At 33.2% G+C, this 57,671-nt stretch carries 48 protein-coding genes (2 of these 48 running past the window's edge); 25 read left to right on the plus strand and 23 right to left on the minus strand.

The genetic code is table 11. The features are described 5' to 3' along the window. From ligA to rpsF, 9 genes are all read right to left on the minus strand, one after another. Window positions 1-353: the 5' end (the start) of an NAD-dependent DNA ligase LigA gene (gene ligA / locus IR010_RS02665; RefSeq protein WP_194601319.1), read on the minus strand. 1,654 nt of this gene lie to the left of the window's left edge; the window shows 353 of its 2,007 coding nt (coding positions 1-353); it begins with the start codon at window positions 351-353; its stop codon lies beyond the left edge, outside the window. A 244-nt stretch (window positions 354-597) separates the two neighbouring features. Further along, a complete protein-coding gene (locus IR010_RS02670) occupies window positions 598-2,532 on the minus strand; it encodes an OmpA family protein (RefSeq protein ID WP_029269579.1) in 1,935 nt (644 codons plus the stop codon). Window positions 2,533-2,543: 11 nt separating this feature from the next. Then, a complete protein-coding gene (locus IR010_RS02675) occupies window positions 2,544-3,476 on the minus strand; it encodes a type IX secretion system membrane protein PorP/SprF (protein WP_029269577.1) in 933 nt (310 codons plus the stop codon). A gap of 47 nt (window positions 3,477-3,523) precedes the next feature. Then, window positions 3,524-12,424 carry a gliding motility-associated C-terminal domain-containing protein gene (locus IR010_RS02680; protein ID WP_228515070.1) on the minus strand — a complete coding sequence of 2,967 codons (8,901 nt, stop codon included), beginning with the start codon at window positions 12,422-12,424 and terminating at the stop codon, window positions 3,524-3,526. Beyond that, complete coding sequence (locus IR010_RS20055) at window positions 12,415-13,206, minus strand: hypothetical protein (protein ID WP_228515071.1); 792 nt, start codon at window positions 13,204-13,206, stop codon at window positions 12,415-12,417. Before IR010_RS20055 ends, IR010_RS02680 begins: the two co-directional genes overlap by 10 nt. A gap of 1,249 nt (window positions 13,207-14,455) precedes the next feature. Then, window positions 14,456-14,929 carry a DUF6495 family protein gene (locus tag IR010_RS02685; protein ID WP_194566655.1) on the minus strand — a complete coding sequence of 158 codons (474 nt, stop codon included), beginning with the start codon at window positions 14,927-14,929 and terminating at the stop codon, window positions 14,456-14,458. A gap of 122 nt (window positions 14,930-15,051) precedes the next feature. After that, window positions 15,052-15,492, minus strand: a complete 441-nt coding sequence (gene rplI / locus IR010_RS02690; RefSeq protein WP_194566657.1) for a 50S ribosomal protein L9 — start codon at window positions 15,490-15,492, stop codon at window positions 15,052-15,054. Between the two features lie 66 nt (window positions 15,493-15,558). Beyond that, window positions 15,559-15,855 (minus strand): 30S ribosomal protein S18, encoded by a 297-nt coding sequence (gene rpsR, locus IR010_RS02695; protein ID WP_002987043.1) that lies wholly within the window; start codon window positions 15,853-15,855, stop codon window positions 15,559-15,561. Between the two features lie 5 nt (window positions 15,856-15,860). Continuing rightward, window positions 15,861-16,202: a 30S ribosomal protein S6 gene (rpsF, locus tag IR010_RS02700; protein ID WP_029269562.1), complete on the minus strand. Its 342-nt coding sequence runs from the start codon at window positions 16,200-16,202 to the stop codon at window positions 15,861-15,863. 176 nt (window positions 16,203-16,378) lie between these two features. On the opposite strand from rpsF, the gene IR010_RS02705 reads away from it, so the two are divergent. Next, window positions 16,379-17,077: a LytR/AlgR family response regulator transcription factor gene (locus IR010_RS02705; RefSeq protein ID WP_029269560.1), complete on the plus strand. Its 699-nt coding sequence runs from the start codon at window positions 16,379-16,381 to the stop codon at window positions 17,075-17,077. 4 nt (window positions 17,078-17,081) lie between these two features. Here the strand turns inward: IR010_RS02705 and priA are convergent, their stop codons facing one another. From priA to nadC, 5 genes are all read right to left on the minus strand, one after another. Continuing rightward, window positions 17,082-19,529, minus strand: a complete 2,448-nt coding sequence (priA, locus tag IR010_RS02710; protein ID WP_194566659.1) for a primosomal protein N' — start codon at window positions 19,527-19,529, stop codon at window positions 17,082-17,084. Between the two features lie 26 nt (window positions 19,530-19,555). Further along, complete coding sequence (bla-B1-FLAV, locus tag IR010_RS02715; RefSeq protein ID WP_194566661.1) at window positions 19,556-20,299, minus strand: subclass B1 metallo-beta-lactamase; 744 nt, start codon at window positions 20,297-20,299, stop codon at window positions 19,556-19,558. 16 nt (window positions 20,300-20,315) lie between these two features. Further along, complete coding sequence (locus IR010_RS02720; RefSeq protein ID WP_194566663.1) at window positions 20,316-20,744, minus strand: DUF2147 domain-containing protein; 429 nt, start codon at window positions 20,742-20,744, stop codon at window positions 20,316-20,318. Between the two features lies 1 nt (window position 20,745). Then, window positions 20,746-21,669 carry a YihY/virulence factor BrkB family protein gene (locus tag IR010_RS02725; protein WP_029269552.1) on the minus strand — a complete coding sequence of 308 codons (924 nt, stop codon included), beginning with the start codon at window positions 21,667-21,669 and terminating at the stop codon, window positions 20,746-20,748. 79 nt (window positions 21,670-21,748) lie between these two features. Beyond that, entirely contained in the window at window positions 21,749-22,606 is an 858-nt protein-coding gene (nadC, locus tag IR010_RS02730; RefSeq protein WP_194601323.1) for a carboxylating nicotinate-nucleotide diphosphorylase, read from the minus strand. A gap of 283 nt (window positions 22,607-22,889) precedes the next feature. On the opposite strand from nadC, the gene IR010_RS02735 reads away from it, so the two are divergent. From IR010_RS02735 to rlmH, 6 genes are all read left to right on the plus strand, one after another. After that, complete coding sequence (locus IR010_RS02735) at window positions 22,890-23,987, plus strand: DNA alkylation repair protein (protein WP_194601327.1); 1,098 nt, start codon at window positions 22,890-22,892, stop codon at window positions 23,985-23,987. Window positions 23,988-24,226: 239 nt separating this feature from the next. Further along, window positions 24,227-25,108: a pirin family protein gene (locus IR010_RS02740; protein ID WP_194601330.1), complete on the plus strand. Its 882-nt coding sequence runs from the start codon at window positions 24,227-24,229 to the stop codon at window positions 25,106-25,108. Window positions 25,109-25,110: 2 nt separating this feature from the next. Beyond that, window positions 25,111-25,506, plus strand: coding sequence for an OsmC family protein (locus IR010_RS02745; RefSeq protein ID WP_029269539.1), 396 nt, complete (start codon window positions 25,111-25,113; stop codon window positions 25,504-25,506). A gap of 6 nt (window positions 25,507-25,512) precedes the next feature. Beyond that, the gene (locus IR010_RS02750) at window positions 25,513-25,797 is read left to right on the plus strand and encodes a GNAT family N-acetyltransferase (RefSeq protein ID WP_194601333.1); all 285 of its coding nucleotides are present in this window, start codon (window positions 25,513-25,515) and stop codon (window positions 25,795-25,797) included. Window positions 25,798-26,030: 233 nt separating this feature from the next. Continuing rightward, entirely contained in the window at window positions 26,031-27,446 is a 1,416-nt protein-coding gene (locus IR010_RS02755) for an adenosine deaminase (protein WP_194601337.1), read from the plus strand. Window positions 27,447-27,536: 90 nt separating this feature from the next. Beyond that, on the plus strand, window positions 27,537-28,010 hold the full coding sequence (gene rlmH, locus IR010_RS02760) for a 23S rRNA (pseudouridine(1915)-N(3))-methyltransferase RlmH (RefSeq protein ID WP_029269532.1): 474 nt from the start codon (window positions 27,537-27,539) through the stop codon (window positions 28,008-28,010). 23 nt (window positions 28,011-28,033) lie between these two features. On the opposite strand, the gene IR010_RS02765 is transcribed toward rlmH, so the two are convergent. Both IR010_RS02765 and folP read right to left on the minus strand, forming a co-directional pair. Then, entirely contained in the window at window positions 28,034-28,663 is a 630-nt protein-coding gene (locus IR010_RS02765) for a hypothetical protein (protein ID WP_194601340.1), read from the minus strand. Window positions 28,664-28,834: 171 nt separating this feature from the next. Beyond that, on the minus strand, window positions 28,835-29,659 hold the full coding sequence (folP, locus tag IR010_RS02770; RefSeq protein WP_194601343.1) for a dihydropteroate synthase: 825 nt from the start codon (window positions 29,657-29,659) through the stop codon (window positions 28,835-28,837). Window positions 29,660-29,888: 229 nt separating this feature from the next. Between folP and IR010_RS02775 the strand changes: the two genes are divergently transcribed. The 18 genes from IR010_RS02775 (at window position 29,889) to IR010_RS02860 (ending at window position 45,260) form a co-directional block, all read left to right on the plus strand. Beyond that, the gene (locus IR010_RS02775; protein WP_194601346.1) at window positions 29,889-30,431 is read left to right on the plus strand and encodes a DUF1599 domain-containing protein; all 543 of its coding nucleotides are present in this window, start codon (window positions 29,889-29,891) and stop codon (window positions 30,429-30,431) included. Window positions 30,432-30,516: 85 nt separating this feature from the next. Next, window positions 30,517-31,617 (plus strand): BT_3928 family protein, encoded by a 1,101-nt coding sequence (locus IR010_RS02780; protein ID WP_194566683.1) that lies wholly within the window; start codon window positions 30,517-30,519, stop codon window positions 31,615-31,617. A 157-nt stretch (window positions 31,618-31,774) separates the two neighbouring features. Further along, window positions 31,775-32,437, plus strand: a complete 663-nt coding sequence (locus tag IR010_RS02785) for a dienelactone hydrolase family protein (protein ID WP_194566685.1) — start codon at window positions 31,775-31,777, stop codon at window positions 32,435-32,437. A 433-nt stretch (window positions 32,438-32,870) separates the two neighbouring features. Beyond that, window positions 32,871-33,365: a TlpA family protein disulfide reductase gene (locus tag IR010_RS02790; RefSeq protein ID WP_194566687.1), complete on the plus strand. Its 495-nt coding sequence runs from the start codon at window positions 32,871-32,873 to the stop codon at window positions 33,363-33,365. Between the two features lie 106 nt (window positions 33,366-33,471). Then, window positions 33,472-34,224, plus strand: coding sequence for a triose-phosphate isomerase (tpiA, locus tag IR010_RS02795; RefSeq protein ID WP_194566689.1), 753 nt, complete (start codon window positions 33,472-33,474; stop codon window positions 34,222-34,224). Window positions 34,225-34,462: 238 nt separating this feature from the next. Then, window positions 34,463-35,296, plus strand: coding sequence for a 50S ribosomal protein L11 methyltransferase (gene prmA, locus IR010_RS02800; protein WP_194601349.1), 834 nt, complete (start codon window positions 34,463-34,465; stop codon window positions 35,294-35,296). A gap of 34 nt (window positions 35,297-35,330) precedes the next feature. Further along, window positions 35,331-35,606, plus strand: a complete 276-nt coding sequence (locus IR010_RS02805) for an ATP-dependent Clp protease adaptor ClpS (RefSeq protein WP_029269514.1) — start codon at window positions 35,331-35,333, stop codon at window positions 35,604-35,606. Window positions 35,607-35,728: 122 nt separating this feature from the next. After that, the gene (locus IR010_RS02810) at window positions 35,729-37,246 is read left to right on the plus strand and encodes a WG repeat-containing protein (protein WP_194601352.1); all 1,518 of its coding nucleotides are present in this window, start codon (window positions 35,729-35,731) and stop codon (window positions 37,244-37,246) included. Window positions 37,247-37,329: 83 nt separating this feature from the next. After that, complete coding sequence (locus IR010_RS02815; protein ID WP_194601355.1) at window positions 37,330-38,580, plus strand: sterol desaturase family protein; 1,251 nt, start codon at window positions 37,330-37,332, stop codon at window positions 38,578-38,580. Window positions 38,581-38,607: 27 nt separating this feature from the next. Further along, on the plus strand, window positions 38,608-39,285 hold the full coding sequence (locus IR010_RS02820) for a lysoplasmalogenase (RefSeq protein WP_194601358.1): 678 nt from the start codon (window positions 38,608-38,610) through the stop codon (window positions 39,283-39,285). 111 nt (window positions 39,286-39,396) lie between these two features. Continuing rightward, window positions 39,397-39,849, plus strand: a complete 453-nt coding sequence (locus tag IR010_RS02825) for a 2-dehydro-3-deoxyphosphooctonate aldolase (protein WP_194566699.1) — start codon at window positions 39,397-39,399, stop codon at window positions 39,847-39,849. Between the two features lie 31 nt (window positions 39,850-39,880). Then, on the plus strand, window positions 39,881-40,216 hold the full coding sequence (locus IR010_RS02830; protein WP_194566701.1) for a hypothetical protein: 336 nt from the start codon (window positions 39,881-39,883) through the stop codon (window positions 40,214-40,216). A 639-nt stretch (window positions 40,217-40,855) separates the two neighbouring features. Next, window positions 40,856-41,659, plus strand: a complete 804-nt coding sequence (locus IR010_RS02835) for an arylamine N-acetyltransferase family protein (protein ID WP_194601361.1) — start codon at window positions 40,856-40,858, stop codon at window positions 41,657-41,659. A gap of 201 nt (window positions 41,660-41,860) precedes the next feature. Further along, on the plus strand, window positions 41,861-42,679 hold the full coding sequence (gene kdsA, locus IR010_RS02840; protein WP_029269496.1) for a 3-deoxy-8-phosphooctulonate synthase: 819 nt from the start codon (window positions 41,861-41,863) through the stop codon (window positions 42,677-42,679). A gap of 17 nt (window positions 42,680-42,696) precedes the next feature. After that, on the plus strand, window positions 42,697-43,602 hold the full coding sequence (locus IR010_RS02845) for a hypothetical protein (protein ID WP_194601364.1): 906 nt from the start codon (window positions 42,697-42,699) through the stop codon (window positions 43,600-43,602). Between the two features lie 139 nt (window positions 43,603-43,741). Next, window positions 43,742-44,416: a YiiX family permuted papain-like enzyme gene (locus tag IR010_RS02850; RefSeq protein ID WP_194601367.1), complete on the plus strand. Its 675-nt coding sequence runs from the start codon at window positions 43,742-43,744 to the stop codon at window positions 44,414-44,416. An 84-nt stretch (window positions 44,417-44,500) separates the two neighbouring features. Then, the gene (locus IR010_RS02855; protein ID WP_194601370.1) at window positions 44,501-44,953 is read left to right on the plus strand and encodes a Coq4 family protein; all 453 of its coding nucleotides are present in this window, start codon (window positions 44,501-44,503) and stop codon (window positions 44,951-44,953) included. A 4-nt stretch (window positions 44,954-44,957) separates the two neighbouring features. Continuing rightward, the gene (locus IR010_RS02860; protein ID WP_194601373.1) at window positions 44,958-45,260 is read left to right on the plus strand and encodes a hypothetical protein; all 303 of its coding nucleotides are present in this window, start codon (window positions 44,958-44,960) and stop codon (window positions 45,258-45,260) included. Between the two features lie 73 nt (window positions 45,261-45,333). Here IR010_RS02860 and IR010_RS02865 read toward each other — a convergent pair whose 3' ends face one another. The 7 genes from IR010_RS02865 to IR010_RS02895 form a co-directional block, all read right to left on the minus strand. After that, the gene (locus IR010_RS02865) at window positions 45,334-46,722 is read right to left on the minus strand and encodes a M20/M25/M40 family metallo-hydrolase (protein ID WP_194601375.1); all 1,389 of its coding nucleotides are present in this window, start codon (window positions 46,720-46,722) and stop codon (window positions 45,334-45,336) included. A gap of 84 nt (window positions 46,723-46,806) precedes the next feature. Further along, window positions 46,807-48,717 (minus strand): discoidin domain-containing protein, encoded by a 1,911-nt coding sequence (locus IR010_RS02870; RefSeq protein ID WP_228515072.1) that lies wholly within the window; start codon window positions 48,715-48,717, stop codon window positions 46,807-46,809. A 121-nt stretch (window positions 48,718-48,838) separates the two neighbouring features. After that, window positions 48,839-51,139, minus strand: a complete 2,301-nt coding sequence (gene bglX, locus IR010_RS02875) for a beta-glucosidase BglX (RefSeq protein WP_194601378.1) — start codon at window positions 51,137-51,139, stop codon at window positions 48,839-48,841. A 92-nt stretch (window positions 51,140-51,231) separates the two neighbouring features. Beyond that, window positions 51,232-51,945 carry a prolyl oligopeptidase family serine peptidase gene (locus IR010_RS02880; RefSeq protein ID WP_194601382.1) on the minus strand — a complete coding sequence of 238 codons (714 nt, stop codon included), beginning with the start codon at window positions 51,943-51,945 and terminating at the stop codon, window positions 51,232-51,234. 11 nt (window positions 51,946-51,956) lie between these two features. Next, on the minus strand, window positions 51,957-53,330 hold the full coding sequence (locus IR010_RS02885) for a glucoamylase family protein (RefSeq protein ID WP_194601385.1): 1,374 nt from the start codon (window positions 53,328-53,330) through the stop codon (window positions 51,957-51,959). Between the two features lie 73 nt (window positions 53,331-53,403). Continuing rightward, window positions 53,404-54,858: a RagB/SusD family nutrient uptake outer membrane protein gene (locus IR010_RS02890; protein WP_194566717.1), complete on the minus strand. Its 1,455-nt coding sequence runs from the start codon at window positions 54,856-54,858 to the stop codon at window positions 53,404-53,406. 4 nt (window positions 54,859-54,862) lie between these two features. Further along, on the minus strand, window positions 54,863-57,671 hold the 3' portion of the coding sequence (locus IR010_RS02895; protein WP_194601388.1) for a SusC/RagA family TonB-linked outer membrane protein. The gene runs 212 nt beyond the window's last position; 2,809 of the gene's 3,021 nt are visible here — the last part of the coding sequence; the start codon falls outside the window, past its right edge; the stop codon is at window positions 54,863-54,865.

The raw sequence follows: 57,671 nt of genomic DNA on the forward strand, positions 1-57,671 counted from the left end.
GAGGCACCATCGTATTTTAATTCACAAGTATATTCCAGATTTACATTTCCAAGTACTCTCTGAATTCGGTTTTCCCAATCTAATAAATCTTCTTTAGAATAAGAATTATCTAAAGAATACATTCTGTATTGATGCGCTATCGTTTTAAAATTTTTCGTAACCGTTCCTCCTACTCGTTGTGTTGGAGAATGCGCATCAAAAAATTCTGGATGTTTATTTTCTAAATCTTGAAGTTCTTTTAGCTTAATATCAAAATCATAATCAGAAATTGTAGCATTATCGAGCACATAATAATTGTAATTGTGCTGGTTAAGTTCATTTCTTAAAGTTTGAATGGTTTCTTGAATACTCATAAAATATTAAAAATAGTGCAGATTGTAATTAGAATAACTGAACATCAAAATTAGGATTATTTTTTTTCAAAAACATCAAAAAGCAAAAGTTTTAAAAATCAAAAATCAGGCGGCAAAAGATTGCAGCCTGATTTTCTTCTTGTCCATTATTCTTAAAAAGAATTAAACAAAACCAACTTCCAAATGGTTTCTTTGTTTCATATTTTTAGACTGATTATCAAATAATTAGACAATAAATATAAAACTATTTTTGGATAATAATAAAGTCAGAACGTCTATTTAACAAATGCTCTTCTTCAGTACATTTTACACCATTTTTACATTTATTAATTAATCGCGTTTCTCCATAACCAATCGCACTATCGATTCTTGAAGCATCAATTCCTTGTGAGATAATATAATCTCGTGTTGATTTTGCTCTGTTATCAGAAAGTTTCAGGTTATAAGCATCTTTCCCGCGAGAATCTGTATGCGATTCAATTTTAATTCTGATGTTTGGAAATTTCTGCATAATGAAAACTACTTTCGATAATTCTTCAATAGCTAAAGGCGTAATATCAAATTTGTCGTAATCGAAATAAATTGGATTTACATCTACTTTTTCGACACCTTTCTTTTTAACTACTAAATCATCATAATTGCTAAGTTCAAAATTAACATCTCTAATTTCACCTTCATTTTCACTTGTTGTCTGAACCGTTTTTTCATCACTGCTGTAATTCGGTTTTGCAGCAATCATTTTAGCTGTTTTTCCACACGGCACTACGATGGCATATTTTCCTTCGTAATTTGTTTTTGTCTCGCCTAAAATTTCAGTAAATGAATTGTATGCCATGACCGTAACATCAGGAAGCGGCAATTTTGTTTTTCTATCTATTGCCATACCTGAAATGCTTTGATTACAAACCGGTTTGCCTTTAATAAAAGAATAAATATCGTCATCACCCTTACCACCAGCTCGGTTTGAAGAAACATAACCGTAAGTATCTGCACTGTCAATTACAAAAGCAAAATCGTCTTTATTGCTATTGATTGGAGCGCCAAGATTTTTAGGAGTTGAGAAGGTTCCGTCAGATAAAAATGAACTTTCATAAACATCTAAATCTCCCCAGCCATAATGTCCATCAGAAGAAAAATAAAGTTTTCCGTTGCGAAAGAAAGGGAAAAGGTCATTTCCTATTGTATTGATTTTTGGTCCAAGATTTACTGGCGAACTCATTGTTCCGTCTGCAGCAATTCTTACATAATACAAATCGGTTTCACCATAACCACCTGGCATATCTGATGCAAAGAAAAGCCATTCTCCATCAGGACTTAAAGATGGATGCCCAACAGAATAATCATCACTGTCAAAGAAAACTTTTTGTGGATTTTCTAATTTATTGTTTACAATATCGCCTTTTACAATCTGAAAATTATTCGTTTTTGATTCGTCAATCACCAGTTTATTTTTTTTGACGATGTTGGTCGAATAATAAATTATTTTTCCGTTTGCATCAAAAGTGGCCGTTGCTTCATGATATTTTGTCATTACGTTTGGCAAAAATAATGATTCATTAAACAAACTTCCATCTGCTGGATTTCTTTCAGCAACATATAAATTTAGAAAAGGCTGATTGTTCCAAGTATACAGTTTTTCACTAAATTTTGTAGTGTCTCGTGCAGACGTAAAAACAATTTTGTCTTGAAAAAAAGTAGCTCCAAAATCAGATTTACTTGTATTGATATCAAGATTTTTGATCGTATACAGCGATTTTGCTTTAGCCAAACTATCCATTTGTGTTTTTTGAGCAACATATCTGTTTACTTCTTTTTGATCGCCTTTTTTATTTAAATATTCTTTCGTCATTTTATCTGCTTCATCATAATCCATAACGGCTTTCAGCGACTGAATATAACGCAAATAGTAAATATCAGTAAGATTATTGCCTTGGACTTCGTATAATTTTTTATACCATTTTAGCGCATTTCTGGCATCTGAAATAAAATAATACGAATCGGCAGCATTCTTTAGCGTTTGTGCTGATGGACTTTTGATGTTCTGTAAAATTTCTTCGTAAGCCTTTGAGGCATCTACGTAAGCATAATTTTTGAACAAGGCATCTGCTTTTTTTAAATTAGTCTGAGCAAAACTAAACGTAAAACTCAATACTAAACTTAGGATATATAATTTTCTCATAGGTTTTAAATTTAGAAGAATCGAGGAGATTTAATTTTACTTTCGCCTTTGTTAAACTGATAACGCAAGATTACTTCGTGCGATCCATCGTTGTATTTATTCAGATCGCTAACGGTGTAATCGAAAGCGTATCCGATATAAAAACTTTTAGATATTTGAAAACCTGCCAAGATGCTTATAGAATCATCTGTTCTATAAGAACCCCCTATTACAAATTTTTCAGCAATCATGAAATTCGCAGAGACATCTGCAGTAATTGGAGCTCCAGTTACTGCTTTTACTAAAAATGCAGGTTTGAATTTTAAATTCGGATTCAAATCAAAAACATAACCTCCCATTAAATAATAATGCAAACGGTCATAGTCTATAGATTCCTGAACATCATCGTAATAATTACTTTGAATAAAACTCGGAATTGAAAGACCTAAATACCATTTATCAGTATAATAATATATCCCGGCTCCAACTGCCAATTTCATTTGGTTGTCGATATTTTGATTTAACAAAACATCATTTGGATCGTAATATCTCCCTTTTGACCAATCTACATTTAACATTCGCATACCTGCTTTTAGACCGAATGCTAATCTTTTTTCATATCCTAAAGGAATTGAATAAGAGAAGTTTCCGTCAAGATAAAGTTCGTTTGATGGGCCAATTTTGTCATTAACAATACTTAGTCCTAAACCAACTTTCTCATTTCGAAGCGGTGCGTGAATAGAAAAAGATTGTGTTTCTGGTGCTCCAGAAATTCCAACCCATTGAGAGCGGTACAAAAGTGCTGCTTCTAAAGTGCCGGTAGACCCAGCATAAGCTGGATTTACCGCCATAGTGTTGTACATATATTGCGTGTACTCCGGATCTTGCTGTGCACTGGCACAAACTGTGATAAAAGAACATATTAAGATAAAATACGTTTCTAATGATTTTATATATAGTTTCATAACGATACTTATTTAGTTTAATTAATTAGATGATTAATTCAGTCTGCTTATCTCATTATAGATAACCATCCTTTTTTAACCGTTCCGTTTCCAATGTCTATCACATAAAAATAAGTACCTGTTGGCAACATATCTCCTCTATTTATAACTCCAGATACATTGGCAGTTCCGTTCCAATCATTTTCATAACCTTTTTTGCTGTATACTAATGCGCCATATCTATTGTATACTTTCAGCTCGTTGTTTGGATATGATTCGATACAATCAATTCTGAAAAGATCATTAGCTCCATCATTGTTTGGAGTGAATTCATTGTAAACTGTCAGACAAATTGGTTCAACAGAAGCTGAAGCCGTATTGTTGGCCGCATCTATATCTAAAGGAGTTGAAATTTCAATAGTTGCAACATTTAGATAATCACCACCTGGCAAGACTTCAGCAACAATTGTAAGTACTACGCTTTGTCCAGCATTTAGTGTTGGAATTGTCCAAAGTCCGGTTAATGGATCATAAGTCCCAGAAGTTGTACTTGTGCTTACTAAATCATATCCGCTAGGCAATAAATCACTTACAATAGTATTTATAATATTACCTTGTCCCACATTATTAACCGTTATCGTAAATGTTATTTCTTCACCAAAATTAGGCGTTGGATTACTAACTGTGTTTGTGATGGTTAAATCTGAACAGGTTGCCACGGTAACATTTAATGTTTTTGTTGTCGTTTCGTTACATGTATTAATATAAGTAACGGTAACTTTACCAGGCCCGATATCTGACCATGAAACTGTTACATTTCCATCTGCGGTTCCTCCGCCAGAAACAATTGTTCCGTTGGTAATTGACCATACATAATTTGATTTTCCATTTGCTATTGAATAAGTAACACCTTGGAAAACACATGGCGTATCGTCATTAGAAGTTATAGGAACCAAAGCATCGTTTTCAAAACTTACAGTTATTGCTAATCTAGTAGCGCTATCACAACCATTCGTTGTATTACTAAGGGCTCCAGCATAATACGTTGTAGCAATTAGCGGTGTATTTGCTGCTAACGGTGTACCGCCTGTAGCAGAAGCATACCAAACAACATTTGCTTCGTTTACCAAAATGTTTGCAATTGTTGGTGCTGCAGATAAACAGAATGTTTGATTTGTTCTAGGTGTTGTTATAACACTTGGCGTATTTACATTTACTGCAACTGCTAATCTAACAAGATTTTCACAACTAATTGCACTTGAAACAACTCCATAATAAGTTCCTGTAGCTAAAGGTGTAGTTGCTGGAATTGCTGTTCCTCCTGTTGCAGTAGTGTACCAAATTACGTTAGCTTCATTTACCTGAATATTGGCTACTGTTGGCGAATTTATCGAACAGAAGTTTTGAGTTGCATTATTAGTTGTTGGTGTTGGTGCCGGACTTGTAACAGTAACCGTTACCTGTAAACGAGTTGAGCTTTCACAGCCTGTTGTTGCATCTACAATATTTCCATAATAAATACCAGAAGTCAAAGCTGTAGTAGATGGAATTGCAGTTCCGCCTGTGGCACTGCTAAACCAAGTTACGTTGCTTTGGTTTACCTGAATACTTGCTATCGTTGGAGAAGCAGTTGTACAAAACGATTGTGCACTATTGTTTGTAGTAGGGTTTATTGTATTTCCTACTGTAACATTTATCTGCAATCTTACACTACTTTCACAACCAGTAGCTGGATCTTTTATAGCTCCATAATAAATCCCTGTTGCTAAAGCTGTTGTTGATGGAATTGCGGTTCCGCCTGTAGAAGCACTATACCAAACTACATTTGCTTCATTTACTTGAATACTGGCAACCGTTGGTAAAGTCCCTGAACAGAAAACTTGAGCTGTATTTGTAGTTGTTGGCTTAGCAGGATCTGTTATTGTAACTGCAACTTGTAATCTTGTTGTGCTTTCGCATCCTGTTATTGGATCTTTTATAGCTCCATAATAGGTACCAGCAGTTAAAGCTGTTGTTGACGCGAATGCAGTTCCTCCTATGGCTGCACTATACCAAACCACATTTGCTTCGTTAACTCGAATACTTGCAAATGTTGGTGCATTCACTAAACAGAAGTTTTGAGCTCCAACAGTTACCAATGTTGGTGTGCCTGGATCATTTACATTTACATTAACCTGTAATCTTGCAGCGCTTTCACAAGTTGTTGCTGGATCTTTTATTGCAGCAAAATAAACACCGCTTGTCAACGGTGTAGTCGAAGCTATGCTGTTTCCTCCAATTAAAGCATCATACCAAACGATATTTGCTTGGTTAAATTGAACACTTGCAAATGTTGGTGCATTCACTAAACAGAAGTTTTGAGTTCCTGCATTTACCAATGTTGGTGTGCCTGGATCATTTACATTTACAGTAACCTGTAATCTTGAAGCGCTTTCACAAGTTGTGATAGGATCTTTTATTGCAGCAAAATAAACACCGCTTGTCAAGGCTGTAGTCGAAGCTATGCTGTTTCCTCCTGTTAAGGCATCATACCAAACGATATTTGCTTGGTTAAATTGAACGCTTGCAAATGTTGGTGCATTCACTAAACAGAAGTTTTGAGTTCCAGCATTTACCAATGTTGGCGTACCTGGATCTGTTACACTAATCGTAACTTGTAATCTTGCCGCGCTTTCACAATTTGTGCTAGGATCTTTTATAGCAGCAAAATAAACACCGCTGGTCAAGGCTGTAGTTGAAGCTATGCTGTTTCCTCCTGTTAAGGCATCATACCAAACGATATTTGCCTGGTTAAATTGAACACTTGCAAATGTTGGTGCATTCACTAAACAGAAGTTTTGAGTTCCAGCATTTACCAATGTTGGCGTACCTGGATCTGTTACACTAATTGTTACTTGTAATCTTGCAGCACTTTCACAAGTTGTTGCTGGATCTTTTATTGCAGCAAAATAAACACCGCTTGTCAAGGCTGTAGTTGATGCAATGCTGTTTCCTCCTGTTAAAGCATCATACCAAACGATATTTGCTTGGTTAAATTGAACACTCGCAAATGTTGGTGCATTCACTAAACAGAAGTTTTGAGTTCCAGCATTTACTAATGTTGGCGTACCTGGATCAGTAATCGTTACTGTAACTAATAAACGAACTGAACTCTCACAACCCGTTAAAGCATCTTTTAATGCTGCAAAATACTGGCCGTTTGTCAATGATGTTGTTGGATTTAACGCAGTTCCACCTGCAGATAAAGTATACCAAACTACATTGGTTTCATTCGTTTGAAGATTAGCCACTGTCGGATTATTTACCAGACAGAATTCTTGTGTATTATCAATTGTTGTTGGCGTTAAAGGGTCTGTAATAGTTACTGTTACAGCTAATCTTACGGAACTTTCACAACCTGTTATATCTTTTATTGCTGCATAATAAATTCCGTTTGCTAATGCAGTTGTTGGGTCTAATGCAGTTCCACCTGCAGATAGAGTATACCAAACAACATTGGTTTCATTTGTTTGAAGATTAGCAACTGTCGGATTATTTACTAAACAGAAATCCTGTGTAGTATCATTTGTTGTTGGCGTTGCAGGATCTGTAATTGTAACTGTTACAACTGATCTTACAGAACTTTCACAACCCGTTGCGTCTTTTATTGCTCCATAATAAGTTCCATTTACTAATGCAGTAGTAGGATCTAGAGCTGTTCCGCCTGTTGCTGCAGTATACCAAACTACGTTGGCTTCATTTGCCTGTAAATTAGCCACTGTCGGATTATTTAAAAGACAGAAAACCTGATTGTTAAGTATTGATGTTGGCGTTGCCGGATCATTAACTATTACAGTCACGGCTTTTAATTCTCCGTTTTTATTCTGACAAGTAAAGTCGCTTGTTACTGCTACATAATAAGTAACAGGACTCATTGCTGTTGTTAAACCCGCAACGGTTAAAACTCCTGTAGTATTATTTACTGTATACGTTACAGCACCCACTGTACCTGTTGTAATAGGCTGAGTTTTATTAGCATCTAAGTACCAAAAGAAAACCGGATTTGCCAGTATGCTTGTTGGTGCCAATGTTGCAGCTGTATCATGACAAATAGAGGCATTATCTACTGTAATATCAGATTCAAGAGAACTTGGTAAAATAGTAAAGGTTACTTGTTTTCTATCTGCAGGTGCAGTTTCGCAATATTCAGTTGAACTAACTCCAACATAATAAGTGTAAGTTCCAGGAACTAATCCGTTTACATTTAATGTCGAAGCTGTTTCGCCAGGAATTAACTGACTTGTTGTACCATCAAAACTATACCAGGCATATACCGGGTTAGTAAGAGTTGGTGTAGCATTCAATACTGCATTTAAAGTTACCTGACCGTTTTCAGAACAAATTATTGTACCGTTTCCGCCATTAATAGTTACGTTTGAGATAGCTGATGCCGGAGTGGTTGCTCTTACTGTAACAGTAACTTCACCTCTTTCCAAAGCTGGACAACCATAACGAATTGGCTGAATGTAATATTTATAAGTACCTGCTGCTAATGTTGCAGGAAGCGTGTATGTTTGACCTGTTGCAACTTGGTTTCCTCCTGATGGAGAATCGTACCATGCATAATCTGCACAATCTCTAACCGGAACGTCAAGTTTGATCTCGGCCCCGGGGCAGACTGTAACTGCATTGTTTGGATCTCCATCAGTAACTTTTGTATTGGTTACACGATCAATCGTATGAACTCTAAGCTGATCTAAAACATTTGCAGCTCCTCCCAAAGTAATAACAACTTTATCATATGGCTGTGTTTGAGGCGCAACAATTGTCACTGCCATAGTATCTCCAGAAAGCAGTTTTAATGTCAACAAATTACTATTACTTTGTATAGGTGTGCCTACTGGGATATTTCCAGAATACAGCTGAATAGTAAATCCGGTAAGTAAACCAACATTTAAAATTGTACCTGGTTTAGAAACTGTAATACGTAAACTATCTCCAACCATAGATGGTGTTCTAAAAGTAGCTGTTAGTTCTGCATTAGCAAGTACACCTACTCCATTAAACATGGTAGCATAAGTAGCAACATCTCCATCAGCAACATTGAAAGGATTAGAAACTCCAACAGTAGTTGTCAATGCTCCAACTCCTAAATCTTTTACCCCAGAGAAAACGTCTTCAATATCTCCCTGTCCACAAGCAATTTGTGTAACTTGTCTTTTATAATAAGCATCGTACACATTCACATTTTGTGCAACACTTAAAACAGATCCTAATTGTACTCTGATTCCGTCATAATCCTGAAGACCCGAAACATTAGAAGGAACAAATGTATATTCGAATGAATTTTGTCCTGGCAATAAGTTCAATAATGAACCCGATACGGTTTGTAAAGTTCCAATATCAATCGGATTATTAGCCCCGTCACGTTTAGTTCCAATTACAGAAAGACTTTGACCTACAGAAATTAAACTATTTTCTAAACCAAGTTTCACCGTTACAGCAGTTCCTTTAGGAATTGTTGTTGGCCATTGTAAATTTTGCCACGTTGTTCCAATACCCAAAAGTCCTAAACCTGTAGTTATGGTTGAATATGTACTTGGATTGCCATCCGCTCCTAAAGGTCCATTAGTAACCGTTCCGGTAACTACTGTTCCCGATAATTGAGAGTTAGCATAAACTCTTTCTAATAAAGAATCACAAGCAGCAGGATCAATAACACTAATGGTTACGGTTTGAGTCGTAGTACAGTTTCCGTTACTGGCAACGACTGTGTAAGTAAAAACTCCCACTGTATTAAGTGGTCCTGTACTGTTTGATGCCATTACATTTCCTTGTGGATTATACCAGGTAATAGTTCCGTTTGAAGTTGCACTTAATGTAACCGAATCGCCTTTTGCAACTGCAATTGAGCTTGTAACTCCTGTTAATGTTGGCAAAGGATTTACAGTTACTGCTACTGGAAGTCTAGACGATGGACAAGCTACACCAGTAATTTGAGCCTGAATAAAATAGTTACCGTTAGCCAAAATATTTGAAGCAGCCACATCCGTAATTTGATTATTAGCTGAATCAAAGAAAGTATAAGTTGTATTTCCTGAAGTATCAAAATTTGTAATCGCATCTTGTAAGCTTGCTTTTGCACAGGCAGACAAATTAGGATTTACAGTTAATACCGAAGCGGCTGGATAATTTACAACAACTGCTTTTAAAGTTCCTGCAGTATTTTCACAAGTACCTCCATTTAGCACTGAAATATAATAAGTCGCAGCAGCAGTAAGTCCACTAACAGTTAATGCTCCAGTTGTAGCATCTATTGAATAAGTCACGCCTGAAACAGTTCCGTTTGTGATCGGCTGTACTTTATCAGAATCAAAATAATATCTAAATGTTGCTCCTGCTAAAGCAGATGTAGGAGCCAATACAACTTCTCCCGCACAAGATGCTGTTAAAGGGCTCGTAATTGTAATGTCTGCAGCCGTTGGAATTGGCAAGACAGTAATTGTTACTGGCTGACGAACACTGTTAATACAACCTCCACGAGTAGCTTGTAAATAATAAGTTGTTGTAACATTCAATGGACCGGTCGGATTAACACTAGGAACTAATGCTCCCCCAGTTGGCGAATCATACCAAGTATAAACTTCACCGCCTGTTGGAGTTGAAGTAGTTAGATTAGCAGTCCCTCCAGCACAAATTGGCGCTGTTGCCCCAGTAATTGTAGCATTTGGAAATCTGTATGATGCTTCATAAATATTTAAAGCAGTAAGTAATGTTGCACCTGCACCTCCTATACGAATTTCAATTCTATCAAATACAGCTGTGGCATTAAAAGTAGCTTTAAATTTATTTCCTGACAATAATTGCAAATTCAATAAATTACTAGTAAGAAATTGTCTGTCATTATTAAAAGTGCCACCATTATAAGTTGCTAAACTAATTCCGCCTCCTAGTGCAGAAACGTCTGCAAGTCCGTTTGGCAACTCTAGGTCAACTTCTATAATATCACCACTTTGTCCCAATGTAGGAAACAATAATTGTTGTTGTACATATGCTCCAATAGCAGCTACAGGAGTAAAAAGAGTTGTAGCGGTATTTATATCTCCATCAATAGAATTTAAAGGATTAGTTACTGTACATCCTACGCATAATGCAAATGGCGGTACTGCATCAAAAGCTGTTTGCTGTGTAATTGGCTTCAAACAACTACTCACAGTATTAATTACTATAACATTAATAGCAGCTCTTGTAGCGCTTGTACAATCTGAAGATGTCGCTCTAGCCTGTACATAAAATGTTGTGTTTGCTGTTAAAGGACTTGTTGTATAAGTACTTGCATTGGCTTGCAGAAGATTTCCTCCTGTTGGTGCATCATACCAATCATAAGCAATTCCTGCAGTAGTTGCAACTGATAAAGTAACAGTTTGACCTGACTGAATAATAACATTTGAAGCTGTAGGAACAGGTACTGAAGGTCTTGGATTAACAGTTACCGGAACCGCTGTACGAGTCGGACTTAAACAAGTTCCAATTACTGCTTCAACATAGTAAGTCGTAGGAGCTGTTAAACTTGGCGTTGTATAAGAAGTTCCAGTAGATAATAAGGTTCCACTAGTAGCTGCATCGTACCAATTATAAGTTGTGCCTGCAACTGGCGTTTGAATTGTTAATGTTGTTGATTCTCCACTACATAAATTTAGAGGAACAACATCAATCCCAACAGGAGCAACCGGATTGGATACCGTAATTGCAACAGGATTTCTTTCGCTGTTCACACATCCATTACGAGTAATTTCGGTATAATATGTTGTATTAGCAGTCAGTGAGGGAGTTGTATAAGCAGCAGTACTTGCTAATAACGTTCCTCCCGTTGCGGCGCTATACCAATTGATAGTTTCTCCAGCTGCTAAATTTGCCAGCAAAGTGGTTGGTCCGGCACAAATATTTGTATTACCGGAAATGACAGGAGCTTTATATCTGTAAGTCGCCTGATAAATATCTAAACTTGTTAATACTGTTACTGTGGCTCCAAATCGAATTTCGACACGGTCAAAATTGGCTCCGGCAACAATACTGGCTCTAAATCTATTTCCACTAAGTAATTGTAAACTAACCAACGGATTATTAATAAAGACCCTGTCTCCATTATAGGTTGATCCATTATATGTTGCTAAGCTAACGCCTCCTAATAAAGAAACATCAGCAATTCCGCCTGGCAATGCTAATTCAACATCTACAATATCTCCCGCTTTTCCAGGATTATTAAATTGTAAAGTTTGCTGAATTGATCCGTTTAATAAACCAATTGGAAGAGTAAGTCTTGCAGATGTAGCGCTATTTCCGTCAACTGAATTATTTGGTGTTGTTGAAGAACAAAGTAAACAAAGTCCGTCTTGTGTAGTCACTTGACTGTTAGCTTCTAGGCAAGTTCCTAATGGATTTGCTAAAACAGTCACCGTCACAGGAGTCCTAGTCGTACTAACACATCCTCCCACACTGTTACGAGATTCTACATAATAGGTTTTACTTGCTGTTAAAATTGGAGTTGTAAAGGTATTAGAATCTCCTAATAATTTGACTCCTCCTGTTGGAACGTCATACCAGTCAAGAACAACACCAGCTTCCGATGTTGAAGCACTTAATGTTGCATTTTGTCCAGATAATATCGATACACTTTGCGTTAATATCGTTGCCGGTCCAGGAACTGGAGATGAAGTAACTGTAACCTGAGTACGCGCTGATCTACATGTACTAATTGCTGCATCTACGTAAAAAGTAGAAACACCAGTGGGTACAGTAGGCGTATATGTTGTACCTGTAGTTAAAGCTGTGCCCCCTGTTGCAACATTAAACCACGAATAAGTTGTTCCGGGAACCGGATTTACGACAGATAGTGTAGTTGCCTGAGTTGGTGTACTCGAACAAATCGCTGTTCCGCTACTACTAATTGTAGGCTGCACGGGATTGATAACATTAACAGTTACTGGCAAACGCTCGTCACTTTCGCAACCAACACTTCTTGAAGTGCTGACATAATAAGAGTTGTGGTATTTAGCGCCGGAGTTGTAAAAGTACCAGTAGTTGAAAGCGCAGTTGTTGATGTTGGTGAATCATACCACGCAACAGTTGTACCTGTAGCTGCAGTTGCAGTAAGCGATGCAGTTTGACCTAAACATACTGACTGCGTTTGACCACCAGTAATAGTTGGTTGTGCAAATTGCAAACGTACATCATATATTCTCAAATTGGCGAGTAAACTAACAAGCCCTCCCACCTGAATCCGCACCTGGTTCGCATCAGCAGTCAGGGTGTATTTTACCACTGCCATTGTATCTCCTGCCAGTAATTGAATATTCAATAACGGACTGTTTAGTGCTACTGTAGGTCCGGTCGTTCCTGCAACACTGTTACGTGGCTGAATACTTGAATTAGATAATAAACCTACATCTAATAAAGAAGCGCTTGAACCGTAATACAGAACAATTTGGTCACCGGCTTTTGCCATTTGACCAAAAGTAACTGTTTCCTCAGCAAAACAAAGTACACCTAACGCATTCGTAAGTGTCGCGTACGTACTTGTACTCGCATCATATGCGAAAGTAGGATTATTGATTTCTGTAGAGCCAAGACAAACACCTCCTGAACTGGAAGTATGTGATGTAGGTCTACAAAAATTTTGTGCAAATGTATTATTGCAAAATAGCAATAAAAACAATAGTCCGAATAATCTCTTCTGATAGATGAGATCACAAAAAGTAAAAGTTTTTTTCATAATTTGGAAGATTAGAAAATGGACAATAAAATACCTGTTGCGATAAGCACGTATGCTTAGGCAATTTTAAAAAACGTTAATAATCAGCTACTTAAAATGAAATTTAAAAAACTAGTAACCTAAGACTTTAAACTACATTTCATTAAAAAAAATCATGTTGTATTGTGTACACCGAAGTATACAAAAGAGCACCATTTATTCTTCTTGAATAAAAAATGTCTCAAAACTTTTGGGGAATAGTGATCTGAATCAGCATTCCGAGTGGAGTGATTTGTTAGAGGCCTAATTTTCATAAAAGAAAATTTAAGTTAGCTAGAAATGGGGAATTCTAAAATATAGAGTATGTTTCAATATCTATAGAAAGTTGATTAGGCAATCTATGATTTTATCGTTTTAGAAAGTAATTCTAAAAATTGGAACATGAATTTTAAAAGATATTATTTAATACAAGAAAAATTAAACACAACAATACGTTTCATCAACCAACCACCAATCGGGGTCTGAAAATGAAAAGCTGACGTAATATTGCTTTTTTTGGAATACGTTAAAAGTTGAATGCAAATTAGATTCAAGAACCAATCTAATTTTATTTAATAATATAAATAATAAAGCTAAAATATTTTTAACACCTAATACAAAGTTGATAACGAGAGTAATTGTCAATTCCATAAGCAAACTAATTAAGTTATTTAAAAAATATTAAACTTCAATGTTGAAAAAAACATCTTACATTATTCGATTATCTTATTAAATATTTAAAGAAGAAATAGAACTCTGAAATTGTTTGTTTTTTAGAAAATCATCAAACATTTTGTTTAACCTTTCTTATTCTAAAATTAATTAAAATGAAATTATAAAACAAGCATAAAATTCTTATTTTTTCAATTCTAAAAAAATTAAAATGTTAAAATATAATTGGTCAACATCAGCAAATGCTAGAATTTTAACCTTAAAACGACTGTTAGAAATATCACAAAAAAAATTAATAAAATTTTAGTAAAATCTAATAATGTAACTATTAACCTACAAATACAACTAATAATTGACTTGAAAAAAGTTAAACAGAGAAAAAAAGGAAGGTAAGATGCTAATAATAAGGCAATAGTGCTAATTTTTTGCGTATTCGAAATAAATGCGTAGAATTACGGGGTAAAAAAAATTAAAAAGTTTAAACAAAAGTTAAAAACCTAAAAAAAGATAAACATTTTAACATCAATGACTTATCTTTTTTTAGGTTCATTTTTTCTAATTATGACTCGATAATTGTATTAATTTGTTTGAATAATTGTCCGTCACTTAAAAAAGCACCCTGCTGAATCAATTCAAAAATAGAAGTATTTCTGTCTTCAGTAAACACTTTCTTTCCTACTTTCATCTCTATCGTTTCAGTAAACATGTTATCACTTAGCCACTGCAAACCTTCTTTTGTCAAAAAGTCTGTTTCTGGAACCAACGATTTTAATACTATAGATTGTACATGACTTTCAAAACATTGAAATAAGAAAATATGATTCTTAGAGAAATGTTCTAAGAATTCTGCCCTAGATAAAACTCCTTCCCATATCAAATCAGAAAAAATATCAAGTTCTTGCTCAGCAACTTCTGGTTTGTTTATTTTAAGAGAATCCCATTCTGCTTTATCAATGGCTTGAGTAGCTAAAAAGCTTGCAAATTCTGCATGCAATTCATCAAATTGCTCTTTTGTTAATCTTGCGTATTTCATTTTTATTTGGCTTTATGCCTTACGCTATAAGCTACAGGCAAATAACTTTAATTTTATCTAATATTACTTTAAACAAAAAAATCCCGATTCGCATCGGGATTTTTATATAGTATTTCAAACTATTACTTTTCAGCGATAATTTCGTATGGTAAATCAACAATAACATCTCTGTGTAAACGGATGCTAGCAGAATATTTTCCAGTACGTTTTACGATACCACTAGTGATGAATTTTCTATCAATAGCGTTACCTGATTTTTCTAAAGCTTCAGCAATGTCGATGTTTGTGATAGAACCAAAAAGTTTCTCTCCACCAGCTTTTGCAGTAAGTTTAATTTCAAGAGCTTTTAAAGTTTCAGCTAATGCTTTAGCATCAGCAACAACTTTAGCTTCTTTATGTGCTCTTTGTTTTAGGTTTTCAGCTAAAACTTTTTTAGCAGAAGGAGTTGCTAATGCAGCAAAACCTTTAGGAATTAAAAAGTTACGACCGTAACCAGGTTTTACAGATACTACATCATCTTTAAATCCTAAGTTTTGTACGTCTTGTTTTAAAATAAGTTCCATGTTGTTGTCCTTATATTTTAGAAGTTAGGTTCTGCTCTAACAGAAACCAGCGACTAGAGTTTTTAATTATTTTAATAAATCGGCCACGTATGGCATTAAAGCTAAGTGACGAGCTCTTTTTACAGCTACAGAAACTTTTCTTTGGTATTTCAATGAAGTTCCAGTTAAACGACGAGGAAGAATTTTTCCTTGCTCGTTAACAAATTTCAATAAGAAATCAGCATCTTTATAATCGATGTATTTGATTCCTGATTTTTTGAAACGACAGTACTTTTTAGTTTTGTTAGTTTCAATGTTTAAAGGCGTTAAATATCTAATATCTCCGTCTTTTTTTCCTTTTGCAGATTGCTCTATTGTAGACATAATAATTAAGCTTTAGTAGATTTTAATTTTGCTCTTCTTCTTTCAGCCCAAGAGATAGCGTGTTTGTCTAAACTTACAGTTAAGAAACGCATAATTCTCTCATCACGTCTAAATTCAGTTTCAAAAGCGATTAGGACTTCTCCTGCTACTTTGTACTCAAATAAGTGATAAAAACCACTTTTTTTGTTTTGGATTTCGTAAGCCATTTTTTTCAGACCCCAATCCTCTTTCGATACCATTTCAGCTCCTCTGCTAGTAAGAAATTCTTCAAATTTCGTTACTGTTTCCTTCACCTGAACCTCAGATAAAACGGGATTTAAAATGAAAACAGTTTCATAATGATTCATAAATACAATATTTATTTGTTAAAATTGGGTGCAAAAGTAGTGAATAATTTTATATATACAACATAATTCTGCTTTTATTCGTCGTAAAGTAAAAAATACACGCTGACTTTAGTTTTTTTTGCAAAAAAATAATACATTTACTACTGCTATCCTGAATTTATTTTAAATTAAATGTTATGAAACTAAACTGTGTTGTTGTAGATGATAGTTCGATACAAAGGACAATTATTGCAAAATTAGTTAATAATCACCCAGGTTTGCACTTAATCGGGGACTTTTCTAATGCAATAGAAGCAAAAAGCTGTATATCTTTAAATAATATTGATTTAATATTTTTAGATATTGAAATGCCTGTTATTAACGGTTTCGACTTCCTTGACGGACTAAAATCTAAACCGCAGATTATATTTATTACTTCTAAAGCTGAATACGCTTTAAAAGCATTTGACTATGATGCTACAGATTACCTGCAAAAACCAATTGCTGTAGATCGTTTTAACGCTTCTGTTAAGAGAGCTATTGATATGCATTTGCTTAAAAAAGAAGTAAAAGAAGAAGAAGGCGAACATATCTTCATTAAAAGCAATCTTAAAAAACTTAAAATTTTCACAGCTAAAATCAAATGGATTGAAGCTTTTGGAGATTATGTAAGAGTAGTAACAGAAGATGACAGTAATTTGGTCCTTTCGACTATGAAATCTTTTGAAAATGATTTATCAAAAGAAAAATTTATTCGCGTACACAAGTCCTATATTATTAACATAGACAAAGTTGAACGCTTTAACAGTAAATTTGCCGAAATCGGAATCACTAAAATTCCGCTTAGCCGCAACAAAAAAGAAGATTTAGTCAAAGCATTGTCTACTTCATCTTAAATTATTAATAAAAATCGACATTCGCAATTACCTTTATAGCCCTATATTGAGCAACAGCTTCAAAACTATTCAACATTTTCTGAATAGTTTTTTTTGTATTTCCTAAATGAAGATTTTGAGGAATCTTAATCAAAATAGTTCTTATATATTCATTTCTTATTCTGCTGATCGCTGGTTCTTCCGGTCCTAAAACCGGCATATTCAAATTCTGGCTCAGTACCTGATACAGCCACATTGAACCTTCTTTTAATTTATCAAAATCGCGATGCTTTAATGTCAGTTTTATAATTCTGAAGTAAGGCGGATATTTATAGATTTGTCGGTCGTATAATTGCTCCTTATACATACCTATATAATTATGCGTTGTAACTTGCTGAATGGTATTATGATTTGGATTATAAGTTTGAATCACCACTTTTCCTTGTTTTTCTGATCTTCCAGCTCTTCCCGCCACTTGCGTCATCATTTGAAAACTGCGCTCAAATGCTCTAAAATCTGGATGATGCAGCATATTATCAGCATTCATAATTCCAACTAGACTTACATTATCAAAATCAAGACCTTTGGCCAGCATTTGCGTTCCCACCAAAATATCAATTTCTCTGTTTTTAAATGTATCTATAATTTTCTCAAATCCAAATTTGCCACGTGTGGTATCCTGATCCATTCTTCCTGTTTTAGCCTTTGGAAAAAGAGCGCTTAATTCTTGTTCTATTTGTTCAGTTCCAAAACCTTTCGTGGTTAAATCTATACTTGAACAACTATGGCAATGTGTTGGTTTTGCAATAGAATACCCGCAATAATGGCAACGCAGCTGATTTTTATGTTTATGAAAAGTCAGGCTCACATCGCACTGCTGACAATGCGGAACGTGTCCGCACGTTAAACATTCTATTATAGGCGAATATCCTCTTCTGTTTTGAAACAAAATAACCTGTTCGCCCAAAGACAAAGCTTCTGCAATTTCTTCAATTAAAAGATCACTAAAATGACCTGTCATTCTTTTCCTGAAATGTTTGTCTTTTAAATCAACTAAAACAACTTCAGGCATTCGAACATTATTATATCTTTCGGTAACGGTTACCAAACCATATTTATCAGTTTGTGTATTAAAGTAGGTTTCAATACTAGGTGTCGCAGATCCTAAAAGCACTTTTGCATTATGAAAATTAGCCAAAACAATTGCAGCATCTCGCGCGTGATATCTTGGCGCCGGATCTGTCTGCTTAAAAGTCTGCTCGTGTTCTTCATCGACAATAAGTAAACCTAAATCTTTAAAAGGCAAAAATAAAGCCGATCTTGCTCCTATTACAATTCGTGCTTTTTCTGAATTTTCAAGTGTTTGTCTCCACACTTCTACTCTTTCATTATTACTGTATTTAGAATGAAATACAGCAACCTTATCTCCAAAATGAAGTCGTAATCTTGAAACCAATTGTGTTGTAAGCGCGATTTCTGGCAACAGATACAAAACCTGTCTTCCTGTTGCTAAATATTCTTCAATTAACTTTATATAAATTTCAGTCTTACCGCTAGACGTAACACCATGAAGGAGACAAACTTCTTTTTCTGATAAGTTTTTTTTAATTTCATCAAAAGCTGTTTGCTGAGCCTCACTAAGTGTAAGTTTTTTTTCTGATTTTTCTCCATTAAATGAAACCCTATCATGCTGTAAATAATACTCTTCGAAAATTTCTTTTTCGATCAGAGCTTTCACAACTGTAGAAGTAGAATTCGAAACCTCAACCAATTTTTTAACCGTTATGGGCTTTTTTTCTGAAGCGCTTATTTGGAAATAAGCCATAACAATTTCCTTTTGTTTATTAGCGTTTTTAAGTACTTCCAGCAATTCTCCTAAACCTTGATCTGATTCGTATTTTGAATGTAATTTTACATAGCGAATCAGTTTTGGTTTATAGCTTTCTTTTATTTCTTCTTCTAAAACAATGATATCTTTTGCCATTAATTTTTGAAGAATAGGAAGGATATTTTTCTTGTTTAAAATCGAAATAATCTCCTGAACCTTAAGCGAACTTTGATGATGCAAAGCTTCAAAAATTAAGAACTCGTCATCAGAAAGCTCAGAATCATTTACAACAATTTCTGGCTTTCGCGAAATAATGGTTTCACTTTCTAATAATAATCCGGTCGGAAAAGCACCTCGATATACATCGCCAATACCACACATATAATAGTTTGCTACCCAAAGCCAATGTTTAATTTGAATTTCGGTAGCAATTGGTTTCTCGTCTAATATTTGATGAATCTCTTTGGCTTCATATAATTGTGGCGCATTTTCATGAATATCTAAAACAAGTCCTGTATAGATTTTATTTTTAATAGGCACCGCCACCCTCATTCCTTTTTTAATAAAATGAAATTCAGCCTCAGAAACACGATACGTAAGGGGTTTAACTAAGGAAAGCGGTAAAATAACTTCGACAAAAAACATGTAGATATTTTATAGGATTGGGAAAATTACTTTTTATTTGATGGTTTAGCCAAATATTCCTGAACCAATTTCAAAGTATGATGGAGAGATTCTGTATTTGTCCAATCTTCGTGACCCGGAATAATATATATGGGATTTTTAAATTTAGCCTGCACTTTTTTAATTGATTTCTCCCATTCTTTTACATCAGAATCAGCCAAATATCCTAAATCTTTCGCATCAGCGCTTTTTATAAAACAAGCTCCATAAAGTACTTTTTCTTTGTCAAACCAAACTATAATATTATCTGGAGCATGACCTTTTCCTGGATAATAAACCTGAAAAGTATATTGCCCCACAGTAAATGTCGTGTCATTTGGAATTACAAATTCGGCCCTTTTTTCGTTGTTCTTTTTAAGAATTTCATCTGTTAATTTTATAGTATAAGTTTTGATTCGTTTCTGTCGATAAAAATCCAATCCTCCGGCACGATCATCGTGAGAATGTGTAGCAAAACACATAACAACTTCTTTATTATGTTTTGCTTTAATACTGTCTAATAAAGGTTGAAACTGTGTTCGATCCCAGGGCGCATCAAACAGAACAACTCCTTTATCTGTAACTAAATACATGGCATTGGCAGAAATAAGCGTTCCATTATAATCATGAAACGTTTTATAAACATAAAAGTCACCTGTAAGATGACTTATTTGTAATGGCGAATTTTTAGATTGTCCAAAACTGGTTGAAAGCAGGACAAAGAATAAAATTATCGATGCTAATTTTCGCATGTGTATTTCAAAAAAATTAATTTTTCACTCTTGTCCAGTATTGTGTTCTTCCCATAATAGAAATTCCAACGTAACCGCGAAGTTTTAATTTATCAGCAGATTCTAATGAAATATAACATTTGTATTTTTTTCCGTTTGTAGGATCTAAAATACTTCCGTCATTATATTCGGATCCGTCCTTTTTAAGTCCGTTTATAATAATCATCCCTAAAATTGGTTTATTTTTATCTGCTCCATCACATTTAGAACACAAATCTTTTTTATGACTTTCACGAAGTATCTCTACCACTTTTCCATAAATTTTTCCTGACTTTTCGTAAATCTCTACTACTGATTTAGCCTCACCTGTTTCATCGTCAATTGTTTTCCATTTCCCAACAACACTTTGAGCCTGAGTACTCAAAGCAAAGAAAAAAACACCAATCGTTAACATCCAATTTTTCATATTATTTATTTTTTTTTTGTTTTAATTTTCTGATAGAAGCGTTCAATTCGAACCCTAAAAGCAGAATCATACAGTTAATCCAAATGTAAAACATTAGAATTAATAATGTGCCAATAGAACCATAAAGTTCGTTATATTTTGAGAATTTTATAACCCAAATCCCAAAAAAGAACGAAGATATAACAATTAAGATCGTTGTAAAAACAGATCCGATGCTGATAAAAGGTACTTTATTATACTGTTTTGTACCATAACGCAATAATATTGAAGATGTTATCAGAATCATTAAAATAACAAACAAATATCGGCCCAAAATTATCAGCGGTATACGATCACTTAATACATCCTGAATAATCGTCTTCTGAATAAAGACCTCAAATACCACAATCGTCGCCACTGTCACAAACAAAATAATGGTCATAAGAAGCGAAATTGCAAGTGCTACTAAATACTGGCTAAAAAAACCACGTTTATCAAATACATGTTTTGATGATTCAAAACCGCTCAGAATTCCGTTAATACCATTTGCCATCAAAAAAATCGAAAGCAAAAATCCAGATGATAATAATCCAGAGTGACTGTTATTTAAAATATCACTGATAATTTTACTGATTGCATCATATGTATTTGGCGGTACTCCTTGTTGTACAAACTGAAGAAAATCGGCCTGAAATCCTTCTATTGGAATAAAAGGAATTAAGTTTAAAATAAATAATGTAAAAGGAAACAGAGCCATAAAAAAGCTAAACGAAACGGCGCTGGCATGATACGAAAAGGCACCTTCGAGAATTCCGAGTGTGTACATTTCGAGTAAATCATACAACGAAAAACCCTCTAGCCAAGGCAATTTTATTTGCTTAAAAAAACGAGCTGCAGAACGTAATACCGGAATTTTTTCAATCCGATCTTCTATTTCTTGAGACATATTTTTAGATTTTTAGACTTCTTAGAGGTTAGACTTCTTCGACTTTTAAATTAATAATTGATCATTTACAATTAACAATTTAAAACGCTTTTAAGCTCAAATCCATGTTATGAATTGAGTGCGTTAAAGCTCCAGATGAAACATAATTTACGCCACAAAGTCCATATTCACGAAGTGTTTTTTCATTGATATTTCCTGAAGATTCTGTCTGGCATTTTTTACCAATCAGCGCGACTGCTTTTTTAGTATCTTCATAATTAAAGTTATCAATCAAAATTCTGTGAACTCCGTCGCTTAACAAAATTTCACGAATTTCATCTAAGTTTCTAGCTTCAACAATAATCTTTAAATCAAGATTATTGGCTTTCAAATATTCTTTGGTTTTCTTTATCGCTAATGTAATTCCTCCAGCAAAATCAATATGATTGTCTTTCAGCATCACCATATCATAAAGTGCATAACGGTGGTTCTCTCCTCCTCCTATTTTTACTGCCCATTTTTCAGCCACTCTAAAATTTGGAGTTGTTTTACGTGTATCTAAAATTTTCGCACCAGTTCCTTCTAAAAGCTGTGCATATTGATTGGTTTTTGTTGCAATAGCCGACATTCTTTGCATGGTATTTAAAACCACTCTTTCCGCCTTTAAAATAGATTGCGAACTTCCTGAAACCTCAAAAACAACTTCGCCATATTCAACATGTGTTCCGTCTTGTATAAAGGTTTTTACCTTTAATTTTGGATCTACATATTCAAAAATCATTTTTGCAAGCTCTACACCTGCTATAATTCCTTGATCTTTTACTAATAATTTTGCTTGTCCGTGCGCCGTATCCGGAATACATGCCAGCGAACTATAATCGCCCGGGCCTACATCTTCGCGAATTGCATTACTGATTAATAGTTGTAATTCGGTTTGAAATTGTACTTCGCTAATCATTTTTCTTAATTTTTATAAGATGCTAAAGTAGGATTTATTTTGGGGATTTGAAAGTTTCCTTTCTGTGAAAAATTCCTTAAGAGTAAAAAAATGAATCCAAATTATAAGGAAAAGGTTTATTTTTTTAAACGTATAGCAACATAGGCCTTCAGTTCTGTGAAAAGGTGTTTCACTTGCGTTAATTCACATAGCAGATGTATATACCATCTATTAAAATTTCCTATACAATCTATAATTTTAATTAGAAACATTAAATACCTTTGAAGTTCATTCAAATAAAATCATGGGATTAATTAAAGATATTTACTCGGTTTCTTTTTACGAAAAATTGGGTCAGGCTGTCGCCGAAGTGCATCCTTCTTTCAATAAACAAAAATTTATTGAAGCCGTTTATGAAGGTGATTTTGCTCAAAAAGAATGGAAAGAACGAATGAAACATACAACAATTGTATTTCATCAATTTATGCCTGAAAACTTTACTGAGGCCGTTTCTTTAATTGACAAAACCATTCAGAAACTTAAAAACAAGTTTACAGAAGGTAATTTGGCGTTCATATTCTTCGCTGATTATATCGAAATATACGGAATAGATGATTTTAAAACTTCGGCTAAAGCGTTTGTTTCAATTACTCAATTTATAAGTTGTGAATTTGCGGTTCGTCCATTCATATTAAAATATAAAGAAAAAATGATCGATGAAATGATTAAATGGTCGTTGCATGAAAATCATCATGTTCGAAGATTAGCCAGCGAAGGTTCACGTCCTAGATTACCTTGGGCAATGGCAATTCCGTTTTTGAAAAAAGATCCAGCTTCTATTTTGCCAATTTTAGAAAATCTAAAAAATGATCCTTCAGAATATGTGCGCAGAAGCGTTGCTAATAACTTAAATGATATCGCTAAAGATAATCCGCAGATTGTGTTAGAAATTGCCTCTAAATGGAAAGGCTGTAGCAAAGAAACAGATGCCATTATAAAACACGGCTCTCGAACTTTATTAAAACAAGGTCATCCAGAAATTTTAAGTCATTATGGTTTAGAGAGTACCAATATTGAGCTTTCATCTTTTGAAATTAAAACACCAATCGTGAAAATTGGAGATTATCTGCAGTTCCAATTTCATTTAAATAATAAAAACCCAGAACCAAAAAACATTCGTTTAGAATATGCGGTTCATTATAAAAAGGCAAAAGGACATTTGGCTAAAAAAGTTTTTAAAATCAGTGAGAAAAGCTATCAGCCAAATCAATTAATTAAGGTTGAAAGAAATCAATCTTTTAAATTGATTACAACGAGAGTTTTTCATATTGGAAATCATCAACTTTCGATTATTATTAATGGAAAGGAGAGCGAAGTTTTAGAGTTTGAATTGATTGATTGATTGATTGATTGATTGATTGATTGATTGATTAAATGGAGCGAATTCTCATTTTTTTTCATTCCGATCCCGAAGCCTCGGGATCGGAATGAAAAAACGACTATATAATAAAGTACTATTTGAATTATTCGACATTTTCCTTACTTTTATAGATAATACAAATAACAGCTTTTCTTAACCTAAATTAAGTTACAGATTACTATCGCAACTGTAATTTTGTTTTCAAATCAAATAAAATAACCATGTCAAATATCAGTTTAATTATCGAAGAACGTGCAGCCAATATCGGCAACTTTATGGTAGGCCGTTTATTGCCTTTCCGTGAAAAAAGAGCTGTGGGTCCATTTGTATTTATCGATCATATGGGACCAGCACATTTAAGTGATCATGAAAATATGGACGTTCCTCCACATCCGCATATCGGACTTTCGACTCTTACTTTTTTGTTTGAAGGAAGTATCATGCACCGCGATAGTTTAGGAACTGAACTAGAAATAAAACCTGGCGCTGTAAACTGGATGACAGCCGGAAAAGGAATTGTTCACTCTGAAAGAACCCCTGAATATTTAAGACATTCAGACAAAATGCTACACGGATTGCAGATTTGGGTGGCGCTTCCTAAAGACTTAGAGCAAATGGATCCGAATTTTACACATGTAGAAGCAGATGATATTCCGGCTTGGGAAGAAGACGGCGTTTCGTATAAATTAATTGCGGGAGAAGCTTTTGGTAAAAAATCGCCAGTTCCTGTTTACAGTCCACTATATTTTATTGAAATTAAAAGTACTGAAGCCAAGAAAATCAATATCGGACACCACTTATTCGGCGAAAGCGGTTTATATATTTTAGAAGGAAGCATTAAAAGCGGTGAACACGTTTACGATCCGAAACAGATTTTAATTACAAATGACAGCACACTTTGTGAGTTTGAATTAGCTGCAAATTCTACCGTCTATATCTTTGGAGGAACGCCGTTTCCTGAAGAACATTTTATCTTTTGGAATTTTGTCTCCTCGGATAAAAACCTAATCGAAAAAGCCAAAAAAGACTGGACAGAACAAACTTTCCCGAAAGTTCCCGGCGAAACTGAATTTGTGCCTTTACCTGAACCAAGAATCAAATAAATATGGATACAATAGCAGCAAAAATCGATACACGTTTGTATCGAACGGAAATAGAATCAGCAAGCGGCAATATTTTAATTGCAGATGAACCTCAGGAAATTGGAGGGAAAAATTTAGGACTTAATCCGTCAGAACTTTTGGCAGCATCATTAGCTTCCTGCACCATAATCACTTTGCGAATGTACATCAATCGCAAACAATGGGAGGTGTCAGAAATTAACATCAAAATTGATTTTGAAAGAGATGCTGATCGAAATGTGGCCTTATTTAGCAGAAAAATAGAAGTTATCGGCGATATCAATGAAGAACAAAGACAACGTTTAGAGACCATTGCCAACAGCTGCCCAATACACAAAGTATTAATGCATTCAATAGAAATTAAAACAACCTTATTATAAATCAATATGGAAATAAAACAAATAAACGATATAAAAAAAGGCTATTTTGAAGCCATAGAAGAAGGAAAAGAAGCAGGTAAAATGACTTATACTTGGGCAGGCGATTCTAAATTTATCATCGACCATACCGAAGTAAATGAAGAGTTTAGCGGAAAAGGTGTTGGCAAAAAATTAGTTCTCGCAGCAGTAGATTACGCTAGAAGTAACAATTTAAAAATTATCCCGCTTTGTCCTTTTGCAAAAAGTGTTTTTGATAAGAATGAAGATATTAGGTATGTATTGTTTTCGTAAGATGCTAAGGTTCTAAGTTGCTAAGATTATAAGTTTTTTTACCGCAAAGCACACAAAGAATTACGCAAAGTTCGCAAAGTTTTTCAGGCAAAGCTTTGCGAACTTTTGCGTTTATATTAAGCTATGTCTGGGATAAAACCTTGCGTTCTTTGCGGTAAAAATCACCATAATCAAAATCAATTTTAAAATCTCCTCCAAAACTCTTACATTTGCATGTAATTTAAACTTAGAGTATGACGAGGATAATTACACTTTTCTGTTTTTTTATAGCACAAATCGGCTTTTCTCAAACAGCTGAAAATTATTTAGAAAAAATAAGAAATAATGAAGCTCTCTTAACAGCTTTTTTTCAACAAATGCCAAAAGGCGGCGATTTACATCACCATTTTTCAGGATCTATTTATGCAGAACCTCTTTTAGAAAGAGCAATTGCTGAAGATTTTTATCTTAATTTAGAAACTATGCAAGTTTCGAAAACTAAACCTGCAAAAGGCAACTGGCAAACATTCTCCTCTCTTAAAGAGGAAGGAAAACTGGCTTTTTACCAACAGCAAGTAATGCAGACGTGGTCAGTTAAAGATTATAACGGATCTGTACCTTCTGATGATCAGTTTTTTGACTCTTTCCAGAAATTCGAACCTACTATAAAAGGCCATTTTGCGGAAGGAATGCTCGAATTAAAAAAGCGTGCCATTGCAGAAAACGTCAGTTATATCGAAACGCAATTCTCTACAATTCCGTGTGATATGAATGTTTCAGATTTGAGTGATTTTAATACAAAATTACGCCAAGCTTCTGCACAAAAAGATGAAAAAGCAGTACTTAAACTTTTAGAGGAACTGTACAAATCTATTCAGCAAAAAGACGCTAAAAAATACGCTTTAGATTTCAATACTAACTTCATCGCAAAACTGCATAAAGACTTAAAGATTGATGACGAAAAGTTCACTATGCGTTATCAAAATTTTGTACTTCGCTTTATGGATCCGGTTGATTTATTCAAAAACCTGACTATCGCTTTTATCTCAGCAAACGACAGCAAATTGGTTGCTGGCGTAAATATCGTTTCTCCTGAACATGGCGAAAACTCAATGAAAGATTATTGGCTTCATATGGTGATGTTTAAATATTGTCACTCGAAATTTCCAGATGTAAAATATACGCTTCATGCCGGAGAACTGACTTTAGGTTTGGTAGAGCCAGAAGATTTGACTTGGCACATTAATGACGCGATCTATATTGCAGGTGCTAAAAGAATTGGGCACGGAGTTGATATCGCATACGAAGCAAATTCGTATGATTTATTGAAATATATGTCAAAAAATATTATTCCGATTGAGATTAATTTAGCAAGCAACGAATTTATTTTGAAAGTAAAAGAAAACAGACATCCGTTTACGCTTTATAAGGAATTTAATGTTCCAATTGTCATTAGCACAGACGACGCCGGAATTTTAAGAAGCAATATGACAGAACAATATGTTTTATTAGCCAAAAGATATCCTGATGTTTCGTATGCCATTATTAAGCAATATGTTTATAACAGTATCAATTATAGTTTTATTCAGGATGAAGCGGTTAAAAAACAATTAATCAAAGATCTTGATAATCGTTTTAAAACTTTTGAAGCGAAATTTTCTAAAAATTAAACTCTAAGCCTAACAGGTTTTAAAAACCTGTTAGGTTTGTCCATATCTATAAAAAATAAAATTTGTGTAATTAGTGGCAAAAAAATAAATATGAATATCAAACTCATCGCCATTGGCAAAACAGATAATAAATCGCTTCAAACTTTGATTGACGATTACACCAAACGTTTGTCGTTTTACATCAAATTTGATTTAGAGATTATTCCAGATATTAAAAACGTCAAAAACCTATCTGAAAGTCAGCAAAAAGAAAAAGAAGGCGAATTGATTTTGTCGAAACTAACGCCAACAGATCAATTGATTTTATTAGATGAAAACGGAAAAAATTTCTCAAGCGTTGGTTTTTCTGAAGAATTACAAAAGAAAATGAATTCCGGAATCAAAACGTTGGTTTTCGTAATTGGCGGTCCATACGGATTCTCTGATACGGTTTACAGCAAAGCGCAAGGGAAAATTTCGCTTTCGCTGATGACGTTTTCGCATCAAATGGTTCGTTTATTTTTTATCGAACAATTGTATAGAGGATTTACCATTTTACGAAATGAACCTTATCATCATCAATAAAGATTTTGTTTCAGTTTTGAGAACTAAAAAATGAATTCTTTTGGAATTTCGTCGTTATAAGAATCTAGTTTTTTAAATAATATTTTATTTTGAATATATTCCTGATAGCTCATATTTTTATCAAACTGCAAATACACTTTGGGTTTTACAAAAAAAGCGATACGGCTAATATGTTCTAAGGTTTCTTCTTTTTTAGTTTCTTCGTTATTCACCAAAACGATATTACTTCCTTTCTTAAAATAAATTACTAAATCGCCTGTTGTAGGTTTTTCCATTGCGTAATACACTTTCGTGAAAGGCAAAAAGGCTAAATTTTTTCCAACAGAATCAGCATACGAATAATAATTTTCGGCTTTTTCATTTTTGTGGGCACTTTCACCACGTTTTTTTTCCTGAAGTTTTATTATCTCAGGAATAACCAATCTTAAAGGCAAACGTTTGTCAATATTGAAAATCCAATTGGTTGAAATTATGCTGTTTTTGCGATTCACATCGGCGATTGTATCTTTTCCTTCAATTTTAAAAAAGATGTAAATTGGCGAAAGATCTTGTACATCTTTTACAATTGTGACATTTGATTTTGGAAGTAAAACGTCTTCTTTACTTGCACAGGAAAAAAGAAGGAAAGCGATAATCAAAGTAAAGTATTTCATTTTTTTTATTTTTTTATTTTTTTATTTTATAACACAAAGTATGTCATTTCGACGGAGGAGAAATCACACTCGAAACTCGACAAGATTTGCGATTTTCATTGAGTAATTACGTGTGTAATTTCTCTCCCGAAGGCTCGGGATCGAAATGACAAACTGCACGAATTATTTATATTAAAAACTAATTTTATTAAACAAAGTAACACATTCCATCGCTTCTTTAACATCATGCACGCGAAGAATTTTCGCACCCTTCGTCAAAGCTATTGTATTGAGAAACGTTGTTCCGTTTAATGCTTCTTGTGGCGTAACATTAAGTGTTTTATAAATCATCGATTTTCTAGAAATCCCAGCTAAAATAGGCAATTCTAAAAGATTAAAAAGTTCCATTTTTTGCATGACTTCATAATTTTGATCGGTTGTTTTGGCGAAACCAAACCCTGGATCTAATATTAAATCATTAATTCCTAGGCTTCTCGCTTTTTTTACTTTCTCAGAAAAATAGAAAAGCATTTCTTTCACTATATCTTCATAGTGCGTTAAACTCTGCATTGTCTGCGGATTACCGCGCATGTGCATCATAATGTATGGAACATTATATTTTGCAATAACCTCAAACATTTTGTCGTCTAATTCGCCCGAAGCAATATCGTTAATCATCGCAGCGCCGCTTTCTATACTCGCTTTTGCAACTTCGGCTCTAAAAGTATCTATCGACAATAAAGTTGCTGGAAAATGCTTTAAAATCAATTCAATTGCCGGAACAATTCGGTCGATTTCTTCTTGTTCTGATACAAATTCCGCACTTGGCTTACTTGAATAGGCGCCAATATCTATAAATGATGCGCCTTCAGAGAGCATTTTATCTACTTGTGAGATTATTTCGTCTTCGTTTTTATATTTTCCTCCGTCAAAGAAAGAATTTGGCGTAACATTCAAGATTCCCATTACTTTAGGAATCGATAAATCTATAAGGTCGCCTTTGCAGTTAATCAACATATGTTTTTATTTTTTGTTTCATGTTTCATGTTTCATGTTAATGTAGATTGCGAAAGCTCTTCAAATTGAAACTAAGAAAACCTGAAACCTGAAACTTTTTATTTTTGATTTCAAGTTGTGCATTAACACTTTGTTTAGAAAAAACTTGAAACAAAGAGAACCTGAAACTTGAAACTCTTAAAAAATTATCCTTATTTTTGAAGAAATTTTAGCAAATATACAGCAATAAATGAAGAATACTTCCCTTGAATTTGATAATGTAATTACGGTTTGCCGCACCTTATTTATCAATAAAATGAAAGATTACGGCAGTGCATGGAGAATATTAAGACTTCCGTCATTGACCGATCAAATATTCATAAAAGCACAAAGAATCAGAAGTCTGCAAGAAAATGATATCCGTAAAGTGGATGAAGATGAAAAAGGAGAATTTATCGGAATCATTAATTATTCTATCATGGCATTGATTCAATTAGAATTAGGAGTTGTAGACCAACCTGATTTGGATGTTGAAAAAGCAACCCAATTATATGACGCTAAAGTAAAGTTAACCAAAGAGTTAATGGAAGCTAAAAATCACGATTATGGAGAAGCTTGGCGCGATATGCGTGTAAGTTCACTAACAGATTTGATTCTTCAAAAACTGCTTCGCGTAAAACAAATAGAAGATAATAAAGGTAAAACTTTAGTTTCTGAAGGTATTGACGCTAATTATCAGGATATGATTAATTATTCTGTTTTTGCTTTAATTTTAAACCCTATCAATAAATAAAAATTCCAAAAAATAAATTCCAAATTCCAAAGTTTAATATTGGAATTTGAGATTTTAATAAATTGGAATTTAAATAAATCTTCCTATGAAAAACATTATTACTCAATTCTCCCGATTATTTGTCGGTGTATTATTTATCATTTCCGGATTAATAAAACTAAACGACCCAGTTGGTTTCTCTTATAAATTGGCCGAATATTTTAGCGAGCCGGTTTTTAATATGCCATTTTTAGAGCCATTGGCTTTAGGTTTAGCAATTTTCTTAGTTATTTTAGAAGTAATTTTAGGAGTAATGCTTTTGGTTGGTTATAAATCAAAATTAACGATTTGGGCTTTATTGGTATTAATCGTTTTCTTCACTTTCCTTACCTTCTACTCGGCTTATTTTGATGTTGTAAAAGATTGTGGCTGTTTTGGAGATGCCTTACATTTAACACCTTGGCAATCATTTACAAAAGATGTTGTATTGCTTTTCTTCATCTTGATTTTATTCTTCAATCAGAAATTAGTTAAGCCATTATTTTCAAATTCAATAACAAATCTAGTTGTTTTGATAAGCGTTGCCCTATCAGCATTTATGGCGTTTTGGGTATTAAACCATAATCCGTTAAAAGATTTTCGTCCTTACAAAGTAGGAACAAACATTGAGAAAGGAATGGAAATTCCGGAAGGCGCTCCAAAATCAGTTGTCGAAATGACTTTTATCTATAAAGTAAATGGCGTTGACAAAGAATTTACAGAAAAAGATTTAGCAAATATTCCTGAAGGCGCAACATTTGTAGATCGTAAAGACAAAGTAATTACTGAAGGTTACGTACCGCCAATTCATGATTTTACGATGACAAAAGACGATTCTGATTATAAAGAAGAATTATTGAAAGAACCAAAATTAGTAATTTTTGTTACATACGATTTAGCTTTCTCTAATCCAGAGGGAATGCAAAAGTTAGCCAAAGTTAATGCAGACGCAAAAGCAAAAGGATACAAAGTTGTTGCGATGACGGCTTCTGGAGCAGATGAAATTGCAAAAGCTAAAAAACAATACGGTTTAGATGTCGATTTCTACTTCTGCGATGCAACAGCTTTAAAAACAATTGAAAGAGCAAATCCAAGTATTGTAATATTGAATAACGGAACTATAATTCAAAAAGTACATTATAATGATGTTGATGATTTGAAATTGTAAAAATCTCGAATCAATACGATTTTAACTGCGTCAATTTTGCTATCAATTTAGCTGAATTGGCGTTTTTTTGTTATTAACATTACGTAAGAAAAATAGTAAATCAGAAATTTTGTTTTTTATATTTGTTTTGAAATTATTCTAAAAAACAAACCTTTCTATGAAACAATTACCAAAGTTGTTATTTACTTTTGTGCTTACTATTTTTTTAGTTGCTTCAGGCTATAGCAAATCAAAAACATCAAATAACGATCAACGATATATATTTTTTTTGCATAATAAATTCATTGAAGAAAATGATTTAAGCGTTCCTCATCCTGAATATGGGAAAGCAGAATACAATGAAATATTAACTTCATTTAGAGCAGATAATTTTATTGTTTACAGCGAAATAAGAAGCAAAAATACCAATGCTGCAAAGTATGCCAAAAAGATCGTCAAGCAAATCAAGGCGTTATTAAAAAAAGGCGTTTCGTCAAATAAAATCACCGTAATCGGAACTTCAAAAGGAGGTTATATTGCTCAATATGTTTCAACTTATTTAGCAAATCCGGATGTGAATTTTGTATTTATTGGATGTTTTAGAGATTCGGATATTGAAGAAATTCCAGATATTAATTTCTGCGGTAATATTTTAACCATTTATGAAAAATCAGATATCTATGGTGTATCAGCAATTAAAAGAAAAGAAACTTCAAAGCTTAAAATAAATCATTTTAAAGAAATCGAATTACATACCAATCTTAAACATGGCTTTTTGTACAAAGCTTTAGATGAATGGATTGCACCAAGCAAAAAATGGGCTAACGGCAATTATAATTAAAGTAGTTTAAAATTCCTTAAAATAGAAATTGTAGAAAATCTTATATTTACTTAAAATGATAAAAAGAGCTTTTTTTAATGCTCTTTTTTTATACTTCTGCTTCTTAAAAAAAGCTGATTTATGACGTTTTTTTATCTTCACAAAATAGCAGAAAATAAAAAATAACCCTTTTATTGATGGATCAAAAAATATATTTAAAAAAAAATCTGATTTTTAAGTCCAACTATTACGATTTCATTCTGTTTTTTCTAACCTAAATTTTATGTTTTGTTATAAAATAAACGAGTCTTCAAATTTTGTTAATCTCCATTTGGCTTTCAATTTGTTTGTTTAACTTTGTTGGGAAACTTTAAATTATGAAATGGCCACGATTCTAAAACCAAATACAATGGAAGAATGGCGTACCAATTACATTAAAAAATAAAATATTAATATGAAACAATTAGCTCTAGTCTTTATTGCATTTATTACATTTTCATGTTCACAAGCTCAAAAAACAAGTTTTTCTAAAGAAGCTTTGTCTGAAAAATTATTAACTCTTGATGGAGGTCAGACTTCTTTCAAAAACATTTTAAAAAAATATAAAGGAAAAACTTTAGTAATCGAAGTTTGGGCTTCTTGGTGTGGCGATTGCGTAAAAGCAATGCCAAAAGTAAAAGAACTTCAAGCTAACAATCCTAACGTTTCGTACTTATTTCTTTCTGCTGATAAAACGGCTGACAAATGGAAAATAGGAATTGAGAAACACGAATTAAAAGGCGATCATTTTATGATGAACGACGGAATGAAAGGTGTTTTTGGCAAAGCAATAGATTTAGATTGGATTCCGAGATATATTATTGTTGACAAAACAGGAAAAATCGTTTTATATCGTGCTATCGAAACTGATTTTGATAAAATCAATGTAACTTTAGCAAGCTTAAAATAATTTGCAATCGGAATTCACAACGGCAATATCATTAAATTAAAATTTCAATGATTAAGCTAAACTTCAAAAAAAAACAAAAATTAAAAGAATAATAAAAACTACCAAAATGAGAAAAAAGATTGTTGCAGGAAACTGGAAAATGCATAAAAACGCTGGACAAACTGAAGAATTATTAAACGAATTAATTGCTAAAATACCAGCACAAACTACTGCGCAAGTAATTGTTGCCCCAACATTTGTAAATTTACAAGCTGCTGTTGCAAAAGTAAAAAATACAACTATTGGAGTTGCTGCACAAAATGTTCACCAAGCTGAAGGCGGAGCTTTTACAGGAGAAATTTCTGCAGACATGCTAACTAGCATTGGTGTAAAAACAGTAATTCTTGGTCACTCTGAGCGTAGAGCTATTTTTCACGAAACAGATGCATTAATCGCAGACAAAGTTGATACTGCTTTGAAACATGAAATGACTGTAATTTTCTGTTTTGGAGAAGAACTAAAAGATCGTCAATCAGGAAATCATTTTAATATTGTTGAAAACCAATTGCGTGATGGAATCTTTCATATTGCAAAAGAATCTTGGGCAAATGTTGTTTTAGCATATGAGCCAGTTTGGGCAATTGGAACCGGAGAAACGGCTTCGCCAGAACAAGCTCAGGAAATGCACGAATTTATTAGAGAAACTATCCGTAAAGCTTTTGGAGCTGACATCGCTGATGAAGTTTCTATTTTATACGGCGGATCTGTAAAACCAGACAATGCAAAAGAAATCTTTGGTAAACCAGATGTTGATGGTGGTTTAATTGGAGGTGCTGCTTTAAAAGCAGATGACTTTTTAGCAATTGTTACTGCTATCTAATTTTAGATTTTAGATTTTAGATTTTAGATTTTAGATTTTAGATTTTAGATTTTAGATTTTAGATTTTAGATTTTAGATTTTAGATTTTAGATTTTAGATTTTAGATTTTAGATTTTAGATTTTATACTTACAAAAACCATTCGCGATGCGAATGGTTTTTTCGTATTGGGATTTGGAATTTGGTTTTTTTAAATTGAAATTTATAATTTAAGAATTACCTTTGCAAAAAAAATTATTTATGTCGAATATATATTTAGGATATCATTTTACGATTGAACCGAAAGAACCAGGATCAGAAATTTTAATTGCTGAGTTGGGCGAAAAAGCTTTTGAAACTTTTACAGAAACAGAAAACGGAATTTCGGCTTATGTAAAGAAAGATTTATGGGATGAAAACATTCTAGATGACATTTATATTTTGCAGTCAGAGGAATTTAAAATCGAATATACCGTCGAAGAAATCGATCAGGTTAACTGGAATGAAGAATGGGAAAAGAATTTTGAAGCTATTGATGTTGATGGAAAATGCCACGTTCGCGCTCCTTTTCACCCAAAAACTAATGCCGAATTTGATATTGTAATAGAGCCAAAAATGAGTTTTGGAACTGGTCATCACGAAACAACGCATATGATGATCCAGCATTTGCTTGAAATGGACGTTGAAGGCTTAAAAACTTTAGATATGGGTTGTGGAACAGCTATTTTAGCAATTTTAGCTGAAATGAAAGGCGCTCAGCCAATTGACGCCATCGACATTGACAACTGGTGTTATTTGAATTCGATTGAAAATGCAGAACGCAATAACTGCAAACACATTACCGTTTACGAAGGCGATGCTGCGTTATTAGCAGGCAAAAAATATGATTTGATCATCGCAAATATCAACAGAAATATTTTGTTGAATGATATGCAGGCTTATGTAAATTCTTTAAACCCAAAAGGAATTATTTTATTCAGTGGTTTTTACGAAGAAGATATTCCTTTTATTGATGCTTCATGCACGGAAAAAGGATTGACATATGTTAAAAAATTTCAAAGAAACAACTGGGTTTCATTAAAATACGTAAATTAGTTTAGTAATTACTACAGTACAAAAACTTAAAAACATGAGTACTAAAGAAAAAGTAAGAGAAAGAGTCCGAGAAAAGGAAGCGACGGGTTTCAACAACGAAATCATTGTTTACAACGACGATGTAAACACTTTTGATCACGTAATTGATACTTTGATGCGTGTTTGCAATCATACACCGGAGCAAGCAGAACAATGTTCTTTAATTGTACATTATAACGGTAAATGCACTGTAAAAACTGGCCCGATGGATAAGTTAAAACCTCAATGCACACAACTTTTAGAAGCAGGTTTAAGCGCTGAAATTGTTTAATTGCAAAAAATAATCTAACACAGAAGCATTCTATTTATTCTATATTTGAATAAAATAGAATGCTTTTTTATTTTAAGCCGATTCATTTGATTTTTTACTTATAATTTACGAAAATTAAAATCATGAAATACCTCAAATTTCTTCTATTTTTATTCCCTTTAATCTCTTTAAGCCAGCAAAAATTTGATAATCTTCGTGAGCAATTGATAAAAGATAAAACACTGGGATATGAATACGTATATGCTTACGAAAACAATTATGCAGTTTTTAGAACTTTTAAAGGAAAAATGGGATTAATAGACACTCTTGCAAATGTCATTATCAAACCTACTTATGATTATATCGATAATAAAAAAGAACTTAAAAATATATTTGAAGTTGTAAAAACGATTAATAAAAAATTCAAACGCGGTTATATTGATTTAAAAGGAAGCGTTAGAATTCCACTAGAATATGATGATATTTATTATTTACAAAAAGGCCTCATTAGAGTTTCTAATAATAACAAAACAGGTGTTTTAGATACCCTAAACAAAACAATTCTTCCTATAAAGTTTGAAAGCATAATGAGTCAAGACGGCATTTTGTTTGTTGAAAATAATAATTCGATCGACCTTTTTGATTCCAAAGGAAAGCAATTAACAAACTTTCAAGCAAAAGATATTGAATACTTTACCAATAAAAAATCTATCGCGACGCTGCAAAACAATACTACATTAATTCTCAATAATGAAGGTGCTGTTGTATTGAATACTATTAAAAATCATAAATTTGAAAAAATAATTGGTTCAGATTCGTATATCATTCGCAACACCGTTACTAATAAAAAAGGTGTTCTAAATTCATCCGGGAAGTATGAAATTGAATGTAAATATGACGACATTTTACCATCAAACTCCATTTATATCGTTAAGGAAAAGGACAAATATGGTTTTGTAACTAAAAATGATTCCACTTTAAAACGATTAATTTACAATTCAATTTATACTGTAAATTACAAAGATACTTCTCAATTCAAAAATCAATATCTCGCACAGAAAGGCGATTTAAAAGCTATAATAAATCCTTTTATAGAGAAAGAAGTAATTCCATTTCAATATCAAAACATACAAGCTTTTTCAAACTATTATATCACAACCAATTTAGACAATAAAAATAGTTTGTTTTCCGAAAATGGAGAATTAATTGTTCCTGAAGGTTATGAGTTTTATAATGGTTTCCAGAATAAAATTTTCGCAGTAAAAAATTCCAAAAATTATCTTCTCACAATAAATAATCTAAATTATTCTGAAGTAGAAATTCCCGTTAATGAATTTGTAAAAAAACAATATTTTTCAAACGGAATTTCTGAAAGCAAGTATCAAATATTTAAAAACGAAAATAAATTTGGCGTGATCAGCAATGAAAATAAAATTGTTATTCCATGCGAATTTAGTTCGATCGAACAGATTTATTCTACTGGAGAATTTATTGTTCAGAAAAATAAAAAATATGGAGTTGTAAATGCCAAAAATGAGGAACTTTTAGAAATAAAGTATGATACTTTTCAACCAGTAAAGGAAGTGATCAAATTTGAAATTAAAAATCAAAAAACACCAAAAATTTATTTTATTAATTTTTACCAAAATCTAGATTACTAGTATTTTATTAATTTGATTCTTTAAATAATTTACAAAACATTCTATTTTATTTTATATTTGAAATAAAATAGAATGTTTTTTTTATGGAAGAATACGGAAAGATATTGATTATCGCAACGCCTATTTTTTTAGCATTAATTGTAATCGAAAAAATATATGGCATTTATAAGAAGGACGATACCGCTCCCTTAATAGACAGCGTATCGAGTATAAGTTCCGGAATTACAAATTCTGTAAAAGACGTTTTAGGACTTAGCCTTACTTTTATTTCTTATGAATGGCTGGTTTCTAAAATTGCCATCTATCATTTAGAACCTAATGTTCTCTCCTACTGTATTGCTTTTTTTGTGATTGATTTCTATGGATATTGGAGTCACAGATTAGCACATCAAATTAATTTTCTCTGGAACAAACACGCTATTCACCACAGCAGTGAAGAGTTTAATCTGGCCTGCGCTTTGCGTCAGCCAATTGCCAGTTTAGTCAATTTATTTACTTTTTTATTGATTCCGGCCGCATTGCTTGGAGTTCCTGCATCTGTAATTACAATCACTTTGCCTCTGCACTTATTTTTGCAATTTTGGTATCATACCAAACATATTAAAAAAATGGGATTTATAGAAAATATTTTGGTCACGCCTTCACATCATCGTGTGCATCATGCTATAAATCCAGAACATTTAGATAAAAATCATTCTCAGATTTTTATTTTTTGGGATAAGCTTTTCGGTACTTTTCAGGCCGAATTAGAAGATGTTCCTCCGGTTTTCGGTATTACAAGACCCGCCAATACATGGAATCCAATCAAAATTAATTTTCAGCATTTGAGTTTGTTAATTTCTGATACATGGCGCGCTGAAAATTGGAAAGATAAATTAACGATTTGGTTTAAACCAACTGGCTGGCGTCCTGAAAATTTTGAAGAAAAATATCCCGTAAACAAAATAGAAAATGTTTTTGATTTTGAGAAATACGGGACAAAAAACTCGAAAAAACTGATTTATTGGTCAGTAGCACAGGTTCTTATAACACTTTTGTTTGTTACTTATCTGTTTGATAATATTGCTAAAATTGGTCTTCCAAATATCTTTATTTATGGTTTATTTATTTTGGCAACCATTTACAGCTATACTGAATTGATGGATAAAAGCAAATATGCCATTTTTTGGGAAGGTCTGCGTTTTGCTATTGCAATCGGAATCATTTTGTTTTACAGCGATTGGTTTGGATTAAATCTTATTTTTTCAGCGAGTAATTATATCATTTTAACTTATTTAACCCTATCTTTTCTAACTGCGATTTATTTTGTAAAAATCGATTTCAAAACTAACTAAATAACCAACAAATTCATAACCCCCATTATGAGAAACGCAATGTACTTTAGAATTTTTAGTGCTTTAAGCCTATTTTATCTTATTATTTTACTAGTAGGATATGAAAATTTAGACCTCTTTCTAAAACCAATTTTGATTCCGCTTTTAGCTTTTGGAGTTTATTTTTATCCAAAATTCCCCTCAAAAAAGACACTTTTAGTTGCTTTGTTCTTTTCTTGGGTAGGCGACGTAATTCTGCTTTTTGCAGATATTGCCGAGATCTATTTTATTCTTGGATTGGTAGCTTTCCTTATTTCGCATATTATGTACTGTGCGCTTTTCAACAAACAAATCAAAGGAAAATTCAAACGAAATACAGTTGTTTTTGGAATAGGAAGTATTCTGATTGCTTTGTATTTAGTCGGAATGCTTTGTCTTTTACTGCCTAGTTTAGGCGAATTGCGAATTCCAGTAATTGTATATGCGACCGTAATTTCAATCATGCTTATTTTTGCTTTTAATGGGTTTTTAATCTGGGAAAAACCTGGTAATTTCTATATTTTCCTTGGCGCAATTGTATTTGTTGTTTCCGACAGTATTTTAGCAATTAACAAATTTTATTCACCAATCGAGAAAAGTTCTTTTTTTATTATGCTGACGTATCTTGTGGCACAATATCTGATTGTGAATGGTATATTAAAATTGAATTTAAAAAAAACGGAATAGCCACGCACTAAACAGATTCAAACTGATTTTTATTAATCTCTAAATAAATTAAATTGTGGAAATTTGTGGCATAAAAACCTTTTACATTTGTATGACCAATACCATTTAACCATGAAAAAAATAATTCTGTTTATTATTGTACTCATTACTGCAACTTCATGTGTGAGCACTAAATCGACTCTGAAAAATGTCGATGACAATGCTCCCGATTTAATTTTGAAGAAAGACAATACTTTTGCTATTACAGTATTCAGCAAAGACAAAAAATACGGTTATGACCCTGATTATCCCGTAAACATTTTTTACAGAAATACTAAAGACGAAGCTGTAAACGAAAGCCGTTTTTTAAATGCTTTAGCTGGGCCAAATGGCGAGAAAATCACGTATAAACGTCTAGAAACATGCTGTCCATTCCCTACTAAAAGAAGCGATATGGGCGCTGGCTTTTTAAATGTTTATGAATTAAGATGGGCAGGCCAAAAGAAACCTATTACGCTCTATTTGAATATTTATGAAAAAGGTATTTTAATGGTTCCGATGGGATTGAGCTTGAAAAAGGGGTAATTCTAAACAAATAATTTTAAAAATTAAATATATGTTCGGAATAATTCCTTTGATTCTACTCATTTTACCACTGCTCTTTCAATTGATATTTGGCAATAAAGCTATTCGAGATAAATTTTCAATAACCTTTAGTAATGTATCTTTTATCAGTATAATTTCACAAGTCGTTTTATCAATCGCATCATACAAGATTGCCATATATAATTTTGACCAATATTTCGAACAGCATCCAAATCAAACCAAATGCGGAATGGGATTTTTAGGTCTTATTGGGTTTGCTGGATTTCTTACTACTCTTCTAATACTCGCTATAATCATTCAGTATTTTATAAATAGATATAGAAAAAATAGTGCTGAAAATAGTTAATTCATGGTAATTAAAACTAAGAAAGCTTTTATAATTTTCGCCATTTTATCTGCTTTTACTTTTCCATATTTATATCTGCCTCTGATTTTAAGTTATGATTTCTTTTCATCTTTAATTCCAGGCTGGCATACTGCAATCTATCCTTATCCGTTACTTCCTGCGCTAATTAAATTTTTACTTCTGATTCTAGTTAGTCTTTTTTATTGGAAGCTTGCTAAATTTAAAAATGAAATAAATTTTAAAAAATTTATAATCCATTTTTTACTTACTGTTCCCGGAATTATATTTTCTAAAGTTAATCTTTACCAATTGCTTTATTCTGATTCTGCAGAACCTAAAAATTTTATGTTTGAAATTCAGACTGTAGTTTGTATTCGGGTTTTAGCAAATATTTTATTTTTTCTTGGATTAATTTTGTTTGGCATCTATTATAAAAAATTAAGAAAATGAAGAGCTATCCAATTTGATTTTTTACATTTTTTAGTAAAGTATATTTCAGCGTTTACAGTGATAAAATTCCTTTAAAAGACTAAAAAGCCGAATTCAAACGTAGCGATTTTGTAACTTTACTACAAAGCAAACATCTTGTTTATGTGTTTCTATCTAAGATTCAGATAGAAAAGAATTAAAATTAATAAAATGGAACAATCAAAAAACAATAATAAAATTGAAGCCACAAACTTTAATTTACAGGAGTATTTAAACAGAATTAATTTTTCAGGAGAAATTGATTTGAATGTACAAGGCATAAAAAAATTGATGCAAAGCCAGCTATTTAGTGTGCCATTTGAAAATATTGATGTTCAGGCCGGGAAAGCAATATCCTTAATTGGAGACGATATTGTAAATCAAATTATAGATAAAAAACGTGGCGGATATTGCTATCAAATTAACGGCATATTTTCGTTAGCCCTTCAAGAAATTGGAGTTCCTCATTATTATATTGCGGTTCGTCCGTTAGTTAATCCGGGTCAGAATCCTAAAACGCATTTGGCGATAATTGCTGAAATCGAAAATGAAGAATATTTAATTGATCTGGGATTTGGAGGCAACAGCATTAGAGAACCTTTAAAACTAAGTGACATTGGAACTAAAATTCAGCAGGATTTTGATACTTTTACTTTAGTAAAAACAGAAGAAAACGAATATTTGCTGCAAATGCAAATCGGAAAAGAATGGTCTAATTTATATTCTTTTGATTTGACTCCTCAAAGGTGGATCGATTTTAAACCTGCCAATCATTATAATTACTCCCATCCAGATTCTTTTTTTACTCAAAACTTAATTGTTGTTTTGCCAAATCTCTTTGGCAAAAAAATCTTGTTTAAAAACGCAATAAAATCAGTAAACAACGGCATTACAGAAATTATTTCTTTTGAAGATGATCAATTGAATACTATCTTGGAAACAGAATTTAATTTAAAAGTAAGTTTCATTAAGTAATTGTCAGAAAACGCGAATATCTAGCCCTTATAGTTACTAGGTTTCGGGGAAAAAGGATTACTTCGCAAATAATTTATTTTAACGGGAGTTGAGCAGACATTGTTTGAAGCAGATAGCATAAACAGCTTCTTAAAAAAAACTTAAATCTACATCTGCTATTCATAAATCATAACTACCTTTGCACTGTCAAAAAATCATATTATGAACATACAACATATTCCACAAATTAAGCATACTGAAAGTGGTAATTTCTTTTTATTGGCGGGACCTTGCGCTATTGAAGGAGAAGAAATGGCTCTCAGAATTGCTGAAAAATTAGTTGGTATTACCGACAAACTTCAGATTCCTTATGTATTTAAAGGATCATTTAAAAAAGCCAACCGTTCTAGAATCGATAGTTTTTCTGGAATTGGCGACGAAAAAGCATTAAAAATTTTAAGAAAAGTTTCAGAGACTTTTCACATTCCAACTGTAACAGACATTCATACAAATGAAGATGCTGCTATGGCTGCAGAATATGTAGATGTTTTACAAATTCCTGCGTTCTTAGTTCGCCAGACTGATCTTGTTGTAGCTGCTGCCAATACTGGAAAAGTGGTAAACTTGAAAAAAGGACAATTTATGAGTCCAGAAAGCATGAAACATGCTGTGCAAAAAGTATTAGATTGTCATAACGAAAATGTTATGGTTACAGATCGTGGTACAATGTTTGGCTACCAAGACATGATTGTAGATTATAGAGGTATCCCAACGATGCAGCAATATGCTACAACAGTTCTTGATGTTACACATTCTTTGCAACAGCCTAACCAAACTGCTGGTGTTACTGGCGGAAGACCTGATATGATCGAAACTGTTGCCAAAGCGGGTATTGCTGTGGGTGTTGACGGTATTTTTATCGAAACTCATTTTGATCCTGCTAATGCAAAAAGCGATGGTGCTAATATGCTTCATTTAGACTATTTTGAAGGTTTAATGACCAAATTGGTTGCCATTAGAAAAACAGTTAATTCATTCTAATTTTTAATACTAATTAATTGAAAACAAAAATTTTATTTTTCTTCTTGGTATGTTTTTCATTAAACATATTTGCTCAGGAAGAAATAGCAATAGAAAGATACACAGCGCATAATAAAGGTAAATTTTTCGTTTCCTGGGGAGGAAACAGAGACAGTTATACTAAATCTGATGTAAATTTCAGAGGTAAGGATTACAACTTTACAGTTGCGGATATGAAGGCTCATGATAAACCAAAAGGCTATCACATTGACTACATTAATCCTGCAAATATGACAATCCCACAAACTAATTTTAGAATGGGATATTTCATTAACGATCATTACAGTGTTTCTATCGGCTGGGATCACATGAAATATGTGATGACACAGAATCAAACGGCTAATGTTACCGGTTATATTAATTTACCTGCTGATGAAGCTGGATCTTTTTACAACGGAGTTTATAATAATACACCTGTAGATATGTCTCAAAATGGCGCTAAGGAAGGCGGTTATGATCAAGGTGCTGTTCAGGGAAATCCTCCTGCTTTTTTAATGTACGAACATACAGATGGTTTAAACTATATTAATAGTGAAGTTTCTAGACATGACGATATTTCGAAATGGTTTGGCTTGCCCAATACTGATAAAGTTCAGATTAACTTAACTGAAGGCGTAGGTGCTGGAGTTTTGTATCCTAAAACAAATACAACCCTTTTAGGAAAAGAACGTCATGACGATTTTCATGTTTCTGGTTTTGGAGTTTCTGCAAAAGCGGGAATTAACTTTACTTTCTTCAAGTATTTTTACTTGCAAGGTGAGTTAAAAGGCGGTTATATCGATATGAAAGATATTAGAACTACTGTTAGTAATGATGATAAAGCGACTCAGCATTTTTTATTCTTTCAGAGAATTATTGCTGTAGGTGGTATTTTTAGAATTTAAACATTGGTAAAATATATTTAAAAATAGCTGTCATTTATTTGGCAGCTATTTTTTTTATTATTTACTTTGTAACTCAAAGTTCTTTTTGAATGTGTTGATATAAAGAAATAAAGTATCTTTGAATTTTTAAATAAAAAAGATGAAAAAACAAAAACATTGGTTTCTCGGAATTACATTCCTCTTAAGTTTTGGACTTGCTTTATATGTAGCAATGGCTGTTTTCCCGAACAATCCTTTTTCTAAAAAAACAGAAAATAGCAGTTTTAATAAAATTCAAGATGGAGATATTATTTTTCAAACATCAGAATCAAAACAATGCGAAGCGGTTAGAATTGCAACGAATTCTAAATTTTCCCATTGTGGCATTATATTCTTTGTAAACGGAGGCGAGTTTGTTTTAGAAGCGGTTCAGCCCGTAAAAATAACGCCTCTTCAGGAATGGATCGCGCGCGGAAAAGATCATAAGTATGTAGTAAAGCGATTAAAAAATGCTGAAAAAATTCTCTCTGACGAAACTCTTGAAAAAATGAAAGCGTATGGAAAACACCTTTTAGGCAAAGAATATGACGCCTATTTTGAGTGGACAGACACAAGAATCTATTGTTCTGAATTGATCTGGAAAATTTATAAAAATGGTGCCGGCATCGAATTATCTAAACTAAAAGAACTTAAAGATTTTAATTTACACGATGAAAGAGTTCAGAAAATAGTAAAAGAAAGATATGGAAATGATATTCCCATGGAAGAAAAAGTAGTCGCTCCTTCTGATTTGGTCGATTCTGATTTGTTAGAGACAGTAATTGATACGTATTAAAAACATAAAGCTAATTCAACAAATCAATTAGCTTTTTTATTTATTAATTAACTTTGAATTTCAAAGAACTTTTAAAATATAAATATGAAAAATCATTTATTCGAAAAAATGTACGAATGTACCAAAAAGCCATATCAAAAATATTTCAAAAGAAATAAGCCTTGGGAAATCAAAAAGGCAGATTTGTTAGATTATCCAGTAGATACATTAGGATTTAGCCTAGGAACTTTTCTTTATAAAAATCATTTTGATATACAGGAAAAACTCGAAGATCATGACATTATTCACGTCTTGACAAATACTGGGGTTTCTGTTCCTGAAGAAATCGGAATGCAGTATTATCTTTTAGGAAATGGCAAAACAAGTCTGTATTTGTTTTTAGTCCTTCTATCAGGAACGTTTTTTTATCCTAAACACATTAAGTATTTCTTTCAGCAATATAAAAAAGGAAAACGAGCACATTCTTTTTACTATTTGAACTTTTCGAAAATTTTAGATATGCCCATTCAGGCGATTCAAAAAACCTTTAATATATAAAATCATGAAAACAATAACAGAAAAATCTTTTGAAGAAAAACAATCTGCCGAACTCGCAATTGGAACTTTTATAATTAGTTCGTTTTTGTTTGTCCTTTATATTATTTCGAACGAAAACCCAAATGTTTTGGTTATTGCCTGGCCATTTGCAGCTTCAGCGATAATCTTAAATACAATAATGATTGTTCATTTAATTGACAGGTTTATTAATCTTCGAGAATGCAGAAAGGATATCGCTGTCAAAATCTTGATTTTGCTTTCTAATATTCCGATTACTTTTTTGTATTATGTAGTTGTGATGAAGTAACAATTTTTATTAACTAAACAAAAAAAAGCTACAAGTATAAACTCATAGCTTTTAGAAATTATTTTTTAGAATTTTAATTCGCCGTTGGAAGAATAATTCCAGTTTGATCAATTAAATAAATCAATGAAGTCATTGTTGCTGCTCCAAGTTCTAATTCTCTTTTGTTAATTGCATCAAATTTATCGTTTGCAGCGTGGTGATAATCAAAATAGCGTTGAGAATCTGGCTGTAAACCTGCTTTAACGATCGTTTTAGAGGTTAAGTGCTCAATATCCGAACCACTATGCCCTTTTGTAAAACTATGGATAAAATAAGGCTCAAAAAGATCTTTGAAACCTTGAATTTTTTTCAAGTTAGCATCATCAGCTTCAATTGAGAATCCTCTTGGTGTAAATCCGCCTGAATCACTTTCTAAAGCAAAAATATGATTTTCGTTCTTTTGTTTTGAAACTTCTTCATATTTAGCGCCGCCTTTTCCGCCATTTTCTTCATTCATAAACAATACCACACGAATGGTATTTTTAGGCTTGTAGTTTAGGTTTTTCAAAATACGGACAACTTCCATACTTTGCACCACTCCTGCTCCATCATCATGAGAACCATCTGCAAGATCCCAAGAATCTAAGTGGCCTCCAACAACCATAATATTTTCTGGAGTTACAGTTCCTGTCAATTCTCCAATTACATTATGTGACAATACATCTGGCAACGTCTCACAAGATTGTTTGAAATAGAACTTTAGTGTTGGATTATTTTTCAATAATTTACTCAATAATTCTGCTCCATTTGTGCTGATTGCTGCAGCCGGAATATATTGTTCTTTTGGCAAATCGCCATAACTCTGCGCTCCTGCATGTGGAAAATCATCTAAACGCAAATTTAATGAACGAACAATTGTTCCTACCGCTCCTAATTTTGCAGCTTCTTTTGCGCCACTTCGTCTTTGATCTCCAGCACCTGAATACGCATCAAAAGTTCCGATATTTTCAGGATTCATTGGTCTGTTAAAAAACACAATTTTACCTTTTACTTTATCGCCTAAAGCTTTTAATTCATCTAAACCTTGTACTTCAATAACTTCAGCTGTAATTCCAGTTTTTGGAGTTGCTACTGATCCGCCAAGAGCACAAATTGGCACTGCAGTTTTTATTTTATTATCTAAAATATAAGCGGTTTCTTTTTCACCGCGAACCCAGTGAGGAACCATAACTTCTTGAAGATATACTTTATCAAGGCCTAAAGTTTCTAATTGCGATTTTGTGTATTGAACTGCTGCTGCAGCACTTGGAGAACCTGACAGACGGCTTCCGATATCATTAGATAAATACTCTAGCCAAGTGTAACATTTTGCCTCGGTTAAAGCTTTTTTATAAAATAATTTAATGTTTTTTTCATCGTTTGACTGTGCAAAAGATGTCAATCCGTTTAAAACTAAAACAGTTAAAAGAATCGTTTTTTTCATAGGTTATATTTCATTTTTGGGTTGTTTCACAAAGGAACAAAATTCTTTAGACCTTATGCCGATTTCTTCTCAACTTTTATAAAATTATTTTACCTCAATTGACTTGTTTTGAACTCCAATTCCGTTTTCATTAAAAGCTTCTATCGTAAAATAATATTTCGTGCCTTTATCTAAGCCTCTAAAGTCATATGAGTTTTGATCATAAACCATAATACTATTGTATAATTTATCAGGAGTGATTCCGTAGTAAATATTATATCCCACTGCATCTGGCTGTTTTTTCCAGCTGATCATCGCATTGCGGGAATCTTTTGAATTTCTGTCTACTTTAAAATCCGAAACTGCTTTTGGTTTAGCTGCCAGCCCATTTCCGAAAACTCTGAAATCTGAAACAGCAAACAATCCTGACGCATTATGAATATTAATCATTTTAATGTAGCGTGCCTTAATTGATTTTGTCAGCTCAACATAATCATGCGGAACGTCTTTTGCGTTTTGAGACTTATCAACAACTAATGTCCAATTTTGAGCATCATCAGACATGAAGATTTTATATTGATAATAGATATCCATTGCCTTATTGTACTGCGTTGCTTTATGATCGGCATAATTAATTTGTAAAGCATTGATTTGCATCTCTCTGCCTAGGTCGAGCTGCAGCCATTCGCCAAAATTATCTGTTTTTGCAGACCAATATGTCTGGATATTTTCATCGGTTAAATTAGCTGCTCCATAGCAAAATTTTTCATATACTTTTTTTCCGCCATTATCTACTCTATGTGTTTCTACTTCCATGCATTCTTCTGAAGAAGAAACTGTAACTGGCTTTTTATAAGATAACAACATCCAGCCTGCAGCTGCTCCTTTTTCCTGATTTCTTTGAGCTGTTGGAAGAACAATTGGAAAATCTCCATAAGCAGTTATAGAATACATTACATCATCTTTATCGAATCCTGCAGGAAACATATCAATGCGACGCTCAAAACGGTCTTTTATCGAAATTTTGCACGTTCCAGTGTTCCAATAATTTCCATAATTATCTGCAAACGTATTTCCGTGTCCAGCTCCAATCACAAAACCTCCAGGTTTGTATGACATCGGATTGTGCTTTTGATAAACAAATGGCCCTAACGGATTATCCCCCACGTGTACACCATTTGCATATCCTTTATATTCAGTTGCCGGCGCACCATATTGCATGTAATATTTCCCGTTGTGTTTGGTCATCCAAGCACCTTCAATAAAATTCCCCCAAGGTGCGGGTTCCATATCATTGTTAGGTCCAAAACGTTCCCAGCCATGATTTGAAGGATCTAAAATAGCTACCTCTTTTATCTGACCATACGGACGCTGAATGTCTTCAACTTCAGTTGCTGTGTATAATTTTTCATAATCTGCCTGATTTCCTTTTGGAAGCCAAGTATTATAATCTACTTCAACACCAACGAGCGGCAATTTTCCGCTTGAGCCATAATACATGTATACTTTTTTATCGTCATCTTGAAAAATGGCAGGATCCCAAGTTGGCAGCATTGCTTTATCAACATGTCTTAACCATTGACCTGATTTTGGATCAGCAGTTTTCCAAATTGGATGATCTCTTTTCCAAGTTGAGCCCACATAAAACAAAGTATCATTAACTACCCAAGCAGCAGGTGCACATTGATCGTCATCACCAGGTTTTCTTTGAAAGCTTCCATAAACAAATTTCCAATCCGACATGTCTTTACTCCAGAAAAATCCAGCCTGATTTGTTGCAAATAAATAATATTCACCTTTAAAAGTGATAATAACAGGATCTGCACTCGAACGGCGTGATTCTGGAATACCATTATGATTTGCGGTAGTGTAATTATAACCAATATTAATTGGGTTACAATACGTTGTCGCTGGTTTACTTGGATCAAACCACTCTGTTTTTTGTGCCCATATGTTGGTAGTAAAACCACTTATTAAAAGCAAAACTAGCAGTAAATAAAGTTTTTTCATTTTCATTTCCATTTCCATTTTAGTATTATTTCTATCTCTTCTTAAATTGTTTTTCTTCGAAACTTAGCGTTATAAAAAAAGCCCTTCGTTAACCAATACGAAGGGCTAATTACAATCAATAAACCAACTATTTAGTTAACTCAAAACTAACTTTCTTATCAGCAGCTGAATTTCCTCCAACGAAAATATCGAACAGTCCAGGTTCTGCTACAAATTGTAAATCAGAATTATAAAATTTTAAATCTTCAACTGTGATATCAAAAGTCACCGTTTGTTTTTCACCTTTTTTAAGTGTTATTTTTTGGAAATTTTTCAATTCTCTAACGGGTCTTGTTACCGATCCAACTAAATCTCTGATATATAATTGAACAGTTTCTTTTCCGTCATAATTTCCTGTGTTTGCAACATCAACTGTTACTTTTAATTTTCCGCTGAAATTGATTTTATCAGAAGAAATTTTCAAGTTTGAATATTCAAAATTGGTATAACTTAATCCGAATCCAAAAGGAAATAATGGCTCGTTTCTTTCGTCAATATAGTTCGATCTGAATTTTTCAAACTTCCCTTCTGTATTAGAAAGTGGTCTTCCTGTATTTTTATGTGCATAATAAATTGGCACTTGACCTACGCTTCTTGGAAAAGTTGTTGTCAATTTTCCTGAGGGGTTAACATCTCCAAATAATACATCAGCGATTGCATAACCTGCTTCTGTCCCTGCAAACCAAACATTTAAAATAGCTGGAACTGTAGCATTCTCATCATTAATCACCAACGGACGACCATCAAATAAAACTAAAACAACTGGTTTTCCTGTTTTTAATAATGCGTTTAATAAATCTTTTTGTGCTTGTGGAATTTCTAAGTTTGTACGGCTGCTAGATTCTCCACTCATTTCAGCAGATTCTCCTAAAGCTGCAACAATTACATCAGATTGATTAGCTACTTTTAGAGCTTCAGCTAATAACTCTTCTTTAGAACGCGCATCACGGTGCAATGTTTTTCCAAACATTGTAGCGTTTGTTTCGAAAGTTTCATCGTAATCTAAATTGCTTCCTTTTGCATATAATACTTTTGCAGATGCTCCTGCTACTTCTTTGATTCCGGCTAATAATGAAATGGCATTTTCCATTTTAGTGGCTACACTCCAAGTTCCGGGCATATTTTCTTTTGCATCTGCCAATGGTCCGATAATTGCAATTGTACCTGATTTTTCAAGAGGCAGCACTTGATTTTGATTTTTTAATAAAACCAACGATTGAGACGCAATCTGACGTGCTTCTTTTCTGCTTGCTGCTGTAAAGATTTCTGTTCTAGCTCTCTTTTCATCACAATATTTATATGGATCTTGGAATAATCCTAAATCATATTTTGCTTCTAAAATAAGTTTAACTGCATCATCAATAGTCTCAATTGTTACTTTTTTCTCGTCTAAAGATTTTTTCAGAGTAGTTAAAAAACCTTCTCCAACCATATCCATTTCAACACCTGCATTCAATGATAAAGCAGAAGCTGCTTGTAAATCTCCCATACCGTGCTCGATCATTTCGTTGATTCCTGTAAAATCAGTCACTACAAAACCTTTAAAGCCCCATTGTTTTCTTAAAACGTCAGTCATCAACCACTTATTTCCAGTTGCAGGAACACCGTCTACTTCATTAAAAGAAGCCATTACAGAACCTACTCCAGCATCAACAGCGGCTTTGTAAGGAGGAAAATAATCGTTAAACATTCTGATATGGCTCATATCAACCGTGTTGTAATCACGTCCAGCTTCTGGCGCACCATATAATGCAAAGTGTTTTACACATGCCATTATCGAATTATTTTTCGAAAGATCGTGTTGCTGATAACCGTTAACCATTGCTTTAGCAATTTGGCTTCCCAAGTAAGGATCTTCTCCTGAACCTTCAGAAATTCTTCCCCAGCGAGGATCACGAGAGATGTCTACCATTGGAGAAAACGTCCAGTTAATACCGTCTGCACTAGCCTCTTGAGCTGCAATCTGCGCACTTCTTTCGATTAAGCCCATATCCCAAGTACAAGATAACCCTAACGGAATTGGAAATGTAGTTTCATAACCGTGAATAACATCCATACCAAAAATCAATGGAATTTTTAAACGGCTTTTTTCTACAGCAATCTTTTGTACTTCTTTAATTTTCTGAACAGATTTAATATTGAATAAACCTCCAACTTTACCTTCAGCAATTTTTTTAGCCACATCAGAACTGTTTGCCTGTCCTGTAGTTATATCTCCAGACGTTGGTAAATTAAGCTGTCCTAATTTTTCGTCTAATGTCATTTTCGACAAAAGCTCAGCTACAAACTCTGATTTTGGTTTAATTGTTACTGTACTTTTAGTGTTCTTTTTTTGAGCGTAACCCAAAACAGCACATCCTAAAAAAAGTAAGACTAATTTGTTTTTCATGTGTATTTAATATTTATTTTAATGGAAAATGCAATCGTTTTTGTTCATTCTGATTATAAAATCGGAATAAAAGCGATTTCATTCTATTGTATTTATTTATTGGTATTTGTTTTAATCTGTTTAAACATCCAGTCATAAATTTCTGGATTATCGTAAACTCGTGTCCAGCTGTCATGACCCGCATCATCAAAAATGGTCAATTGAACATCTTTGGCATTACACTTTTTTAATTCTTTGTAAATGGTTATAGCGTAATCTACTTTTACTACATCATCTAATAATCCGTGAAAAATTCTTGTTGGAATATTTGCAATTTTACAAGCGCTCTCTAATTCAATCAAGTCAACAAAACCGGAAATAGGCACAATTGCTGCAAACTTATCTGGGTATGTAAGCGCTAAATTCCATGCTGCCCATCCACCTGAACTTAAACCTGTAACATATATTCTGTTTGGGTCTATTTTGTTTTCTTTTTGAATTTTTAAAATCAATTCATTAATTGATTCAATATCCCAATTTTCATCTTCTTTGCATTGAGGAGCAAGAACATAAGCATCTAATTGATGTGTTTTTAGATATTTTAAAGGTCCATGAATTTTTACTTTTCCAATGTCTGTTCCTTTTTCGCCATCACCTGAAATAAAAACTATTAATGGCTTTTTTTCTTTTGTATTATCAGGTTTATGCAAAGCATATCCTAATTCGTGTTTTATTACTGAAACTGTATTTATTTTTCCAGTAATTTCGGTTTGTGCAAAGCCTATTACTGAAAAAAGCAACATTAATAACGCTATTTTGTTTCTCATGATAAAACGTATTAAAACTTGTACTTTTCAGATTTAAAGCCAAGCTTTACTAAACCTTGTTTTACTTCTGGAGCGTTCATAAACAATTTCCATAATAATCCGGAACGGTAATTCTCGATCATAACTACTTCTGGTCCTTGATCAATTGCTAAATATCTTTTTGCTGTCCATTTATTTTGCAAGCTAACTGCATCATAAAAACCAGCTTTTCCCCAAGTTTCTTTTTTGTGATTTTTATATAAATTTCTAATTACAGCCATCGATTCTTTTGGGGTATAAACAATAGAACTAATTGCTGCAGTTGGCGAAATAACACCTTTATCATTGCTTGGCATGTGTGCATCGTAGCCTACTGAACCATCAGCGTTTCTTGAATATGATGCTGTTAACCCCCAATAATCAGCTCCATAACCTTCAAACTTTTTAGGATTTTCGATACAATATTGGTAGTCAATTTTTACTTGATTTGAATTTAAATCCCAATAATTAGCATATTTGTCGCTTAATTGATTCGGATCTAAGCCCAAATAAGAATAATGTGCCCAAAATAAAGGTCCACCGAATTCCTCAGCTGCATTATGTTTTAAGATTAATGGCAGATTAAATTTCGTTTTAGAAGAAACAATTCCACCGTTTCTAGCCCATCCTTCGTGATACACTTTAGCATCAATAGTATACGTTGGCGAAGATGCTGCCATAACGTAAGTAATCAGACATTCATTATAACCTTCAAGCGGAAAATTCATTTGCCAGTCATAGCTTGGAGACCAATGCCAATACAAAACATTTTTATTATTTGTGAACCATTTCCAGTCTACGCCTTTCCAAAGTGCGTCATATTTTTGAGCTACAGCTTTTTCTTTTTCAGAACCTTCTTTTAGATATTCTCTAACTGTAATCATTCCAGCAACCAAAAATGAAGTTTCGACTAAATCTCCTCCGTTATCTTTTATTCCAAATGGTTTTACTTTTCCTGTATTTCCATCAATCCAATGTGGCCAGGCACCGTGAAAACGATCGGCTTTTGCAAGAAAATCAGCAATCTTATTTAGTCTTTCTACACCTTTTTCTTTTGTAACATAACCACGTGACATTCCTGAAACAATCGCCATCAGTCCAAAACCAGAACCTCCGGTAGTAATGATATGTGCATCATTATCAGGATAATTCCCATCCGGATGAAAACGCTCTCTAGCTAAACCTGAATTTGGTTCTGCGTAATCCCAGAAATAAGCAAAAGTTTGTTTTTGTACTACATCTAAAAGCTGTTCATCTGTCAATTGTTTTTCAGAAACAGTTTCAGCAGTATTATCTTTCGGTTTATTCTCTTGTTTACCACATCCTAAAAGAGTAATAAGACTAACTAGAATTGAAAATCTAATCATTTCAAAAATTTTATAAATTATATTTTAAAAATCCTTCACTTCCCTAAGAGAAGTGAAGGATGGTATTATTTAATTAATAACCAGGATTTTGAGCGGATAAGCCGTTTGCCTGTAATATGAATGCTGCCGGAATTGGAAACAATTCATTTTTATTTTCTGTAAAGACTTTTCCATCAGTCGCAAAAGCCGTTTTTGCTTGTCCAGTTCTTACAAGATCGAAGAATCTATCAAACTCAAATGCTAACTCAACTCTTCTTTCTTTCCAAATTGCCGTTCTTACTGCAGCTTGAGAAGTTGCAGGAGTATCTCCTAAACCAGCTCTGTGTCTAATTTCATTCAATAAAGGAATAGCGTTAGAGGTTTGTCCAAGCTCATTCAACGCTTCAGCTTTCATTAGCAACACTTCACCATATCTTAAACATTTGATGTTAGCATCTGTTTCCCATGCATCTGTATATGAAGAAGAATATGCCTTGAAATTATACATTGGATTCTCAACAGTTGATGGAATAACTCTTCCATCGTATAAAGTTGAATTTCTAAAAATAATGGTAGCATCTTTTCTAACATCGCCAGCTTCATAAGCATTTAATAAACTTTGTGATGGAACATTGAAACCCCATCCCCATCCACCGGCGCCACGAACACCTTGTGTATTAGAATAACCTTGGATTCCTCTTGCTGGAATTGAACCAACTCCGTTAATTTCAAAAAGAGATTCAATATCATTTTCTCCTTCTAATCTAAACATTTTAGCATAGCTAGGATTTAAACCGTAACCTGTAATCAAATTAGCGTTATCTACTACTTGCTGCCATTTCTTTTGATACAAACTAACTTTTGCTAACAATGCATAAGCGGCACCTTTTGAAGCTCTTGCTTTTTCATCTGCAGCATAAGCAGATTTAAGTGGCAACACTGCGATAGCGTCTGCTAAATCTTTCTCTATAAAAGCGTATACTTCAGCAGCAGTTTTACGAGTCAATTGCATTTTTTTATCATCCTCAGAAACTGGATTTGGCAAATGATCTACAATTGGAACACCACCATAACATTTTACCAAAGTGAAATACATATATGCTCTTAAAAATTTAGCTTCTCCCATTAGCCTTTCTCTTAAAGCTGGATTGGCTTTATCTAGTTTAGGGATAATATTTAAGGCTTGATTACATCTGTTGATTCCGTCATATTGAGCATTAAAAGTACTTTCAGCAGAAGGATTTGATGAGTTATAAGTCAAAGCATCCAGAACATCTTTATCTGTACCAGTATCTCCAGGGGATGAACCTTTATCAGCATCATCACTAGTAATACTTGCCAATCCTATCCAACCAAATGAACTCATATCCCAATCAAGGAACTTACTGTAAATTGAAGTCACAAATGTTGTTGCTCCACTGTCATTATTGAATAATTCGATGTCTTTTGTAGAGATAGACTCTGTTTGATTTACATCTAAAAAATCGTCTGCACATCCAGTAAAAAAGAATGCTGAAAGCGCAAACATTGATATATATATCTTTTTCATAATATTAAAATTTTAAATTAGCACCAATAACGAAAGATCTTAATGTAGGGTAAGCATCAAGCTCAACTCCTTGAGTTCCGTAAGGATTACCATCACCATTTAATTCTGGAGAGAAACCAGAGTACTTTTGTGTTATAAATGGATTAATTGCATTTACATACAATCTGCAAGACTCAATAAAATTACCTGTAATTGGAAGTTTGTATCCTAAAGTAATGTTGTTGATTCTGAAGAAATCACCTGACTCCATATAATAAGTAGAAGCAACTGGCACTTGATTAAATGGTGCTGGATTTGATGCATTTGTATTAGAAGCTGTCCAATAATCATTTGCTAGAGATGCCTCAATATTTTCACCAGTAAAACGTTGTGCTTTTTTACCATTATAAACTTTAGCTCCGCTGGTTCCATATCCGTCAACAGATAAATCAAAGTTTTTATAGTTTAATCCTAATGTTACGCCATAATTGTTTTTAGGTAAAATTGAACCAACATATTTTCTGTCTTTATTAGCGTCTAAAGCATCTTGAGTAACTTTTGCTCCTGCTGCATTGTAATATAACATTTTACCGTTTGTAGCATCGATTCCGGCATATTCATATAAGTAAAAACTACCTAAAGGCTGACCAATTGAAGTTTTATCTAATAATTTTGTGTTTTGGCCATTTCCTAAATTTCCTCCAATAACTGGTGAAATATCAAAATCTTTTAAGCCAGCAAGCTCATTTTTGTTGCTAGAGAAGTTTCCTCCAACCCAGTAGCTTAAGTTATCTGATATTTTGTCATCCCAACGTAAAGCAATTTCATAACCTTTGTTTGAAACTTCACCAACGTGTGCGGGAGTTGCCAACGTAATACCAGAAGTTACATAAGGTTTAGTATTTAAAATTACATTGCTTGTATTTTTATCATAAACATCAAAAGATCCTTTTAATCTGCTATTTAAAAATTCGAAATCAACACCAGCAGAAGTTTCTTCTGTAATTTCCCAAGATAGGCTTGGGTCAATTTGAGATGAAATAGTAGTTCCTTCATATAAAATTGAACCGCCTAAATAACTATTCAATCCAGAAGCATACGCTTGATTATTTAAAGGAACATTTTGATTTCCTAATTTACCCCAGCTACCTCTTAATTTAATTAAATCAACTCCTTTAATATCAGACAAGAAACTTTCTTTTGTCATAATCCATCCGATACCAAAAGATGGAAAAGTTCCCCAACGGTAATCTTTTGCGAAATTTGAAGATCCGTCACGTCTAACAGTACCCGTTAATAAATACCTGTCCATTAATTTATACTGGAAACGACCAAAATAGGAAGCTAATCTGCTTTCGTTAAAAACTACATCATATAAACTTGTTACAGTTCCTACATAATCAACGCCGTGACCCAGATTAGTATCATTTAAAGCCCAATAGTTAGAATTTGGATTAACATTTTTTCTGGCAATTGTCAATTTTTCTCTTGGTCCTTTTACAGAAGCTTCCATACCTGCAGTTAATTCAATATCATGAATGTTTGAGAAAACTTTGTTGTAAGTTAAGTAGTTAGAAAGGTTCCAGTTAAAATATTGTTCTCTTCCTTTTGTCAGCAAATTAATGTTGTTAGTAGCAGGATAATTTGCTTCAACACGCGTAGGATCTGCTGCTAACCAAATATTTTTACTGTCTTCGTAGTTGTACTGTTTCCATGAATAGTACTCTCCATTAAATTGTGAAGTAAACTTTAAACCATCAATAATTTCGTAGTCTAATTTTAAGCCACCTTGAAGCGTAACACTTCTTTGCTGCTCATCATAAAAGTTTAATTGTGCAACTGGATTTCCAACATTATTAAATGAAGAACCGCTAGTATTTGCAACTCCATTTGCATCTACAAAAGAAACACCGTATTGCCCATTCGGGAAATAAACTGGTACAATTGGAGATTGTTTGTAAGCATTAGTAAAAGCACCTAATGGTTTTGGAGCTGAATTTGCAGAAGTAAAACTAAAGTTCTGATTTAAAGTAACTCTTTTAGAAATTTTATATTCATTGTTATTTCTAAAGCTTGTACGTCCGTAGTTTAATCCGTTCAAAACTGCTTTTTCTTCGTAGTTTCCTGCACTGAAAAAGTATTTAATGTTTTCTGAAGCTCCAGAAACAGAAACGTTGTTTTGTGTATAAGATCCTGTTCTCGTAATTTCGTCGAACCAATCTGTATTAACTGGCTGATTTGCAGCAAAAGTATTTGTTCCTAATGCAGCATTAGAATATGCCGCATATTGGTTTCCATTTGCCATTTTTACTTTTTTCAAAGGCTGTCTGAAACCGGCAAAACTCTCAACTTCTACAGTTACCTTATCTCCTTTACCTTTTTTGGTAGTAATAATGATAACTCCATTTGCCGCTCTTGTACCGTAAATAGCTAAAGAAGAAGCATCTTTAAGAATTTCATACGAAGTAATATCATTAGTATTAATATTATTGATATTTTCCGTTGGCATTCCGTCTACAATATATAGAGGAGATCTTCCTCCTAATGCAGTACCCAATCCTCTAATCACAACAGAAGGTGTACTTCCTGGCAAATCTGATGAAATAACCTGAACACCAGCAGCTTTACCTTGAATCGCCTGAGATGCATTCAAAACTTTCGTTTTGGTAATATCTTCAGCCTTTATAGAGGTAATCGCCGAAGTATTATCAATTTTCTTTCTTGTTCCATATCCAATAACAACTACTTCTTTTAAAGCAGTATCACCTGATTCTTTCATAGTGATTGTCATTGGAGCTATAGTTGCTGGTACAGAAACGGGATCAAAACCCAGC

This window comes from Flavobacterium sp. MR2016-29, from assembly GCF_015350695.1.
Taxonomy (GTDB): domain Bacteria; phylum Bacteroidota; class Bacteroidia; order Flavobacteriales; family Flavobacteriaceae; genus Flavobacterium.

Excerpts from the sequence above, each read along its gene's own strand:
- IR010_RS02670 (WP_029269579.1), bottom strand. The coding sequence starts at position 2,532 with ATGAGAAAATTATATATCCTAAGTTTAGTATTGAGTTTTACGTTTAGT.
- IR010_RS02675 (WP_029269577.1), bottom strand. The coding sequence starts at position 3,476 with ATGAAACTATATATAAAATCATTAGAAACGTATTTTATCTTAATATGT.
- IR010_RS20055 (WP_228515071.1), bottom strand. The coding sequence starts at position 13,206 with ATGAAAAAAACTTTTACTTTTTGTGATCTCATCTATCAGAAGAGATTA.
- IR010_RS02685 (WP_194566655.1), bottom strand. The coding sequence starts at position 14,929 with ATGAAATACGCAAGATTAACAAAAGAGCAATTTGATGAATTGCATGCA.
- rplI (WP_194566657.1), bottom strand. The coding sequence starts at position 15,492 with ATGGAACTTATTTTAAAACAAGACGTACAAAACTTAGGATTTAAAGAT.
- rpsR (WP_002987043.1), bottom strand. The coding sequence starts at position 15,855 with ATGTCTACAATAGAGCAATCTGCAAAAGGAAAAAAAGACGGAGATATT.
- rpsF (WP_029269562.1), bottom strand. The coding sequence starts at position 16,202 with ATGAATCATTATGAAACTGTTTTCATTTTAAATCCCGTTTTATCTGAG.
- IR010_RS02705 (WP_029269560.1), top strand. The coding sequence starts at position 16,379 with ATGAAACTAAACTGTGTTGTTGTAGATGATAGTTCGATACAAAGGACA.
- priA (WP_194566659.1), bottom strand. The coding sequence starts at position 19,529 with ATGTTTTTTGTCGAAGTTATTTTACCGCTTTCCTTAGTTAAACCCCTT.
- bla-B1-FLAV (WP_194566661.1), bottom strand. The coding sequence starts at position 20,299 with ATGCGAAAATTAGCATCGATAATTTTATTCTTTGTCCTGCTTTCAACC.
- IR010_RS02720 (WP_194566663.1), bottom strand. The coding sequence starts at position 20,744 with ATGAAAAATTGGATGTTAACGATTGGTGTTTTTTTCTTTGCTTTGAGT.
- IR010_RS02725 (WP_029269552.1), bottom strand. The coding sequence starts at position 21,669 with ATGTCTCAAGAAATAGAAGATCGGATTGAAAAAATTCCGGTATTACGT.
- nadC (WP_194601323.1), bottom strand. The coding sequence starts at position 22,606 with ATGATTAGCGAAGTACAATTTCAAACCGAATTACAACTATTAATCAGT.
- IR010_RS02735 (WP_194601327.1), top strand. The coding sequence starts at position 22,890 with ATGGGATTAATTAAAGATATTTACTCGGTTTCTTTTTACGAAAAATTG.
- IR010_RS02740 (WP_194601330.1), top strand. The coding sequence starts at position 24,227 with ATGTCAAATATCAGTTTAATTATCGAAGAACGTGCAGCCAATATCGGC.
- IR010_RS02745 (WP_029269539.1), top strand. The coding sequence starts at position 25,111 with ATGGATACAATAGCAGCAAAAATCGATACACGTTTGTATCGAACGGAA.
- IR010_RS02750 (WP_194601333.1), top strand. The coding sequence starts at position 25,513 with ATGGAAATAAAACAAATAAACGATATAAAAAAAGGCTATTTTGAAGCC.
- IR010_RS02755 (WP_194601337.1), top strand. The coding sequence starts at position 26,031 with ATGACGAGGATAATTACACTTTTCTGTTTTTTTATAGCACAAATCGGC.
- rlmH (WP_029269532.1), top strand. The coding sequence starts at position 27,537 with ATGAATATCAAACTCATCGCCATTGGCAAAACAGATAATAAATCGCTT.
- IR010_RS02765 (WP_194601340.1), bottom strand. The coding sequence starts at position 28,663 with ATGAAATACTTTACTTTGATTATCGCTTTCCTTCTTTTTTCCTGTGCA.
- folP (WP_194601343.1), bottom strand. The coding sequence starts at position 29,659 with ATGTTGATTAACTGCAAAGGCGACCTTATAGATTTATCGATTCCTAAA.
- IR010_RS02775 (WP_194601346.1), top strand. The coding sequence starts at position 29,889 with ATGAAGAATACTTCCCTTGAATTTGATAATGTAATTACGGTTTGCCGC.
- IR010_RS02780 (WP_194566683.1), top strand. The coding sequence starts at position 30,517 with ATGAAAAACATTATTACTCAATTCTCCCGATTATTTGTCGGTGTATTA.
- IR010_RS02785 (WP_194566685.1), top strand. The coding sequence starts at position 31,775 with ATGAAACAATTACCAAAGTTGTTATTTACTTTTGTGCTTACTATTTTT.
- IR010_RS02790 (WP_194566687.1), top strand. The coding sequence starts at position 32,871 with ATGAAACAATTAGCTCTAGTCTTTATTGCATTTATTACATTTTCATGT.
- tpiA (WP_194566689.1), top strand. The coding sequence starts at position 33,472 with ATGAGAAAAAAGATTGTTGCAGGAAACTGGAAAATGCATAAAAACGCT.
- prmA (WP_194601349.1), top strand. The coding sequence starts at position 34,463 with ATGTCGAATATATATTTAGGATATCATTTTACGATTGAACCGAAAGAA.
- IR010_RS02805 (WP_029269514.1), top strand. The coding sequence starts at position 35,331 with ATGAGTACTAAAGAAAAAGTAAGAGAAAGAGTCCGAGAAAAGGAAGCG.
- IR010_RS02810 (WP_194601352.1), top strand. The coding sequence starts at position 35,729 with ATGAAATACCTCAAATTTCTTCTATTTTTATTCCCTTTAATCTCTTTA.
- IR010_RS02815 (WP_194601355.1), top strand. The coding sequence starts at position 37,330 with ATGGAAGAATACGGAAAGATATTGATTATCGCAACGCCTATTTTTTTA.
- IR010_RS02820 (WP_194601358.1), top strand. The coding sequence starts at position 38,608 with ATGAGAAACGCAATGTACTTTAGAATTTTTAGTGCTTTAAGCCTATTT.
- IR010_RS02825 (WP_194566699.1), top strand. The coding sequence starts at position 39,397 with ATGAAAAAAATAATTCTGTTTATTATTGTACTCATTACTGCAACTTCA.
- IR010_RS02830 (WP_194566701.1), top strand. The coding sequence starts at position 39,881 with ATGTTCGGAATAATTCCTTTGATTCTACTCATTTTACCACTGCTCTTT.
- IR010_RS02835 (WP_194601361.1), top strand. The coding sequence starts at position 40,856 with ATGGAACAATCAAAAAACAATAATAAAATTGAAGCCACAAACTTTAAT.
- kdsA (WP_029269496.1), top strand. The coding sequence starts at position 41,861 with ATGAACATACAACATATTCCACAAATTAAGCATACTGAAAGTGGTAAT.
- IR010_RS02850 (WP_194601367.1), top strand. The coding sequence starts at position 43,742 with ATGAAAAAACAAAAACATTGGTTTCTCGGAATTACATTCCTCTTAAGT.
- IR010_RS02855 (WP_194601370.1), top strand. The coding sequence starts at position 44,501 with ATGAAAAATCATTTATTCGAAAAAATGTACGAATGTACCAAAAAGCCA.
- IR010_RS02860 (WP_194601373.1), top strand. The coding sequence starts at position 44,958 with ATGAAAACAATAACAGAAAAATCTTTTGAAGAAAAACAATCTGCCGAA.
- IR010_RS02865 (WP_194601375.1), bottom strand. The coding sequence starts at position 46,722 with ATGAAAAAAACGATTCTTTTAACTGTTTTAGTTTTAAACGGATTGACA.
- IR010_RS02870 (WP_228515072.1), bottom strand. The coding sequence starts at position 48,717 with ATGAAAATGAAAAAACTTTATTTACTGCTAGTTTTGCTTTTAATAAGT.
- bglX (WP_194601378.1), bottom strand. The coding sequence starts at position 51,139 with ATGAAAAACAAATTAGTCTTACTTTTTTTAGGATGTGCTGTTTTGGGT.
- IR010_RS02880 (WP_194601382.1), bottom strand. The coding sequence starts at position 51,945 with ATGAGAAACAAAATAGCGTTATTAATGTTGCTTTTTTCAGTAATAGGC.
- IR010_RS02885 (WP_194601385.1), bottom strand. The coding sequence starts at position 53,330 with ATGATTAGATTTTCAATTCTAGTTAGTCTTATTACTCTTTTAGGATGT.
- IR010_RS02890 (WP_194566717.1), bottom strand. The coding sequence starts at position 54,858 with ATGAAAAAGATATATATATCAATGTTTGCGCTTTCAGCATTCTTTTTT.